We start from the raw sequence: 57,671 nt of genomic DNA, 5'->3' as shown, positions 1-57,671 counted from the left end.
GCGCGTATCGACGGCGAAGTCTGTGACTTATCGGATCCGCCGAAACTGGAATTGCAGAAAAAGCACACCATTGAAGTGGTCGTTGACCGCTTTAAAGTGCGTGATGATCTGGCGCAGCGTCTGGCGGAATCGTTTGAAACCGCGCTTGAGCTTTCCGGCGGTACCGCCGTGGTCGCCGATATGGATGATCCGAAAGCCGATGAGATGCTGTTCTCTGCCAACTTCGCCTGTCCGGTGTGTGGCTACAGCATGCGCGAGCTTGAGCCGCGTATGTTCTCGTTCAACAACCCGGCCGGTGCCTGTCCGACCTGTGACGGGCTGGGCGTGCAGCAGTTCTTCGACCCTGAACGTGTGGTGCAAAACCCTGAGCTTTCTCTGGCAGGTGGCGCGATCCGCGGCTGGGATCGCCGTAACTTCTATTACTTCCAGATGCTGCGCTCTCTTGGCGAGCATTATGATTTCGACGTGGAAGCGCCGTTTAATGACCTGAGCAGTGACGTGCAACACGCCATCCTGCACGGTTCCGGCAAAACCACCATTGAATTCAAATACATCAACGATCGCGGTGATACGTCTATCCGTCGCCATCCGTTTGAAGGCGTGCTGCACAATATGGAACGCCGTTATAAAGAAACGGAATCCAGCGCGGTACGTGAAGAACTGTCCAAATACATCAGCAACCGTCCGTGTACTTCATGTCGTGGCACCCGCCTGCGTGAAGAAGCGCGCAACGTGTTTGTCGAAGAAACCACGCTGCCGGAAATCTCTGATTTCAGCATCGGCCATGCGATGGATTTCTTCCGCAATATGAAACTCAGCGGCCAGCGCGCCAAAATTGCTGAGAAAGTGCTGAAAGAGATTGGCGATCGCCTGAAATTCCTGGTGAACGTCGGCCTGAATTACCTCTCACTGTCCCGTTCTGCGGAAACGCTGTCTGGCGGTGAAGCTCAGCGTATCCGTCTGGCGAGCCAGATTGGTGCCGGTCTGGTGGGCGTGATGTACGTGCTGGATGAGCCGTCTATCGGCCTGCATCAGCGCGACAACGAACGTCTGCTGGAAACCCTGATCCACCTGCGTGATCTGGGCAATACCGTGATTGTGGTTGAGCACGACGAAGACGCGATCCGCGCCGCTGACCATATTATTGATATCGGTCCGGGAGCTGGCGTTCATGGCGGCGAAGTGGTGGCTGAAGGCACCGCAGAAGACATCATGGCGACGGAAAATTCACTGACCGGCCAGTTCCTCAGCGGTAAACGTGAAATTTCTGTACCGGCGCAGCGTGTTCCTGCGGATGCGGCTAAAGTGCTGAAACTTTCCGGCGCGAAAGGCAACAACCTGAAAGACGTGACGCTGACGCTGCCGGTAGGCCTGTTTACCTGCATCACCGGTGTGTCCGGTTCAGGTAAATCGACGCTGATTAACGACACGCTATTCCCGCTGGCACAGCGCGAGCTGAACGGCGCGACGATTGCCGAAGCGGCTCCGTATCGCGAAATCGAAGGTCTGGGACATTTCGATAAAGTCATCGATATCGATCAGAGCCCGATTGGCCGTACGCCACGTTCTAACCCGGCGACTTACACCGGCATTTTCACCCCGGTTCGCGAACTGTTTGCCGGTGTACCGGAATCCCGTTCACGCGGTTATACGCCGGGACGTTTCAGTTTCAACGTCAAAGGCGGACGCTGCGAAGCCTGTCAGGGCGACGGCGTGATCAAAGTCGAAATGCACTTCCTGCCGGATATTTATGTGCCATGCGATCAGTGCAAAGGCAAACGCTATAACCGCGAAACGCTGGAAATTAAATACAAAGGCAAGAGCATCCACGAAGTACTGGAAATGACCATTGAAGAAGCACGTGGTTTCTTCGATGCCGTTCCTGCCCTTGCGCGTAAATTGCAGACGCTGATCGACGTCGGTCTGACTTATATCAGCCTCGGCCAGTCGGCGACCACGCTGTCCGGCGGTGAAGCGCAGCGCGTGAAACTGGCGCGTGAGCTGTCCAAACGCGGTACCGGTCAGACGCTGTATATTCTCGACGAACCGACTACCGGCCTGCACTTTGCCGATATTCAGCAACTGCTGGAAGTACTGCATCAGTTACGCGATCAGGGCAACACCATCGTGGTGATTGAACACAACCTGGACGTGATAAAAACCGCGGACTGGATTGTCGATCTCGGACCGGAAGGCGGTGCGGGGGGTGGTCAGATTCTGGTAGCCGGCACACCGGAAACCGTCGCGGAGTGCAAAGAATCGCACACCGCCCGCTTCCTGAAACCGTTGCTGGAACGCCACAGCCAGCAAGCGAAGAAAAGCGCTTAACGAAAGGTTAAAGCGCCGATCAGCTCCTCCCCTTCGCAGGGGGAGGAGCTAACTTTTCTACATTGCGGTTCAAACTTACTTAAAGATCTTCTGCACAAACTCCGCGTAAGCCGGACGCCAGACGTCCATTTCGTGACCGAGATTCGGGTATTCGTGGTAATCGAATTTAATCCTCTTCTCTTCCAGCTCAGATTTCAGTCCGGCAATGTCTTTGCCCGTCACCACATCTTTTTCACCCACCACTAAAGTAAAGTTTTTCAGCTGGGCGTTTATTTTATCCGGTTCTGCGAAGCGTTTTTCGACGTCGGCATTCGGGACAGTCGTGGTAGTGACACCGCTTAACGTCGCCAGCCAGCCGAACTGATCGAGATGCGTCATGCCGCTGATCAGCGTCTGATAACCGCCTTGTGAAAGCCCGGCCAGTGCGCGTCCGGCGGCGTCATCGCGTACACGGAAAGTTTTGGAAATCAGCGGGATGATGTCGCCGGTCAGCTCTTTATCCGCCGCCGCGGCATTGCGCGGATAAAACTCCTTGCGGCGATCTTTGGTGACGTAATCTTCCGGCACCACGCCTTTGGCGTCAGTTTCGGTATCAGGAATAACCACTAACATTGGCGCGATTTTTTTCTCCGCCAGCAAGTTATCCATGATTTGCGGAATACGCCCCTGATCCAGCGCCGAGCGGCCTGTATCACCAAAGCCGTGGTAGAAATAGAGCACCGGCAGCGGTTGTGACGCATCGGTATAACCCGGCGGTGTCCATACCGCGACCTGACGCTCGGAATTCAGCGCGGCGGAATGATAAGTCAGCGTGCGGACTTCGCCGTGCGGTACGTTTTTCACATCCAGAATACTGCCCGGCACCAGGATCAGGCTGGTATTCACCTGACGTTGCGGCTTGGGCATCGCGCTGCCCGGATCGGCAATGCGTAAGCCATCAACATTGAAGAAATATTCGTAAAGATTCGGTTTCTGCGCATCCGACGTCCAGCTCCAGACGCCTTTATCGTCCTTCTTCATCTGATGCGGAATGTAAGTTACCGGCGTCGCACCGGTCACCACGTCGACGTGTTCGGCAGTCGGCGCATACAGCCGGTAAGTGATCGTTAAATCAGGATTTACCGCCGTGATGTAGTTTTTGGCAGGCACCGACGCGTCAGCATCTTGCGGCAAACTCTGCGCAGAGACAGTCATGGAGATCGGCGCGCTGAGCGCCAGTATCAAAAGCGTGGCAAGATTCAGCCGGTTACGGGTCATCATCCTTTCCTTCTGGGTTGGCGTGAGCAAACGGACAACCTGTCCTGAAGTAACTCACTGTTTTTGCACAACTCTCAGAGTAGGTTATTTTTACCGCAAGCGAGCGTGATCCGCGTCACTGTTCTGAGGATGCACTGAGGGCATGAAGCTGGGGCAGCACGCTCAGACGCTGATAAGCGAAATCCCAGAATGTCCTGACCTTTCGCGGCATCTGCTGCACCTGTTGCGCCACCAGTTGAACCGGCAGTGGCAGCGGTTCGAAATCCGCCAGAAGTCTTACCATGCTGCCCGCCTGTAAATCGTCGCTCACCTGATAAGACAACAAGCGCGCAATCCCCTGCCCGCTGCGCACCGCCAGAAGCTGCGATTCGACGTCATTAGAAAGCAAACGCGGCGACAGCCGGACGCGCAGGTCGTCCTCATGCGGCCCGAAACGCCATTCACGGATTTGCGTGCGCAGCGTGCCCATCACCGTCTGATGCGAAGCCAGTTCAGACGGATGCTGCGGCTCGCCGTGTAACGCCAGATACGCCGGGCTAGAGACCAGTACGCGGGTGACTTCTGCCACCTTACGCGCGACTTTACCTGAGTCTTCCTGATGCCCGATACGCACCGCCAGATCTAACCCTTCGTCGATCAGATCCAGATTCCGGTCGTTTAGCATCATTTCGATTTGCATGTCAGGATGCTGCGCCAGAAATTCCATCACCAGCGGCGCAATGTGTTTACGGCCAAACTGCACCGGCGCGGTGATACGCAACAGACCACTGAGCTGAGTTTCTGCTGTGTCCTCTACCGCATCCTGATACTGACTGAGTAAAATTCGCGCCTTTTCTGCCAGCCGGGCGCCCGCTTCGGTCGGAGCCAGGCTGCGGGTGGTGCGCTCGACCAGCCTCGCGCCGAAGCGATGTTCCAGCGAAGCAATGGCGCGGGTGATTGCCGGTGGCGAACGATGAAGTTTACGGGCAGCTTCCGCCAGGCTGCCATACTGAAGTACAGCGACAAAAATCGCCATTTCATCCAAACGATCCATAGATTCTTCCACAAGGTGAAACACTCAATTTCAATCTTCGTGGATCACAATCATTTAGCGCAAGAGTAATCTTGACGTCAGACACATAAAGGAGACAACCCATGCCCGCCATCCAACTTTACAGCACACCGCTTTCCGGCCACTGCCACCGCGTGACCTTGCTGCTGAATATGCTAAATCTGCCGTTTGAAGCCACGGAAGCCGGTGCCGACGTGCGCCAGACAGAAGAATTTGCGCGGCTCAATCCGCTGCGCCAGATCCCCGTTCTTATCGACGGTGAACACGTGCTCACCGACAGCAACGCGATTCTGGTGTATCTGGTAAAGCGCTATGCGCCCGACAGCCACTGGTTGCCGGAAGATCCGCTGAAGGCCGCTGAGGTGCAGAAATGGTTATCCCGTGCCGCCGGGGAAGTGCGTTTCGGTCCGGCGTCTGCGCGTATGGTCAAACAGTTTTCTGCGCCGGAAGCCTATGAAAACGCCCTGAAGATTTCAGCAAGATTCTTGCCGCAGCTGGACAAGCATCTGGAAAATCGTGAGTTTCTGGCAACGGATCGCGCCACCATTGCCGATCTGGCCTGTTACAGCTACGTGGCGACCGCACCGGAAGGCGGCGTTTCCCTGACCGGTTATCCGTCTATTCAGCGCTGGCTTGCACGGATTGAAGGTCTGCCCGGTTTTACGCCGCTTCCTGCGTTACCTTTGCCTGAAATTGTGGGGTAAACACGATGAGAAACCCTTTCCATGCGGACGAAATCCTGGCTCAGGACATGGCAGGGTTTGACGTCGAAGCACACGGCATCCGTGAAGCGATGCCGGAACAGCATCGGTTGTTTTTTGCCGCGCTGCCCTATTTGTTTATCTCCACGCTGGATGAAAACGGCTGGCCGGTGGCGACACTGCTGACCGGACCCGCCGGGTTTATCCGCACGCCGGATGATACGCATTTGCGGGTGAATGCCCCAAGGCGGGCGGACGATCCGGCGCTGGCCGCCTTACAACCGGGAAAACAGATTGGCGGGCTGGGGATCGACTTTTCCAACCGGCGGCGTAACCGGGTGAACGGCAGGATCGGACGCATTGATAAAAACCGGATCGAGATCGTCGTCGATCAGAGTTTTGGCAATTGTCCGCAGTACATTCAGATCCGCAAATTGACGGATACGCCGGTCACCTTACCGCTGCCTCCGCGGGAAGATATGACGGAGCCGGATGCCGACGCGCGCGCACTGATTGCGCGTTCAGATACATTTTTCATCGCCAGTCACGCGCATGGCGGCGCGGATGTGTCGCATCGCGGCGGTCAGCCGGGATTTGCACATCTGGTGGGTAACCGGCTGTGGGTACCGGATTTTCGCGGCAACAGGTACATGAATACGCTGGGAAATTTACTGGCAGAACCGCGTGCAGCGCTGCTGTTTATGGATTTCGACAACGGCGATATTTTGCATCTGCAGGGACATACACAGGTCCACTGGCAGCCGGAAGCGTTTCCCGGCCCGGCAGGTGCGGAACGCTACTGGAGTCTGGATATCACCCGCGTGTGGCGCTTTCGCGCCGCATTGCCGTGGCGTGCAGCCTCACCGGATTTCTCACCCGCGACGCTGAAAACCGGCCACTGGTCAGGCGATCAGATGCCAATTTCCTGACGGCGATGTTCCTCTAAGCCGGAGACAACCATCTGATAAGAACTGTCGATCAGGGAATAAAATTGAGAATCCGGCAAGCTGCCGTCGAGAACCACAGTATTCCAGTGCGCTTTATTGAGATTCTTACCCGGAAGAATACAGGTATGTTCGGCACGTAACTTGCCTGCCATGCCCGTGCTGGTTTTCAGCGAAACCGCTTCATGTCCCTGGCAATCGCAGAACATGGCGAACATCACCCCGCCCACTTTTATCTGATTTGCACCGAGCTGATTTTGGGTACTTTGTTCTGCTCCGGGTTTTCCCATGCAATAGTCGAGCAATTCCGAACTGGTCATTTTGGTCTCTCTCCTTGTCTGATGATGACGATCCCGCGAACCGAAATCGTCTATTTAGTGTGCAGCAACATCGCGAAAAAGAAAGGTAGAAGATCGCAAATACAAAAAAGGCCGACATTTCTGTCAGCCCTAAACAACGCTTAATCCCCTAAATAATTCGGGCTGAAGCAAGGTGTAAGCTCACTCACCCCGAAGTATGACGGGGATTTACTGCACGGCCGCGAAGGCCTCGGCCACCTGTTTCACATTATGGTGATTCAGGCCAGCCATGCACACGCGACCGCTGAGGATCAGGTATACACCGAACTCTTCACGCAGACGAACCACCTGCGCTTCGCTGAAACCGGTGTAGCTGAACATCCCGCGCTGTTGCAGCAGGTAGTCAAAATTGCGGCCCGGCAAGGCGGTTTTCAGGCTGTCGACCAGCGTGTGGCGCATCTCCAGAATACGGGTACGCATTTTCTCGACTTCTGCTTTCCATTGCGCGTTCAGGGTGCTGTCACTCAGGACTTTCGCCACCACTTTCGCACCAAAATTCGGCGGACTGGAGTAGTTACGGCGCACGGTCGCTTTCAGCTGGCCCAGTACGCGGCCTGCGGCTTCACTGTCTTCACAGACCACAGACAATCCGCCGACGCGCTCGCCATACAGGGAGAAAATTTTCGAGAAGGAGTTGCTGACGAAGCAGTTCACGCCCGCTGCCGCCATCGCGCGGATGGCGTAAGCGTCGTCATCAATGCCTGCGCCAAAGCCCTGATAGGCGATATCGAGGAACGGGATCAGCTCGCGCTGTTTGGTGACTTCAATCACCTGATCCCACTGTGCTGGCGTCAGGTCAGAACCCGTCGGGTTATGACAGCACGGGTGCAGCAGCACGATGCTTTGCGCCGGTAAGGTTTTCAGGCGTTCGATCATCGCGGTGAAATTCACACCCAGTGTTTCTGCGTCAAAGTACGGATAAGTATGCACTTTGAAGCCAGCGCCGCCAAAGATAGCCACGTGGTTTTCCCAGGTCGGGTCACTCACATAAACTTCTGAATTCGGGAAATAAAACTTCAGGAAATCTGCACCCACTTTCAGCGCGCCGGACCCGCCGACGGTCTGAATCGTCGCGATACGCTGTTGTTTGAGCGCCGGATGATCGGCACCAAACAGCAGTTCCTGAATGCCTGCACGGTATGCCGGCAGACCTTCCATTGGCAGATACACTGACGCGGCCTGCGGCCCGGCGTTCAGCTGGTTTTCTGCATTTTCCACCGCAGCCAGTTGCGGAATAATACCCTGCTCGTCGTAATAAAGACCGATGCTCAGGTTTACCTTATCTTGTCTCGGATCGGTCTTGAAACTTTCCATCAGCGACAAAATCGGGTCACCGGCATAGGCATCGACATGTTGGAACACGGTATACATCTCCTTGGTTTGGTTAAGTAGCGCGGCGATCAGCCCCCGGTAGCCCGGTGCATCGCGACTGTTTCACAGACTATCAAAGTTCGTTAAAAAAGATGACAACTATGTTGTCATTTGTCGGGCATTTTTTGTGCGGTGATCCGCGCATCAATACGCCTGGCAATATGGTGCTCGCGGAATTTCTCAATAATAAAATCGACGAACACCCGGGTCTTGGCCGGGAGCAGCTTATGTGTCGGAAAATACAGGAAAACAGCCCCCGCCTCTGCATACCATTCAGGAAGTACCCTCACCAGTTTTCCACTTTCCAGCGCAGGGAGAAGATCCGGCATATTGGCCATCACCATTCCCAGCCCCATTTCAGCCGCACGGCAACAGGCTTCGGGTTCATTAAACGTCATCCGCACGGGTAAATTCACCGGTGCCTCCTGCCCCGAAGCATTACGCAGCATGTAGTTGCGTATCCGTCCGGTTTGCGGCGAACGGATGCGGATACCTGCGCTTCGCGCCAGATCTTCCGGCTCCAGAAACGGTGGGTGCTGGCTCAGATAACCCGGTGACGCCGCCAGCACGGCATGTATCGGTGCCAGTTCCCGCGCCACAATCCCCTGCGGTAAATCGAATCCACCGCCGATAGCGGCATCAAAACGCTCACCGATCAGATCTATTTTCCGGTTATCGAATTCCCAGTCAGGCTCGATATCCGGATAACGGGTCAGAAACTCGACCAGCAACGGCAGGATAAAATGCATGCCAAAAAAAGTGCCCATACTGACTTTCAGCGTGCCGGAAGGACGCTCCGTTGAGGTGGAAAGTCCCTGCATCGCCATTTTTACTGCCGTCAGCCCGCCACGCACTTCCTGAAGAAATCGCTCACCGGCTTCCGTCAGCATCAGCTTGCGTGTACTACGCTGAAACAGGCGCACGCCAAGTTGTGTTTCCAGCGTCGTCACATTTTTCCCTACCGCCGCCGAGGTCAGCCCGAGTTGTCGCGCAGCCGCTGAAAAGCTGCCGGTATCCGCGCTGATGACAAAGCAATCAAGATGAACAAGCATCCGTTTACTCCGATTTCAAACTGTTAGTTTGAAATGATTATAGCGTTTACCGGCTAGTTCACCGGACGGATCAGGTGAATACTCGGTTCACCAACCCGATTAACTTCATCATCCGGAGCAACAGAAAATGACCACACAACACTCACTGCAAGGTAAAGCCGCTTTTGTACAGGGCGGTTCACGCGGCATCGGCGCCGCCATCGTTAAACGTCTGGCCAGCGAAGGTGCCAGCGTGGCATTCACCTATGTCTCCTCTGAAGACAAAGCGCAGGCGCTGGTAAAAAGTATTGAAGCCGGTGGCGGTAAAGCGCTGGCAATTAAAGCCGACAGCGCCGATGAAAACAGCGTTCGCACCGCCATCGACAGCGCGGCGAAAACGTTCGGCAAAATCGATATTCTGGTGAATAACGCCGGTGTACTGGCTTTTGGCGAAATCGATGCCCTGACAATAGATGATTTCGACCGGTCCATTGCAATCAACGTGCGCAGCGTATTCGTCGCCAGTCAGCAGGCTGCACGCCACATGCCCGACGGCGGGCGCATCATCACCATCGGCAGCGTCAACGCCGACCGCATGCCCTTCCAGGGCGGCGCGGTGTATGCCATGAGTAAATCCGCTATCGTCGGCCTGACCAAAGGTCTGGCACGCGATTTAGGCCCGCGCGGCATTACTGTAAATAACGTGCAACCCGGCCCGGTGGATACGGATATGAACCCGGCAGACGGCGAAATGGCGGAGGGTATGCGTTCCTACATGGCGCTCAACCGCTATGGTAAAGACAGCGAAATCGCCAGCTTTGTTGCCTATCTTTCCGGCCCTGAAGCGGGTTACATCACCGGTGCGAACCTGACAATTGACGGCGGCTTCGGCGCGTAATTTATACCGATGCACAGACAAAAATGGCGCAGGGTTCATATCCCAGCGCCATTTTTTTATCTGTGTTTTCAGACGCTGTAGCGCCCCGGACGGTGATTCATCGCAATAATCAGATTGACGATGACAGCGCCCAGCACCGAGGCAATCAGCATTTCGTAACTCACCACGAACAGCGACGCCAGCACGATGCAACAATCCACGCCCATTTGCAGCTTACCGGCGCGGATACCGTATTTATCCTGCAGAAACAGCGCCAGAATGTTTACGCCGCCGAGGCTGGCTTTATGGCGGAACAACACAATGAAGCCGATGCCCATAATCACATTGGCAAACAACGTGGCGTAGAACGGCTGAAGATGATCGAAATGCACAAACAGCGGATGCAGATCGGAGAATACAGAAACCAGCGCGACCGCGGCGAAAGTTTTCAGCGTGAACGGCAAACCCATACGGCGGAAAGAGAGGTAATAGAAAGGTAAGTTAATGATAAAGAAGGCGGTACCAAACGAAATTTGCGTCACGTAATGCGCCAGAAATGCCATTCCGGCGGTGCCACCGGTCAATGCCCCGACCTGACGCAACATCACCACACCAAAAGAGACCATCAGCGTACCGATAACGATCGCCAGCGCATCTTCCACCAGCGTATGCCCGATGCGCGGCTGTTCAACCGGCTGTTTGATGTTGTCAACACTTGCCATAATTCCCCATACCCCAAAATAATAATACTAAAGACTGATTTTGAGATAATTAATGAGAATATGAATTAAGGCAATATTCACGCACAGAATTTGCATTAAAAATCGAAAATAAGATTTTATGACGCGTTAATTATTCTTTACATGCACAGAGCGCGCATAGTAATTCAAAATAATGCACCATTAAAGTGATTCTGCACCAACATAAATCACCATAACAGTGCGCACGAAATACAGGCTTATATTTCTCAGCCCGGCGTTAATAATCCGTTCTCTTTTAATCGGTTAAGTACTACCGACGTTTTCACATGGGCCACACTTTTATGCACTGACAGGATTTGGCTGATCAACGTGCTTAAACCCGCTAAATCTTTCACGGCCACCTTCAGCAAATAATCGGCATCACCGGTCGTTTTATAGGCATCGATGATAGCAGCCACTTCCCCCAGCATGCTGTGAAAAGCCTCAACCTGTGCAGGCAAATGGTTGATAAGTCTCACTTCAATTAAGCCTATCATCCCTAAGCCAAGCGCTTCCGGTGCCAGACGTGCGTGATAACCGAGGATTAACTGAGCCTGCTCCAGACCAATCCGGCGACGTGAACATTGCGAGGCTGACAGCCCGACCAGTTCGCTTAATTCCTGGTTGGTCAGTCTTCCGTTGGCTTGTAATAAGGTCAGAATTTTCAGGTCATAATCATCAACGCTATACATGGCACCTTTCCTGTCGTTTTAATTTTTATGTTTCGAATTCTTATTGCAAAGACTATACCGGTTAAATACTTATCGGCTGTTTTTTCTTATACTTGCGCATGATTTAAACTCAAGGAAAGAATAATGAAAAAAGTACTCTACTCTCTCGCCTTACTGTCTGCTTTGCCCGCTTTCGCAAAGGCGGATACCACGTCTTCCCATCTTGAGCGCGTATTACAAAAAGGCTCGCTGAATGTCTGCACTACCGGCGACTATAAACCGTATACGTTTTTGAAAGAAAATGGGGAATATGAAGGTATTGATATCGCGATGGCGCAATCACTGGCGGCAAGTCTGGATGTAAAAGTGAACTGGGTGCCGGTCACCTGGAAATCACTGCCGGACGAAATGAGCGCAGGTCATTGTGATATCGCGATGGGCGGGATTTCCGTCACGCTGAAGCGCCAGCAGAAAGCCTGGTTCGCTAACATGCTGGATCAGGACGGAAAAATCCCACTGGTGCGCTGCGAAAATGTGCGTCAGTACCAGACCGTTGAACAGCTGAACCGGCCATCCGTGCGCCTGATTGAACCGGCGGGCGGCACCAATGAAGCCTTTGTTCACAGTCATTTGCCAAAAGGCACGCTGGCGCTGAGCGATAACGTGACCATCTTCCAGAAGCTGGTGGATAAAAAAGCCGATGTGATGATTACGGATGCATCAGAAGCGCTGTATCAGCAGAAGCATTATCCGAAGCTGTGTGCAGTGAACCCGAAAAAGCCGCTGCAATATGGCGAGAAGGCCTACATGCTGCCGCGTGATGACGTGAGCTGGAAGATGTATGTCGACCAGTGGCTGCACCTGAGTAAAGCCACCGGCGAATATCAGAAGATTGTCAGCCAGTGGCTGGCAGTGAAGAAGTAAGAATTAGCCGTTGATATAAAGGCGGGCAACGCGCTCGCTGAGCTGAGTAATCAGTTCATACGCACTGATACCGGTTGCCTGCGCAATGCGCTCAGCCGGTAACTTCTCGCCCCAGAAAATTACTTCATCGCCGACCTTATCTGTCGCTTGCGGCCCCAAATCGACGGTGATCATGTCCATAGACACGCGCCCGGCAATCGGCACTTCGCGGCCATTGACCAGCACCGGCGTGCCGTTCGGCGCACTGCGCGGATAACCGTCGCCATACCCCATCGCTACGACGCCCAAACGAGTATCACGGTCACTGACCCATGTGCTGCCGTAACCGACCGGTTCACCGGCGAAATGGTCACGCACGGCGATCAGGCTTGAGGTCAGCGTCATTGCCGGTTGCAGCCCGAAATCGCTGGCTGTGCCGGTTTCCATTGGCGACACACCGTACAAAATAATGCCAGGACGGACCAGATTCATATGCGATTCCGGCCACAGCAAAATGCCGCCGGAGGCCGCGATCGATTTCTGCCCAGGCTTGCCGTCGGCAAACGCGTTAAAGCTGTTCAGCTGCTTTGGTGTGGCATCGCTTTCCGGTTCATCGGCGCGGCAGAAATGGCTCATCATATTGACCGGCTGTATGACATTTTTGCAAGCACACAGGCGCTGATAAAACGCCTCTGCCTGCGCAGGGTGAACGCCCAAACGGTGCATGCCGGTATCGATTTTCAGCCACACGTTCAGCGGACGCTCGAGGTGAGCGTTTTCCAGCGCTTCCAGCTGTTCAATACTATGAATGGCGGTATCGAGCTGATGTTCAGTCAGCAAGGGTAATTCGCTGGCAGAGAAAAAACCTTCGAGCAGAAGAACAGGTTTCACGATACCGGCTTTGCGCAGTGTCAGCGCCTCACTGAGCCGGGAAACACCGTAATAGTCGGCGTCCTGCAGACTGTGCACCGTCTCTAACAGACCATGCCCATAAGCGTTTGCTTTCACTACCGCAACCAGACGGCTTTGTGGCGCCAGATGACGCACCCGTTGCAGATTGTGTCGCAGAGCGCGGCGATCGATGACAGCCGTAGCCGCTTTCATTTTGAGTCCTTTGCATGAAATTGAGAGTTTCTGACAGCGGGACTGAGAACCAAACCCCACCTAACCTCCCCTTGTGAAAGGGGAGGGATAAATTCAAAACAGGGAAATTAATCTTCGTCGTATTGCGGGCCGCCGTAATTATCAAATCGCGACCACTGACCGTTAAAGGTCAGGCGGACAGTACCGATCGGACCGTTACGTTGTTTACCGAGGATGATTTGCGCGATGCCTTTTTCTTCACTGTTATCGTGATAAACCTCGTCACGATAGATGAACATGATTAAGTCGGCATCCTGCTCGATGGAGCCGGATTCACGTAAGTCGGAGTTGACCGGGCGCTTATCGGCACGCTGCTCCAGGCTTCGGTTCAGCTGCGACAGCGCCACTACCGGCACCTGCAATTCTTTCGCCAGTGCTTTCAGCGAGCGGGAGATTTCGGCAATTTCCAGCGTACGGTTATCAGACAGCGCCGGAACGCGCATCAGCTGGAGGTAGTCGATCATGATCAGGCTCAGGCCGCCGTGCTCGCGGAAGATACGTCGCGCACGCGAACGGACTTCGGTTGGCGTCAGACCGGATGAGTCATCGATATACATGTTACGTTTTTCCAGCAGAATGCCCATGGTGCTGGAAATTCGCGCCCAGTCTTCATCATCAAGCTGACCGGTACGGATTTTTGTCTGGTCGACGCGGGATAGCGACGCCAGCATACGCATCATGATCTGGTCACCGGGCATTTCCAGACTGAAGATTAAGACCGGTTTATCCTGCATCATCGCCGCGTTTTCGGCGAGGTTCATCGCAAATGTGGTTTTACCCATCGACGGACGTGCCGCCACAATGATGAGGTCTGATTTTTGCAGACCGGCGGTTTTCTTATCGAGATCCGCATAGCCGGTGGACACACCGGTCACGCCGTCGTGCGGACGCTGGAACAATTCTTCGATACGGGAAACGGTGCTTTCCAGAATGCGGTCGATACTTTTCGGGCCTTCGTCTTTACTGGCGCGGCTTTCGGCAATCTGGAATACGCGGGATTCGGCTAAATCCAAGAGGTCTTCGCTGCTGCGGCCCTGCGGATCATAACCCGCATCGGCAATTTCATTGGCAACGGAAATCATTTCACGAACGACGGCGCGTTCACGCACAATGTCGGCATAAGCACCGATGTTCGCCGCACTTGGGGTGTTTTTCGAGAGTTCGGCCAGATAGGCGAAACCGCCGACGGAATCCAGATCGCCTTTTTGTTCCAGAGATTCAGAAAGCGTAATCAGGTCGATCGGTTTGCTCATTTCCAGCAAACGCTGCATTTCGGTGAAAATCAGGCGATGCGGGCGGCTGAAGAAGTCATTGCTGACCACGCGCTCGGCGACGTTATCCCAGCGTTCGTTGTCCAGCATCAGCCCGCCCAGAACGGATTGTTCAGCTTCCAGCGAATGCGGCGGAAGTTTCAATCCTTCCATCTGGCGATCGCGGTTTTCGTTCTGTTGATTGGTCGGTTTTTTTGCTGCCATCTGTGGATTAGTTCCTGCTCTAAGCGCCTGTTTTATGAGCGTCGGGTTTCCAAAATTCGGAGCCAGACTCGCGCGACAGTATAAACCATTTCAAAAGGGTATTAACCCTTAGTGCCGAAAATCTGGATTGTCTCGGACATTTAGCCTAGGGTTGAAATCAGACTCCATCACGAGGGAAAAACATGGCAAAGCGCATTCAGTTTTCTGAGACAGGCACACCTGATGTACTGCAATACGTTGATTATCAGCCACAAGATCCGCAGGCAGGCGAAGTTCAGGTCGAGAATAAAGCCATCGGTATCAACTATATCGATACCTACGTGCGCAGCGGTTTGTATGCGCCCGCCAGTTTTCCGGCCGGTTTAGGGACCGAAGCGGCGGGGATTGTCAGTAAAGTCGGCAGCGGCGTGGCCGGTATTAAACCGGGCGACCGCGTGGTGTATGCACAATCGGCGCTCGGCGCTTACAGCGAATTCCATAACGTGCCGCAGGAAAAAATCGCCCTGTTGCCGGACGCCATCAGTTTTGAACAGGCGGCGGCCTCCTTCCTTAAGGGGCTGACGGTTTACTATTTACTGCGCCAGACCCACGAAGTGCAGGCAGGCGAAACCATTCTTTTCCATGCTGCCGCCGGTGGCGTGGGCCTGATCGCCTGCCAGTGGGCAAAAGCGCTGGGCGTGAAGCTGATCGGGACTGTCGGTTCTGATGAAAAAGCCGAACGCGCTAAACAGGCCGGTGCCTGGGCAACGATTAATTATCAGAAAGAAGATATCGCGACCCGCGTGGCGGAACTGACCAACGGCGAAAAAGTCGGGGTGGTTTACGATTCAGTGGGTAAAGATACCTTCGAAAAATCGCTGAACAGTCTGAAACGCCGCGGTTTACTGGTCAGTTTCGGCAACGCTTCCGGCCCGGTAAAAGGCGTGGATCTGGCGATCCTCAATCAGAAAGGTTCGCTGTTCGTCACGCGCCCTTCCCTGAATGGCTACGTAACTAACCGCGAAGAACTGGCGCAGGCGAGCAACGAGTTGTTCTCCCTGATTGCCAGTGGCGCGATAAAAGTGGATGTCAGCGAAGCGCAGAAATTCCCGCTCTCAGAAGCCAGACGCGCGCATCAAACGCTGGAAAGCCGCGTGACGCAGGGCTCGAGCCTGCTCATCCCATAAATGCAAAAAAGGCTTTCACTGATGTGAAAGCCTTTTTTACTGCCTGACTCAGACGACCTCTGATTTCAGACGGGTACTGCTGTAGGGTACTGCCGGGTAAATCCACAGGGCGATGTCACTTATGCGACTATTGTGTGCCTCAGCGGACTTGATGAATTCGTTTTGCGATACGTTAATCAGCAATGCATTCCATCCTAACAGTCACCCATGTTAAAAAATATGATTTATGCACTTTGACCGCACATTCTGACCCAGCCTGTGATCGCTAGCACATAAGCAAAAGTTATCGCTGCAACGGTTACATTTTTTTGTGCTCAAAAGACCAGCGTTAATCACCTGCATTTCATGCAGTTACGAAAACCAATTATTGGCAGCAGAAATTACGGCAAACGGCGGCGGCGATATTTTGGCTGGTCCGGCTTAATGAATGCCCGGTAAATCCACACCGCGACCACAGCCAAAATCAGCCATGGCAACATTTTTATAACAATTGCCAGGAACCCACCCAACATCATCACAGCAAATGCGACGATCAGCGCAGCGACCATGCCCAGCAGAGAAATACCGGTCAGCATCAGCATAAAGAAAAAACCAAGCACGAAGAGAATTTCCAGCATCGGGTGCTCCTTAATAAGCCATGTGCAAAAAGACGTGATGTCAGAACACGCGTTAACTATTACAAGATACGTGCCAGTATGACGGAGGGAATAATTGATTGAATGGTAAGGAAAAAATAATTCGCAGGCACAAATGGCCTGCAAAAATATAGTAAATTTGACTAACAGATAGTGAGTTTGCTCACTCTGTTATTAAGCCTGAGTGGCAGTTTCCTGCTGCTGAGCGACCATCTGCAAAGCCTGTTCAACAACATCGATGCCCGCGCCTGCTTTATGTGCGTTTTCACTCAGGTGACGACGGAACTGACGCGCGCCCGGCACGCCCTGGAACAGACCAAGAATATGACGCGTAATGTGGCCCAGATAGGTGCCTTTGCTCAGCTCCGCCTCGATATACGGATACAGCGCGCGGATAATATCAGGCCCGGTTTTCAGCGGCGCGTCGGAGCCAAACAGCTCGCGATCCACGTTCAGCAACAGACCCGGATTCTGGTAAGCTTCGCGACCGACCATGACGCCATCCATAAATTGGAGATGCGTTTTGGCCTCTTCGAGCGTTTTAATGCCGCCGTTGATCGCCATCGTCAGCTGCGGGAAATCACGCTTAAGCTGATACACACGCGGGTAATCCAGCGGCGGAATCTCACGGTTTTCTTTCGGGCTGAGGCCGGAAAGCCAGGCTTTGCGCGCATGGATAATGAAAGTATCACAGCCGCCGTTTTCTGAAACCTGACGGATAAAATCGCACAGGAATTCATAGCTGTCCTGCTCGTCAATACCGATGCGCGTTTTGACCGTGACCGGAATCGAGACCACATCGCGCATGGCTTTGATGCAGTCAGCCACCAGGGACGCCTGCCCCATCAGACAGGCACCAAACATGCCGTTCTGCACGCGATCCGACGGACAACCGACGTTGAGGTTAATTTCGTCATAACCCCGTTCTTCTGCCAGTTTCGCGCAATGCGCAAGGTCAGCCGGATTACTGCCGCCAAGCTGCAAGGACACCGGATGCTCAGCGTCGCCAAACCCGAGATAATCCCCTTTGCCGTGAATAATGGCACCGGTGGTCACCATTTCGGTATACAACAACGTCTGGCCGGTCATCAGCCGGTGAAAATGGCGACAGTGGCGATCGGTCCAGTCGAGCATCGGCGCAACGGAAAAACGCTGGGCGGAAAACGGAGTGGTTTGGGGCATTGCGTGTTGAGTTTCTGACATCGGCCTGACATTCGCTGAAGGGGTTCGTGGCGCTCCCTCCGGCGTAACGCCAGAGGGAAGGTAATCGCTGATTATACCACAGAACAAAGATTCGGCATCTTGCGGGGTTTAGTGGCTTTCAGACATCGCCGCTTTTTCGGCTCTCCGCTCGGCGTCAGTGCGGCTGAGACGTTGTTCCAGCACTTCGAGCGTCACCCCGCGGGTTTCCGGCACTTTGCACTGGATGAAAATCCAACCCGCCAGACAGATAACGGCGTAGATGAAGAAACTGCCCGCTGCGCCCAGAGCCGCGTTCATCAGCGGGAAAGTGTAGGTCAGCAGGAAACAGGCGACCCACAATGCCAGCGTGCCCACCGCCATCGCATTACCGCGCACCCGGTTAGGGAAGATTTCAGACAGCAACACCCAGGTCACCGGCGCCAGCGTCATAGCATAAATGGCGATAGCCACCAGTACCAGCAGCAACACCGGTAACCCCGTGACACCCAATGAGTAAGACAGCCCGATCAGAATATAAATGATCGTCAGCCCCGCAGAACCCAGCTGCATCAGGCGACGGCGGCCAATTCTATCCACCAGCGGCAGCGCCAGTAAGGTGAAAATCAGGTTGATGAGGCCGGTGGCGACTATCGATTTCAGGGTGTCGTTGATATCAAATCCCGCCGAGGCAAAAATCTCCTGGGCGTAGTTGAAGATCACGTTAATACCGCACCATTGCTGGAAAACCGCCAGCACAATCCCCATCAGAATGACCGGTCTGACGCGCGGTTCCCACAACGCAGAGAACGGCACTTTCTGGTTTTCCGAGCCCAGCGAGCGGCGAATATCTGCCAGCGTAACGCGGGCATATTCCACGGAACCAATACGTTGCAGGACTTTTTCCGCCTGCGGATAACGGTTAGCTTTCGCCAGCCAGCGCGGGGATTCCGGCACCACGAACATCATGATCAGGAAGATGGCGGCCGGAATAGCTTCGGCACCAAACATATAACGCCAGCCGGTCTGACCGTTCCAGCTCTGTAAAATATCCGCCTGCACAGCGGCAGAAGCGACCGGTTCGGCAATCATCAGATTGATAAGCTGTGCGGCCAGCACACCGAGCACAATTGTCAGCTGATTCACGGCCACAAAGCGCCCGCGCTTTTCTGCCGGACTGATTTCAGCGATATAAACCGGTGCCAGTGCGGATGCCAGGCCAATCCCGACACCGCCGACAATTCGCCAGAACACAAAGCTGTCAAAGCTGAACGCCAGCGCCGTACCCACACCCGATGCGGTGAAGAGTACCGCGGCGATAATCAGGGGGAGGCGACGCCCGTAACGGTCGGACAGTGAGCCAGAACCCGCCGCGCCCAGCACACATCCGAGCAACGCGGAGCTCATCGCCCAGCCGGACATCGCCGCATCGGTTATCCCGAAATACGCTTCGTAGAAGGGTTTGGCCCCGCCGATCACCACCCAGTCATAGCCGAACAATAAGCCGCCGCAGGCAGCCACCAGACAAATCATCCACACGTAGGGCATATTCAAAGCTTTTGAGTCAGACATAAGCATTCCTCATTCCGGGATGTTAATCGTCGCGCTGTGCAGCGACATTTGCTGTGTCAGAGATTCGCCGGGAGATAACACCCGCAGCGCGCCCCCATGCGACAAATGGTGATCATTTGCCGCATGGGTCATGGGTTCAAAGCAGAAGAAATCATGCTGATAGCCGGGGTCGTAACGGCTGTCGGATATAAACAGGAAAAACACCGGACAGTCCGGAGACGTGGTCAGCCGCAGCTTATGGCCGGATTCTGGCCAGATAATCTCTGCCTTACCCTCCCAGCCGGAAAAACCGTTATTCACCCAGCGGCAGGGAAGCGGCTGAGGTGTGCAGAAGTCCAGGCCAGCAGGCAGTGGGTTATGATGTTTGCCCGCCAGCCACTGCGCGTCTTCCTGCCAGTAACCGGACGCCTTTGCCTGAAGACGGGTGGTTTTACTGAGCGGGAAGAACGGGTGCCATCCCAGGCCGAAAGGCAGAGGTTCAGCACCCTGATTGGTGATGCACAAGCTGATATCCAGCCGGTTATCGTGCAAAGAAAAATGCTGCTCCGCGCGATAGCAGTAACTGTCGCTGTGATGCGTAAATGCCAGCGTCAGCGCGTCCTCACTTTGAAAAATGCATTGCCAGTTTCCCAGCCAGCCATCGCCATGCAGATAATGCGCGTCCCCGGTATTGGGCGGCAGAGTGTAATGGCGGCCTTCAAAATCAAAAGCATTACCTTTCAGTCGGTTACCAAAGGGGAGAAGAGGAAAACATGCCGACTGTGCGGCAGGCGTATCCTCACTCAGTACTGACGGGCGCAGCAGGGGGACATTGCCGTTCGCCCGCTTAGCCAGCAGTTGCAGAATGGTGCCGCCAAAAGGCGACACGGTCAGTGCAAGGTGATGATTTTCCAGAGAATACAGTGGCATCTTTCTCTTCCCCTTTATTCAGTAATCCGGCAACTGCGAGAAGAGATGGGCTTTAGCACAGGAAGGATCCAGCGCAAAGATTTGCTGCAACACATCGGTGAAAGCCTCATTTTCCAGACCACGCAGGGCCAGTGCTTTCACCAGCAAACAGTGAATGCGATGCTCTTTCTGACGATCGCCGGTCAGCACGACTAAATCCGGCAATGACACCGCGAAGAAATCAGCCTGCACAGGCTGGTCCGCTGCGCGCTCCGCCCATTCCAGCATTTGTCGGAAGACCTGACGGCTCTGCTCCACATCGTTAAGTTTGCGCAGCGCCATGCCCTGATAGAACAAATAATCTACCGGCTGATCGTTGTAATAGCGGCGCTCACCAATCCCTTTATCGCCCGCCGCCGCGCGCTCAAACCACGCCTGCGCCTGTTTATGCTGCTGAAGTTTTTGCGCACAAATGCCCAGCCAGAAGCAGATATCATTATCCGTTTGCCCGACCAGCCGCCCTTCACTGAGGTTTTGCGGATATTCCAGTGCGGACAACAGCTGCGCCTGTGCGGCAACCACATCCCCGGTGCCGAGAGATTCAAACGCCAGCAGCTGTTTGTTCAAAAGATACTGACCGGTGATGCGCCCCTCACCGCCTTCCCACGGATGGAATTTCCGGTCGGCCAGCAGCGCCTGCGCTGCCTGTCGCTGCCCGCACTGGTTGTATAAACTGAGAAGTTCAGCCGTCAGGTCGTCACGCTGTGTGGCGACGGACAGCACTTTTTCCAGCCGCGCCAGACGGATTTGCGGCGCTACGCCGGTCAGACGGTTAAGCAGGTCGGATTCAAATAACAGCCGGGCATCCTGGGGCTGCAACCGGCACGCTTCTTCCAGACAGCGGTGCGCTTTTTCGGCATCCTGCTGATGGTTCCACGCTTCAATCCCCAACCCGCGCCATGCATCCGCAAAGTCCGGTTCCAGTACCAGACAACGTTGCCAGCAGGCCACCGCCGTTTGTGAATTACCTTTGCTGTAATGGAAAGAAGCCAGTAAATGCAGGGCAAACGCGTCATCAGGGAAAGCCTCAAGCATGCGGACTTCCGCCAGCCACTGCGGGAAACGGACATGCTGCGGGAAAGCATTTCGAGCAGCCAGACACAATGCCTCGCGGCCATCCTTTTGCAGGGAAGCCTGCAAATACAGCGGCAGCGTTTCCTGGCTTTTCAGAACATTTAGCGCTTCCAGTGCCAGCGCATCCAGTCCGCAACCGGTCAGCTGACCAGCAATATTCATGGCGTTTTCGCCTCGCTGGCCGGTGACATGTCGCAGTTGCGCTGCCGATTTCTCATCAGGCAACAGGTGATAACGCAGGAAATGCAGAAGGTAATGCAGCGGGTAGCGTTGTAAATTGTCTTCGATATACGTCGGGGCGTCCTGCTCCGTCAGGCACAGCAACGTGGCTTTCAGACCGATCAGGCCATAATGATTCGCCTGTGCCGCCAGTCCCTGCTCACAGAAACTCAACGCCTGAGGATACTGCTCCCGCCGTGTGGCTATCCGCGCCAGCCCGAAGTAGCCACCGGATTTGGCGTTGCCGCTCCAGACGGCGCGATAATAACTGTCAAAAGCCGCGTCAAAATCGCCGGTCTGCTCAAGCACATTTGCACGAACAAGACTCGCCAGGCCGCATTGCGGATTCTTATTCAACCGGTGTGCCCGGCTCAGCGCCGTATCAGCAAAAGTCAGCGCCTGAGTAAAACTCGCCTGATTGTAGCTGAGCGTAGCCAGCGCCAGATTGCAGCGATAATCCAGCGCGTCCAGTTCCACACCACGCCGGTAATAATTCACCGCTCCCTGACTGGCGTGATTGTATTGCTCAAGGTGCTGGCCGATAAACCAGGCTTCATCCGCAGAAGTGATCTCCTGCGCGGGCAACGGTGCGCTGGCCGGCGACGGTAACGGCGTCTCACTGGCCTGATGTTCCAGATAGGACAACAACTCTTTCCCCTGCTCATCCAGTAAGCGCAGACGCAGACGCGGCGGTAATTCATCGTTCAGCTCACCCTGAAGCACGTCGCCCGGCTGCAAAGTCATGTCCTTTTCCAGCAACATTTGCGTGCCATCTTCAGAAGTGATCCTGATTTGCGCGGCCTGCAACGGGCTGACCGCATAAACGCCCCACACCAGTTTCTGCCCGTGACGTTCAAGTTTGATCACTGCCTGCTCTGAGGCATTCTGTACCGTGCCCAGGTCGCTGTATGGCAGGAAGTTTTGCACGAAACACTTCTCTTCATAAGCATCCAGCCAGGTGAAATCCGGCTGATTGTCGGTGAATACGCCGGTCATCAGCTCAATATAAGGCCCGTTGTTATCGGTGAGATTGCGATCCCACGCGCGACCAAAATCGCAGTTTCCCCACGTCCACTGCTTTTTGCCCGGCGACACATGATGGTCGGCGATATGCAGCAATCCGCCCTGCTGTTCATGGTCATAAGCACCCACGAAGTCGTAGTCAGATTTGTCGGCCATGTAGGACGTCGGGACGGGAATGTTTTTGTAGCGCGAAATATCCACACCCGCCGAATAATCCACTTTGTAGTAGGTGCTGGTCGCTATCGGGAAGGAAGAAACATCACGTTTACCGTGATCGAAAACGGCGGTGACATCCGGCGGGAATACGCTCTGATGACCGTCTCCGCCGGTGACTGCCGGATTGGCCCACCACAGGAAATGGCGCGGCGTCGGGTTGCCGTTGTAAATTTTGGCGCTGATTTCCAGCAACGCCTTATCGGGATAAAGGGTAAAACCGGTCATTACCTGCAAACCACGCATCGGTTCCACTTCGCCCATCCACACGGTCTGTGCGCCATTTTCATGTGCCTGCACGGTGAAATCCACCGGCATAAAAGTGGTCGGACGGTGATGCTGCGGCCAGTTAAATTCGATACCGCCGGAAATCCACGGCCCCAGTAAACCGACCAGCGCGGGTTTCACGACCTCGTTGTAATAGACAAAATCACGCTGTTTTATTTTGTCCCAGGCACGGTGGACACGCCCCCCCAGCTCCGGTAACAACATGATTTTAAGGAAATCATTTTCCAGAAACAGCGCCTGATAGGTTTTCATAACCTTTTCACCGGTCAGCGTATCTGTCACGCCGTACGGATACACCGCACCGGAAGAGCCCTGATACACCCGATGTGCCAGAAACATCGGGTGCGTATCCTGTTTTCCTGTCAGCCAGGTCGGGAGTTCGACCGCTTCCTGCCAGACTTTTACCGCTGTGCTCATGATTTCCCCTCAGTACGCCGGATCGAAATATCAATTTCGAGATTCTACGCAGCGTACTGACGCGGGAGATTTGCTACGGTCACGCAATTCAGTCAACGAGGTTTAGTAAATGTCGGTAATCGGATTGAATAACCTGCGGCTACGTCAGTTCAATAAACAGGTGCTGATGACGTTGCTGTATCGCGAGAAAAATGCCAGTAAGTCCACGCTGGCCAGACTTTCGCGTCTGTCGATCCCGGCCATCAGCAAGATCCTCGACGATCTGCAAAGTAATGACTTAATCATCCACAGTCCGGTCAATTTACACTCGCGGGGTCTTGGCGGCGGAAGTTACCAGATAGCCACTGACGGCAGCGCCGTGCTGTGCCTGAATATCACGCCTTACCGCATCGAAAGTATTCTGGTCAGCAGGCTGGTCCTGCCGCTGAGTGACTATCAGATGACGGAGATTTCAGTCAAAACGCCGCAAGCCCTGCTGGCACAAATCGAAGCCTGCTTTCATCAGTACAAAAAAAACTATCCCGGCCTGAAAATCCGGCTGGCACTGGCGATCCACGGGCAGGTCAATCCGACCACCGGCGTATCACAGCGTATGCCGCAGGCGCCCTGGACGGGTGAAATTGAGATTAAGTATCTGCTGGAAGAAAAGCTGCAAACTGACATCCTGATGGACAATGATTGCATCATGCTGGCGCTGGCGGAGAAATGGCAAAATACCAATTATCATCAGGATTTTTGTGTGATTAATGTCGATTACGGTATCGGCTCTTCCTTCGTGATTAACCAGCAAATTTATCGCGGTAATCTGTTTGGCAGCGGACAAATCGGCCATACCATCATTGATCCCCACGGCGACCGGTGCGCCTGCGGACGGTATGGTTGCCTCGAAACCCTGGCCTCATTGTCAGCATTAAAGAAAAAGGCCCGTCAGCTGGAGCCCGCGGATCCGACCAGACGAACGCCATCTACACAGGAGCTGATCGACCGCTATCATCAGGGCGAAAGCGCCATTTGCCAGCAGGTGATGGAAGGTGCCCGCGCACTGGGACTGAGTCTGTATAACTTCCTCAACATTTTGAATATCAATCACATTTATCTTTATGGCCGCAGTTGCGGTTTTGGCGATGCGTGGCTGAAAACTGTCTGCGGGCAAAGCGGCCTCAATCCCTTCGACCGTACCGATCATGTCAAAACCCAGGCGACGCATATCGCACCGGGAACGCTGAGCCGGGAACAGCAAATTATGGGCATAGGGTATTTGTATGTTGAAAAGGCGCTGGACGCGATGGCGGACTGAATGGCGCATAATTCGTCGTTTTAACGCAAGCATGGTAAAATCAACAATGGTCGCATGATGTGACCTATCAATCCCAATCTGCGCTCAGAGAACGTTGCTATGACCCTGAATAATCCGGAAAAATTACTTTCGCAAGCTGAAGAACTTTGCCAGCAGCGCAATGTTCGCCTTACCCCACAGCGGCTGGAAGTACTGCGCCTGATGGCGCAACAACCCGGTGCCATCAGCGCCTATGATTTACTGGATTTATTGCGTGTGAGTGAACCGCAGGCGAAACCTCCGACTGTTTATCGCGCGCTGGATTTTCTGCTGGAACAAGGGTTTATCCATCGTGTGGAATCGGCTAACAGCTACGTGCTTTGCCATCATTTTGAAGAACCGAGCCACACATCGGCGCTGTTTATCTGCGACCGCTGCGGACTGGTGACGGAAAAAACCACTGACGGTATTGAAGAACGTCTGGCGAAACTGGCAGCGGAATCAGGATTTGAACTTCGGCATTCTGTGGTAGAAGCCCACGGTTTATGCGGTGAGTGTAAAGTTGTAGAGACGTGCGAAAGCCACGATCACTGCGATCATGACCACAGTATTGTGGTGAAAAAACGCTAAGGGATTTAGTGTTTGGGCGGGGAATTTTTTGGAAGTTAGACATTCCGACATAAAGTTGGGTACATCCATGTACCCGTATCCTGAAGCGTTCCGGGTAGGAGCAGCTAATTCTCAGGATACGTCACTGAAACGCGAGGGGGAGTCGCGTATTACCAGTGATATTTGTTGCTGGTTTCCCATTCCTTGAGCTCTTTCTCGGCCTGATCTTTCTGATAGCCGTAACGCTCCTGAATTTTACCAACCAACTGATCACGCTTACCCTCAACTACTGTCAGGTCGTCATCGGTCAGTTTGCCCCATTTTTCTTTCACTTTCCCTTTGAACTGCTTCCAGTTACCGTCGGCTTGGTCCTTATTCATAAAATATCTCCTGTTACCTTGGGTTTATGGAGCTGCGTTTTGTTCTGGCAGCTCGTCCTTAACACTTCTAAGGTTAGTAGAGAATCTGGATTAATCCTCCCCCGACAGGGATTAAAACCACTATTAGGATTAATCCAAAGCAGGAAATAACGGCAACAGGGAATTTATCTCTTTGATAAAACACTGCGAACTCAGTGTCCCGGAGAGGAAAACCACGTATCACGCTGCCAGTAACGACGCCAAATCCAGCCCAGTGAAATTCCCCTCAACCCGAGGAAAACGGTCAGCGCCAGCCACAACGCGTGGTTTCCGAGCACCGGCAAGGTCAGAAGCGTCAGCCCGTAACCGAGCGCAGCGACCACCATACTGTTGCGCATTTCCCGCCCGCGCGTTGCGCCGATAAACATACCGTCGAGCAGATAACACCAGACAGCCACCAGCGGCAGTACAATCTGCCAGCCAAGATAATGGTCAGCCAGTTCTCGTAATTCGGGGAGTGACGTCAGCGCATTAATAATAGTCTCGCCTGCCAGGGCATAAATCAGCGCAAAAGCCAGTGCTACCAGTCCTGCCTGACGGCACGCGGCATGCCATACATTCAGCAGTTTTTCCCGGTTACGCGCGCCAAATGCTTCACCGGAATGGGCTTCGATGGCATAAGCAAAGCCGTCAAGTGCGAACGCGGTAAAGGTCAGCAGGTTCATCAACACAGCGTTGACGGCCACAATGTGGCTGCCCAGCCGCGCACCCAGCACGGTCAGCGAAGCAAAGCACAGCTGCAACAGCAATGAGCGCAGCATGATGTCGCGGTTAAGCCCGAGCAGACGGCGCAGATTACCGCGCCAGGCAGAGGTGATTTCTGTGCCGGTGATACCGCGTCGTTTCATCACACGCCAGACAAAATACAGCCCGATGAATAACGTGAAATACTCCGCACTGGCAGTTGCCATCGCCGCACCGCGCACGTTTAGTCCCAGCCCCATCACCAGCCAGATATCCAGAATAATGTTCAGCAGGTTTCCGACAATCAGCAAAATCACTGGCCCGCGAATATATTGGATACCCAGCAGCCAGCCGAGGATAACCAGATTCGCCAGCGAGGCAGGCGCACTGTACCAGCGGATTTCGATAAACAGCCGCGCCTGCTCAAGCACCGACTGACTGCCACCGACGACATGAAATGCCAGCTCCATCAGCGGATGGCGGAACAATAAGATGACAACCCCCGCCAGTACCGCCAGCAAAAAGGGCTGCACGAAAGCGCGCGCCAGCAGCTGATTATCTTTCGCGCCCAGCGCCTGTGCGGTCATGCCGGTAGTGCTCATGCGCAGAAACAACAGCATCATGAAGAGGAAAGTGGTGATCATCGAACCGACGGCCACGCCACCGAGATAATCCGCGCTGTCGAGATGACCGATCACTGCCGTATCCACCAGGCCAAGAAGTGGCACCGTGATATTGGAAAATATCATCGGCAATGCCAGCGTCCAGAGTGCTTTATCGGCGGGACTTAAAAAGGTGTTTTTGAATGCTTGTCGCAGGGAATGATGTTGCATAGAGAATCTCATGCCGGAGCTTCAGGATATGCCTGGAAATGACATCGCCCCGAAAGGGGCGACGAGATGAAACGTTAAAGCTTAGCGGTATGTCAGAGGCGGCTAACGAACTGCAAATCAACAAGTTGACCGAGTAATTCGAGTTGCGGGAGGGCGGCAAGTAAGAGAGTCCCGATGAGCTGACAAGAGTCAGTGATTCGGGTGAACGCACACAGCCAACGCATCTGCATCTCGAAGTACGAAGGTTAAATCCAGTCGCCGTTGCGGATGACGCCTACCGCCAGCCCTTCAATGCTGAAATTCTGTTCGCGCAAGTCCACCACGATCGGCTGGAATTCGCTATTCTCAGGCAATAACTGCACTACGCTGCCCTGCTTTTTCAGGCGCTTCACGGTGACTTCGTCATCGATGCGGGCCACGACAACCTGGCCATTACGCACGTCCTGAGTTTTATGCACGGCCAGCAAATCACCGTCGAGGATACCGATATCACGCATCGACATGCCGCTGACGCGCAGCAGGAAATCGGCACTCGGCTTGAACATCGCCGGATCAACCTGGTAATGGCCTTCGATATGTTGCTGAGCCAGCAGGGGTTCACCGGCGGCAACGCGGCCGATCAGCGGTAAACCTTCTTCTTCTTCCATCAGCAAACGGATACCACGAGATGCACCGGAAACGATCTCGATAACGCCTTTACGTGCCAGCGCTTTCAGGTGCTCTTCCGCCGCATTGGGGGAACGGAAACCCAGACGCGATGCAATCTCTGCGCGGGTCGGTGGCATACCGGTGGTGGAGATATGATCGCGAATAAGGTCGTAGACCTCTTGTTGTCTGGTCGTTAAAGCTTTCATTCCGCCCCCTGGTTGTTTATACAGTCGTGCTGTGAGTATATACAGCTAAACGGTCAATGAAAACCTAAGATTGAATAAAAACAGGGCATAACGGTGATTCCTGGAATACAGATTCCAGATCAGAACCATCGCGGCCAAAAGATACTGACCCAGACAAAAATCGCCAATATGATGGTCAGAAGCACGGCAGCAGAGCCGATATCTTTTGCGCGTCCTGAAAGCTCGTGGAATTCAGAACCAATACGGTCAATCGCACATTCCACCGCACTGTTAAGCAATTCGGTGACGCAAACCAGTACGACGGACCCAATCAGCAGAATGCGTTCGACTGTACTGACATCAAACCAGAAAGATAACAAAATTAGCGGGATAGCGACGCTGGCTTCCTGTCGAAAAGCCGCTTCGTTTTGCCATGCCGCTTTTAATCCTTTCCAGGAATATCCGGCCGCTTTATAAATTCGGGTAAATCCAGTGACTTGGTTCGCCATTTGGGGTACTGATCCTTGAAGGGTTATCCTTAGAAGTGTGCCGTATTTTAGCTTTTATATGACCACAGATCTCCACGGATCTTTCTGGTATCCTTGCGGCGAAATTGCTAACAAGAGGCTTCACGTTTTTATGTCAGGTTGGCGTAGACTTTATTACACATTATTGAATTTACCACTCTCATTGCTGGTAAAGAGCAAGGTCATACCTTCAGATCCGGTTAGCGAGTTGCATTTAGACCCGACGCGACCGATTTTGTACGTATTACCTTATAATTCCAAGGCAGATTTGCTGACGTTGCGTGCGCAATGTTTGGCCCAGAATCTGCCCGATCCCCTCATTCCGCTGGAAATTGACGGAACCCTGCTGCCAAGCCATGTATTCATCGCTGAAGGCCCGCGCGTATTCTCGTATTACACGCCGAAGCAGGAATCCGTAAAACTGTTCCACGACTATCTGGATTTGCACCGTAACAATCCGGATTTAGACATTCAGATGCTGCCGGTGTCCGTGATGTTTGGCCGTGCGCCGGGCCGTGAAGGTCAGGATGATACGCCGCATCTGCGCGTGCTGAATGGCATTCAGAAATTCTTCGCCGTGCTGTGGCTCGGACGTGACAGTTTTGTTCGTTTCTCCAACACCGTTTCCCTGCGTTATATGGCGACGGAGCACGGCACCGACAAAACCATTGCCCAGAAACTGGCCCGCGTGGCGCGTATGCATTTCTCCCGTCAGCGTCTGGCGGCAGTCGGCCCACGTCTTCCTGCCCGTCAGGATTTATTCAATAAATTGCTGGCTTCCAAAGCCATCGAAAAAGCGATTGAAGACGAAGCCCGCAGCAAGAAAATTTCCCACGAAAAAGCCCAGCAAAATGCTATCGCACTGATGGAAGAAATCGCGGCGAACTTCTCTTATGAAGCCGTACGTCTTTCAGACCGCGTGCTGAGCTGGACGTGGAACCGTTTATATAAAGGCATCAACGTTAATAATGCTGAGCGCGTTCGTCAGCTGGCGCTTGATGGTCAGGAAATTGTGTATGTGCCCTGCCACCGCAGCCACATGGACTACCTGCTGCTCTCTTACGTGCTCTATCACCAGGGGCTGGTGCCGCCGCATATCGCTGCCGGTATCAACCTGAACTTCTGGCCAGCTGGCCCGATTTTCCGACGTCTGGGCGCGTTCTTCATCCGCCGTACCTTTAAAGGCAACAAGCTGTATTCCACCGTTTTCCGCGAATATCTGGGCGAATTGTTCAGCCGCGGTTATTCGGTCGAATACTTTGTCGAAGGGGGTCGTTCACGAACCGGGCGTCTGCTGGAACCGAAAACCGGTACGCTGGCGATGACCATTCAGGCCATGCTGCGCGGCGGTTCACGTCCGATTACGTTAGTGCCGATTTACATTGGTTATGAGCACGTAATGGAAGTGGGGACTTACGCCAAAGAATTACGCGGCGCGACCAAAGAGAAAGAAAGCCTGACGCAAATGCTGAACGGGCTGCGCAAGCTGCGCAACCTCGGTCAGGGCTATGTGAACTTCGGTGAGCCGCTGCACCTGACCACTTACCTGAACCAGAATGTGCCGACCTGGCGTGAAGCGATTGACCCGATTGAAGCGCAACGTCCGAGCTGGCTGACGCCAACGGTGCAGGATTTGGCCGGGCAGATCATGGTGCGTATCAACAACTCAGCGGCGGCTAACGCCATGAACCTGTGTTGTACGGCGCTGCTGGCTTCGCGTCAGCGTTCACTGACCCGTGAACAACTCATTGAACAAATCGACTGCTATCTGCAATTGCTGCGCAATGTGCCGTATAACGCCGATTCGACGGTACCTGATCTGAGCGCAGCTCAGTTGCTCGATCACGCACTGAACATGAATAAGTTCCAGGTTGAGAAAGACAACATTGGCGACATCATCGTTCTGCCGCGCGAGCAGGCTGTTCTGATGACGTATTACCGCAACAACATCCATCACATGCTGGTGTTACCGTCGCTGATTTCCAGCATTGTCATGCATCACCGTCAGGTCACCCGCGCAGAATTACTGCGTCAGGTAGAGCTGATTTATCCGATGCTCAAAGCTGAACTGTTCATGCACTTTGATAAGTCAGAACTGCCTCAGGTGTTGGATGTCCTGACGCTGGAACTGGCACGTCAGCAAATCATTCATCTGGAAGATGATGAACTGACGCTGAACCCGGCGCGGATCCGCACGTTACAGCTGCTGGCGGCAGGTGTGCGTGAAACGCTGCAACGCTACGCGATTACCTTCTCGCTGCTCACTAATAATCCAAGCATCAACCGTGGTGCGCTGGAAAAAGAGAGCCGGATTATGGCGCAGCGTTTGTCCGTGTTGCACGGTATCAATGCGCCTGAATTCTTCGACAAAGCGGTGTTCTCAACGCTGGTCGGCACATTACGCGCTGAAGGTTATATCAGCGACAGTGGTGATGCGATTCAGGAACAAACGCGTGAGATTTACATCATGCTCAGCGATTTGATGACGCCGGATATCAAGCTCACCATTGAAAGTGCGGGCATGCCTTCTGAGCTGCCGCAAGCAACTGAGCCACCGGCTGAGCCAAAAATGGATGTGCGCGATACCGATCATTAACCGGCATTCGTTGCGCCAGCCATAAAGTTGCGCCAGCCATCAGGCGGCAAAAACAAAACGCCCGGACTTTTGACAGAGTCCGGGCGTTTTTTATGGGGGCTGAATCAGTTCAGAAACTCTTACAACGTGAAGGCTGACAGGCTCATCAGGATGCCAAGGAACAGCACCAGCCCGACATAGTTGTTCTGGCGGAAAGCCAGGAAACAGGCATCACGATCACGTTTCGCAATCAGCTTCTGCTGATGCACAAACAGTGCAGCGGCCAGCAGCAGCGACCAGTAGAACGGCGCGCCAAGTTGCGATAGATGACCGACAATGCCCATCAGCACTAACGTCGCCACTTGCAGCAGACCGATAATCAGCGTGTCAAAACGACCGAACAGAATCGCTGTCGATTTCACGCCGATCTTCAAATCGTCGTCACGATCGACCATTGCATATTGCGTGTCGTATGCCACCGTCCAGCAGATATTGGCGGCAAACATCAGCCAGCAGCTGAGCGGTACGCTTTCGCTTACCGCCGCGTAAGCCATCGGAATAGCCCAGCCAAACGCAGCGCCTAACACCACCTGTGGCAGATGGCTGACCCGTTTCATAAACGGATAAATCCATGCCAGCGCCAGCCCGGCCAGAGACAGCAAAATCGTCATGCGGTTGAGCAGCAGAACCAGCAGGAAGGATACCAGCACCAGCCCGACGAAAAGCATTTTCGCCTGCTTACCGGAAATGGCACCGCTCGGCAGCGGACGATTCGCGGTACGTTTTACATGGCCGTCAAATTTACGATCGGCGTAGTCGTTCACCACGCAACCGGCTGCACGCATAAAGAACACGCCAAGCACGAAAACCAGCAAAATTTTTGCCGAAGGCAGTCCGCCACCGGCGACCCACAACGCCCATAATGTGGGCCACAGCAGCAGCAGCGAGCCGATAGGCTTATCAATACGCATCAGGCGGCAGTAATCACGCCATGTTCCCTGAGTCATATTTCCTGACACTCTCTGTTCTCCTTGTTGATTCGTCTGACTCATTGCTGCCCCACCCTATTTTGCGGGCGATGCAACGGCGAGTCCGGCAGGAAAATTTCAGTCAGCAACAGCGGTTTATCTGAGAGCCGCAGACGGGAACGACGCGCCCATAAATCGCCCTGTTCACTCTGCAGTTGCCCTAAATGGATGTAATCGCGGGTCAGGTTATTACCGCTAAACAGATAGCGTCCGAGCGGTACGGTGCCCAGATCTACCAATGCCAGATCCGGCCCGGTCAGCGTTTCCTCAGGAATGATCGTGCGACCCAGCAACCAGGGTTCGGCATCCCCAAACAGTACGATTTCGCGGATCCAGTAACGGGCACTTTCCGGCAACTGCTGCGCTTCACTTTCACCCAGTTCATCGCGGCTGACAAAACATTCATTTTGCGGCTTCACGGTGACGGTAACACCCTGCTTTTCAAACCGGCGGGTCATGGATCCCATTTCCATCAGCCAGTCAGCCACATCCGCAGGCACCTGCGAGGGATCGTCAAACCAGTAGATCGGGGATTGTTCAGGGGAATGGGAATCAGACATCAACGGCTCCGTAATGAAGGTATTCATACCTCCAATGAATTATCTGCCCCGCATTCTAGCGCATGAATGCGGGTCAGTAATGGCCTGTTTTATTCGCGGCGAAGACGTTCGCTGTTGGCAAGGAACAGCGTCACGACCAGCACGAGGATGGCGCAGGCGTAAACCAGTGTGTCATAAGGACTTTTGTGGTCGACGATAATCAGACGGATAATCGCGGTAATGCCGATGTAAATAAAATAGCGCAGCGGGAAGTGATAACCCGAGGAAAAATATTTGATAATCAGCGCAATAAACTCGAAATAGAGGAAGTAAATCACAATCCCCTCTATCAGCAGATACGACGAAGACTGGTCGTTATTAACGAACAACACCATGGCCAAATGATAGGTTTCGCGCCCGATAAAAATCATCAGGATCGCGGCCAGTCCCAATAAGAAAACGTTCAAGATTCGCTGCATAATGACGGATATCATCATTGCGCGTTTTGATCCTGCCATGTGATCTACATCCCACTTTTGTTATGAATACCCGCAGAATACCACAGAGTCAGCACCGGCAAAGCGCCATTAAAAAGGGCCAGCCGGTGAAGGCTAACCCTTTTATTTTGGCGTAGTAAATACCTTAATGCCCTAAATCATTCGGGCTGGACCAACGTAACCAACGCTGAAACAGTCTGAAGAATGACGAGGGATTAGCGCCAGTTTTTGAAGCGGTTAATCAGACCGTTCGTGGAGCTGTCGTGGCCGGTAACATCTTTATCGCCATCCAGCTCTGGCAGGATACGGTTTGCCAGCTGTTTACCCAGTTCCACACCCCATTGGTCGAAAGTGTAGATGTTGAGGATTGCGCCCTGAGTAAAGATTTTGTGCTCGTACATCGCAATCAACGCACCCAGGCTGTAAGGCGTGATTTCACGCAGCAGGATGGAGTTAGTCGGACGGTTACCTTCAAACACTTTGAAGGGAGCGACGTGTTTCACGTCTTCCGGTTTTTTACCCTGATCGGCGAATTCTTTCTCGACGACATCCAGAGATTTACCGAACGCCAGCGCTTCTGTCTGTGCGAAGAAGTTAGACAGCAGTTTCGCGTGGTGATCGCTCAGCGGGTTATGGCTGATGGCCGGAGCGATGAAGTCACAAGGGATGATTTTGGTTCCCTGGTGAATCAGCTGATAAAACGCGTGCTGACCGTTGGTACCTGGTTCACCCCAGATGATCGGGCCAGTCTGGTAATCCACCGGGTTGCCGTTACGGTCAACGAACTTACCGTTAGATTCCATGTTGCCTTGCTGGAAGTAAGCAGCAAAACGGTGCATGTACTGGTCGTATGGCAGGATAGCTTCGGTTTCAGTACCGTAGAAATCGTTGTACCAGATACCGATCAGCGCCAGCAGAACCGGCAGGTTTTTCTCAGCCGGTGTATTGGCGAAGTGTTTATCCATCGCATGTGCGCCGCTCAGCAGCTGTTCGAAGTTATCGAAACCAACAGACAAGGCGATGGACAGACCAATTGCAGACCACAGTGAATAACGACCGCCGACCCAGTCCCAGAACTCGAACATGTTGTCGGTATCGATACCAAATTCGCTCACTGCTTTACCGTTGGTAGACAGCGCCGCGAAGTGTTTCGCCACGTGTTTGTCGTCGCCTGCGGTTTTCAGGAACCAGTCACGCGCGCTGTGGGCGTTGGTCATGGTTTCCTGGGTGGTGAAGGTTTTTGATGCAACCAGGAACAGGGTCGTTTCCGGAGACAAATCTTTCAGCGTTTCGGCAATGTGCGTGCCATCCACGTTGGAGACAAAATGCATATTCAGGTGGTTTTTGTACGGACGCAGCGCCTCGGTCACCATGAACGGGCCGAGGTCTGAACCGCCGATACCGATGTTCACCACATCAGTGATGGCTTTACCGGTATAACCTTTCCACTCGCCGCCGATAACGCGTTCGGTGAAGCCTTTGATTTTCGCCAGAACGGCATTCACTTCCGGCATCACATCTTTGCCGTCCACGACGATTGGCGTGTTGCTGCGGTTACGCAGGGCAACGTGCAGCACGGCACGGTCTTCTGTGCGGTTGATCTTCTCGCCAGAGAACATCGATTTGATTGCGCCCTGAAGGTCGGTCTCTTTTGCCAGCGCCTGCAGTTTGTCCAGCGTCTCGGTAGTGATACGGTTTTTGGAGAAATCGACCAGCATCTGGTCTTCAAACGTGGCAGAGAACTTGGAGAAACGATCACCATCTTCAGCAAACAGATGGCTAATCTGCACATCTTTCATCTTGTCGAAATGCTGCTGCAGGGCTTGCCAGGCAGCGGTCTGAGTTGGATTGATATTTTTCATAGCAATGCTCTTAGGCTGAGAATAAATATGAGGTAACTGTCCCGATTGTATCCTGAACTTCCCGAGATGAGATGCCTTTTCTTGCGATAGGCCAGATCTGCCAAATCACAATGACAGAGAACAATATTAGATGAGAATCGTTCAAAATGTGGCGCATGGGCTGCGAGACCGTTGACAGACGCGCCATAACCCGTTATTCCTAAGCACCTAACTCGCGCGCATGTCGCGTGAGCCAGAAGAGGCGCGTCGCCCAGGAAGTGTATCGGAGGAGCCGAATCCTACGAAGGTACATCAGGGGGAGCGACGCCGAGGTCTGAAGCCCGCGGCAGGCATATGATCGACTACAGGGGCTGAATCCCCTGGGTTGTCACCGGGCATCCGCGAGGATGTCGACAAGGTGGGGCGCTTCTGGGTGTATCGTAGCATCTCTACGTCTGCCCCCTTCCCGCTCTCCCCTTGTGCCAATTCTTATAGAATTATGGAATAGATGGCCGTCTGGTATGACGACCCTGACATGAGGTTTTACATGAATTACGCAGCATCCCGCAACGCCAACCCGCAGCCTCTGGGCAACGTTATCGTCGCCAAATTCGGCGGTACCAGCGTAGCGGATTTCGACGCCATGAATCGCAGTGCAGATATCGTTCTGTCGCGCCCTGAAGTGCGTCTGGTTGTTCTCTCCGCCTCTGCGGGCGTCACCAATTTATTAGTCGAGCTGGCCGAAGGCAAAGAAGCTGAGCGCCGGGCGTTTCTGCTTGATGAAATTCGCCGTATCCAGAATGCCATTATTGACCGTCTGGATGATCCGACGGTGATCCGCGAAGAGCTGGCCCGCATGCTGGAAAACATCGCCATGCTGTCCGAAGCTGCCAGCCTCGCGACATCAACGGCACTGACCGACGAACTGGTCAGCCACGGCGAACTGATGTCCACCCTGTTGTTTGTTGAAATTATCCGCCAGCGCAATGTGCCGGTGGAATGGTTTGACGTGCGTAAAATCATGCGCACTAACGATCGTTTCGGTCGTGCAGAACCGGACACGCAGGCACTGAGCGAGCTCACCGTTTCGCAGCTGCAACCGCGCCTGCAGGACGCGCTGGTTATCACGCAAGGCTTTATCGGTTCAGAAAGCAAAGGCCGCACCACCACGCTTGGCCGTGGCGGCAGCGATTACACGGCAGCCCTACTGGGCGAAGCACTGAGCGCTGTACGTGTGGATATCTGGACTGACGTACCGGGAATTTACACCACTGACCCGCGTCTGGTGCCGGCAGCAAAACGCATTGATCGTATCGCTTTTGAAGAAGCCGCTGAAATGGCGACATTTGGCGCGAAAGTTTTACATCCGGCCACGTTATTGCCTGCGGTACGCCGCGGTATTCCGGTGTTTGTCGGCTCGAGCAAAGATCCGTCGGGCGGCGGCACTTTAGTCTGTGATACCACTAATAATCCGCCGCTGTTTCGTGCGATAGCGCTGCGCCGCAGACAAACGCTGGTCACGCTGCACAGCCTGAGCATGTTGCATTCGCGCGGTTTCCTCGCCGAAGTGTTTGGCATTCTGGCGCGTCACAGCATTTCCGTGGATCTCATCACTACCTCAGAAGTCAGCGTGGCGCTGACGCTGGATACCACCGGTTCCACCTCTTCTGATGCCAGCCTGCTGACCACTTCGCTGCTGACCGAATTATCCTCACTGTGTCGCGTGGAAGTAGAAGAAAATCTGGCGCTGGTCGCCATCATCGGCAACAAATTGTCGCAGGCTTGCGGCGTCGGTAAAGAGGTTTTCGGCGTACTGGATCCGTTCAATATCCGCATGATTTGCTACGGCGCAAGCAGCTACAACCTGTGTTTCCTGGTGCCGGGCAACGATGCCGATCAGGTCGTTAAAACTCTACACCGCAACCTATTCGAATAATTACGGGCGCGGTATCTGTGAAGACCGGGCCATGTGCCCGGTCTTTTTTTGTCTGTACTTTTGCAAAACAACAAAGACAAGGATCATCCTCAATGTTAGCCAAAATAACCCGCCTGTTCCCGCTGTGGGCCGTGCTGTTATCCGTCGCGGCCTATTATTCGCCCGGCACGTTCACCCCGATCGGCCCGTATGTTTCCACGCTACTGATGCTGATAATGTTTGCGATGGGCGTCACCCTCGAATTCGGTGATTTCAAGCGCGTTCTGTCGCGTCCGGGCCCCGTAGCCGCCGCCACTTTCCTGCATTATCTGGTGATGCCGCTGGCCGCCTGGGTGCTGGCAAAACTCTTCCATATGCCTGCGGATTTATCGGCGGGTATGATTTTAGTGGGCAGCGTCGCCAGCGGCACTGCTTCTAACGTCATGATTTATCTTGCCAAAGGCGACGTTGCGCTTTCCGTGACGGTTTCTGCCGTCTCCACGCTGGTCGGCGTTTTCGCCACGCCGTTGCTGACGCGTTTGTATGTCGATACGCATATCAAAGTGGATGTGGAAGGCATGCTGCTGAGCATTTTGCAGATTGTGGTCATCCCGATTTTAGCCGGTCTGATTATTCATCATCTGTTCACGAAAACGGTGAAACGCATCGAACCGCTGCTGCCGCTGTTCTCGATGGTGTGCATCGTGGCAATTATCAGCGCCGTAGTGGCGGGCAGTCAGGGCTTTATTGGTTCCGTCGGCCTTATCGTGATTGTGGCGGTGATCTTGCACAACGGCATCGGCCTGCTGAGCGGTTACTGGGGTGGGAAGCTGTTTGGTTTTGACGAAACCACCTGCCGCACGCTGGCGATGGAAGTCGGTATGCAGAACTCCGGGTTAGCCGCGACGCTCGGGAAAATTTATTTCACCCCGCTGGCCGCGCTGCCGGGCGCATTGTTCTCGGTCTGGCACAATCTGTCAGGCTCGTTGCTGGCCGGTTACTGGTCCGGTAAACCGGTAAAAAAAGACTGATTTCAGACAGTTGAAAGAACAAAAAAACGGGTGCTTTCTTAGCACCCGTTTTTTTACTCATGAAAGCGGAAATTAAACCCGTTTCATATCGTCATTCGGTTCACGCATTTCATCTTCCTGCTCATCCTGATCCAGCACGTTATACGCCACTGCACAGAACAAAGAATTCAGGCGCTTCATGTCACCCAGCAACCCGAGATGCAGCGAACTGGTTTCGATGCTTTGCACGTTATGCTGATGCAAACGGTCCACGTGGGCGTGAGCATAACGCCGGTCAAGAATACGGAAACGATGCTTGGAACGGCGCAAACGCCGTGCGCTGGTCAGGTCGTTCGACAAAAATACGCCCAAACTCAGACGTAAATTATCCAGCAATTTCTCATGCAGGGCTTCCAACTCCACCAGACCTTCCGGTGAAAATGCACGGCGCGTGGCGTGAGATTTGGCGGTGATATCGCCTGTCATGCGCTCGATAATGTCACCGGCCTGTTCCAGATTCAGCGCCATCTCAATGATTTCAGCCCAGCGGCGCGAATCATCCTCACCCAGACCTTCTTTATTGATTTGCGCCAGATACAGTTTGATGGCGGTATACAGCACATCGACGTCGTCATCGAGACGTCGTACCTCGCGATCTTGTGCCAGTTTGCCATGCATGACTTCGCGATTGAGGATCAGCATATGTTCCACCACATCCCCCATACGCAGAGTTTCGCGGGCGGCATTAGAAAGCGCCAGCGTCGGGGTATCAATCGCGCTGACGTCCAGATGGCGCGGACGTAAACGCGGATCATCTTCTGGCACATCGGCAATCATCAGCTGACAAATTTTGGCCATCGGCGCGGTGAGTGGCACCATCGCCAGACAACGGATCAGGTTGTAGAACATGTGAAAATAAATCACCAGCTCTTCATCCGGAATGCCCAGACGCGCCAGCTGATTCGAAAGCGGTCCGATAAATGGCAGCACAATCACTAAACCAATCAGTTTGAACAGCGTACTGCCGAGCGCTACACGGCGACCGGCGGCGTTCATTTTGCTGGCGTTGATCATCGCCAGCAACCCGCTGCCGAGGTTGGCACCAATCACCAGACATAAGGAGACTTTGAGCGAGATAACGCCGGTCGCTGCGAGGGTGGCGGTCAGTAAAACCGCTGCCAGACTGGAATAACTGATGATGGCAAACACTGCGCCGGTCAGCGCATCGAGCAGCACGTCACCGGTCAGGGATGAGAACAGCACTTTCACGCCGGATGCCTGCATAATCGGCGTCGCGGCGCCCACAATCAGTTCCAGTGCCAGCAAAATCAGGCCAAGCCCAATACAGACACGCCCCATTTGTCCGGCGCGCGTTTGCTTACGGCTGAGGAAGAAGGCCACGCCGACGAAAATCAGCAGCGGGGAAAGCCAGGAGAGATCGAAAGTCAGGATACGCGCCATCACGGCGGTACCGACATCAGCGCCGAGAATAATCACCAGCGCCGGTGCCAGCGCAACCAGCCCTTGCGAGACAAAGGACGTGACCAGCAGCGCCGTCGCATTACTGCTTTGTACCAGTGCGGTCACGCCAATACCGGCGACGAACGCCAGCGGTTTTTTCTCAACACTGTTACTCAGAACACGGCGCAGATTGGCACCAAAAACACGCATGATGCCGGTACGCACGATGTGCGTACCCCATACGAGCAAAGAAATAGCAGACAACAGATGCAAAAGGGTTAACACGAAAAAACAGCTCCATTAACGCCAGGCATAGACCGGCCATCCTGCCTGCCGGGCGTGCTGGAGCAGGATGGCGTCCGGATTCACGGCCACCGGCTGACCCACTCGGGTCAGTAAGGGCAGATCATTATGGGAATCCGAATAGAAACTGGCTTGTTGCAGCAGGGAATCGTCCTGATTGATGAGTTCGAGTAGACGCGAAACTTTGCCCTCCCGATACGTCATCGTCCCCTGCGTGGCGCCGGTAAAGCGCCCGTCTTTAATTTCCACACCAATCGCCAGTGTTTCCTCGACTCCGAGGAAGCGGGCAATCGGCTGCACCAGATGCTCGCCGGATGCGGAAATAATCACCGTCCGGTCGCCCTGTGCGCGGTGAGAGGCCAGACACTCACGCGCCTGCGCATAAATGCGCGGTGCAATAATATTCTGAACATAACCGGTGACCATCGCCGCAACATCACTTTCGCTGCGTCCGGTAAGCGGCACCAAAGTACACCGCATGTACTCCTGCATATCCATCTTACCCACGGCATATTGTTGCATCAGCGCAGCATCTTGTTGCAGGAAAGCCTGCTCATCTGCCACCCAGCCATTCGCCACCATGTAGGCAGACCAAAGACTGGAACAGTCGCCGCTAATCAGGGTTTCATCGAGATCAAACAGCGCCAGTTTCATGCAACTTCCCGTAACGTAACAAGATCTAACTGTAGACCAATATCGCTGCCATCGGCGCGAAGTGAGGCCACAGAACGGTTTAAGACATCCACAGAAAGCTCAACACCGTGCGCTAAAACACGATAGCGCACCACGTTGCCAAGCAGGCTGTGGCTAAGAATTTTAGCCGGAATGCCTTCAGTCAACTCGCATATCGTTACCGACTCTGGCCGGATGGCGACGCGACCCGTGTAAGTCATACCAGTCAGCGCCATAGCCTGTTCAGAACTCAGCAAGTTGTAGCTGCCGATAAAACCTGCTGCAAAAGCATCCACCGGTTCAGTATACAGGGTTTCGGCATCGGCATTTTGGACGATTTGTCCTTTGTTCATCAGTACAATCCGGTCTGACATGGTCAGCGCCTCTTCCTGATCGTGAGTCACGAAAATTGCGGTCAGGTTCATTTCGCGCTGAATACGGCGAATTTGCTCGCGCAGATGTTTACGAATACGGGCATCGAGCGCGGAAAGCGGCTCATCGAGCAGGAGCAGTCGCGGCTGCGTCACCAGCGAGCGTGCCAGCGCCACACGCTGACACTGTCCACCCGAAAGCTGATGCGGATAACGTTTGGCGTAATCGTTCATTTCCACCAGCTCCAGTACTTCGCCGACGCGGCGATGCAGCTCGGAAGCCGGTATCTTCTGCATTTTCAAACCAAACGCGACATTGGCTTCCACTGTCATATTCGGGAACAACGCGTAGCTCTGAAAGACCATGCCAATCCCACGCTGCTGTGGCGGCAGGGGCACAATATCCTGCCCCTGGATCAGGATTTTGCCGCTGTCGACGGAAGTCAGCCCGGCAAGACAGCGCAACAGCGTGGATTTTCCGCAGCCGCTTGGCCCCAGCAACGTGACGAACTCGCCCTCTTCTGCCGAGAAATCAATGTTGTTGAAAATCTGCGTCGGACCGTAAGACTTGTTGAGTTGAGTGACCTGCAAATACGACATAATCAGCTCTTTCCTTTGTTCAGCATGTTCGCCACCCAGGTGAAAATCAGGACGACCATGAAATAGGAGATGACCAATGCGCTGGTGAAATGGCCGCTGCCATTGCGCATGTTATAGAGATAAACCTGCACCGTTTCATAACGGCTGCCGGCCAGCAGATTAGCGAACACGAACTCCCCGATGAGGAAGGAGAACGAAAGCAATACGGCAATCATTCCGCCCTTGCGCAAGTTCGGTAAAACCACCAGCAGCGCGGCTTTCCAGGTGCTGGCACCGAGAAGATGCGCCGCATCCATCAGATCACGCAGATTAATGGCCTGCATGTTGTTAGAGATGGCGCGATAGATAAACGGCAAGGCGATGGTGAAGTAACAGCCGATCAGGATCCACGGCGTACCGGTCAGAGCCAGCGGTTCAGCAGAATAGAGCTGCATCAGCCCCACCGAAGACACCACCGGCGGCACGGCGAACGGCAGTAAGATCAGGATATTCATGAGTGCGTCGAGCTTCGGAAAATAGTAAGCAATCACAAACATCAATGGCAAGATCAGCACCAGCGACAGGAAAAGCGTGCCGAAACACACCAGCAGCGAGTGCCAGAGTGCAATAAGGAAACGCGGATCGCTCCACAGTTCCACCAGCCATTTGAGCGTAAAACCGCTCGGCAAAATGGTGGCCCCCCATTCCAGCACCAGCGCATACACCAGCGTAGCCAGCAGCGGCAACATCAGGACAAGCAGTAATACCCAGATCACCACACGGTGGTAAATTGCTTCAGACCGCGACATCTTACGTTCCTTTTTCCGGCAATCAGCTGCGCTGACTGAGATAACTTTTACGCAATAGCCACTGATGGACAAGCGTGATAAAGGCCATCAACACCACCAGTAACATCGCCAGCGCGCTGCCCATGTTCGGATCGAGAGAAATATCCCCCGACACCAGCGCCGCAATACGCACCGGCACCACATTGAAATTGCCGGTGGTCAGCGCGTAGACCGTGGCGTACGCGCCCAGTGCGTTTGCGAGCAAAATTACAAAAGTACCCAGCAGGGCCGGGAACAGAACCGGCATGCCGATATAACGCCAGTAACTCCAGCGGCCAGCGCCGAGCAATGCTGCCGATTCTCGCCAGTCTTCGCGCAGTGCATCAAACGCGGGGTACATCAGCAATACGCCAAGCGGGATCTGGAAATAGGTGTAGAGAACAATCAGCCCGTTTTTCGAATACAAATCGAAGTGCTCCATCAGCCCATATTTGCGCAGCAGCAACGTCAGACAACCGTTCAGGCCAAGCAGGATGACAAAAGCAAATGCCAGCGGGACGCCCGCGAAGTTGCTGGTCATGTTGGTGAACGACATGACGAAATCATGAAGTTTTGTCGGTCCTAGCTGGCGAAGTGAGTAACTGCCCACTAACGCGATAACCAAACCGTATAAACTCGACCAGATGGAGATATCCAGCGAGAAACGCATGGCCTGTAAATAAAACGGAGAAGTCAGAATGTCGCTGTAATTGCCCATTCCCCAGGCTTCGTAGGTTTCGCTGTAAAAGCTGCTCACCGCAATCCAGGCCAGAGGCGCCAGCTGAAATGCGATGAAAAATACCAGAAACGGCAACATAAACAGCGCTGCAATCCACTTAGCTTTCATCGGTTATCCTTTAAAAGTGACGGGATTCAGGCCAGTAATGCCGCGCAATGTGGCTTGTCGTGGGCAATATTGAGTATCTGACAAACGGTTCCGCACAGCTCAGTTTGCAACGGTGCGGCATCTTTAAAACTGAACGCGCTGCCGAATACAAACAGCGGCACCTGACGCTCTTCCGGCAAAATACCGCCGTGGCTGCGGTCATCGTTCATGCCGTGGTCGGCGGTCACAATCACCTGATAACCGGCATCCAGCCAGTCGCCCAGATAGCGCGAAAGTATGCCGTCAGCCGTCCGCGCTTTATTGCGATATTGCGGCGTGGACAGGCCAAATTTATGACCCGCGTCATCGATATTCATCGGGTGGATCACCAGGAAATCAGGATTGTGGCGACGGCGAAGGCTTTCAGCGTCGTCGAACAAATGTGAGTCAGGGTAGGCGTCATCGTAATAAAAATGACCGTGCTGAATGGCCAGCGATTCATCGCTGGTATGACGGTCACGCGGCGGGTCAAACGGCGTGCGGTTATACAACTCGCTGACCCAGTGATACGCCGCTGCGGCCGTGGTCAGGCCTGCATCACGGGCATAGTGGAAAATACTGCGTTGTGTCGATAACCGGTCAACGTGGTTATGCACAATGCCACTCATCACCGGCGTGATACCGGTGAGAATGCATTCATAAAGCGGCCGGGACAGCGATGGCAGTTCGCATTCCAGTTGATACAAGCGGCCGCGTCCTGCGGCACACTGGGCCTGTAAATAACCCATTGCGTCTTTGGCGACCTGATAATTCAGACCGTCGAGTACTACCAGAATGCTCTTCATTACGCGTATGCCTTTCGTCTCAAACAGGTGTTGTAATTGAACCAATGCTTTCGCTGTCCGGTTTTTCTTATAAATTTTTAAAGGATTACTGCTGCATGTTGATCATGACGTTTTCCTGCCACATACGAGGCAAGGTTTTGGCGCTCTTATCCCATGCAGCCGGATCGGCAATCGGGTGAGCATTTTTGTATTCGCTGGATGGCAGCAGTTTGGCTTTTGCATCCTCTGGCAGAGTGATGTGATCAGCACGAATTGGGCGGGCGTAACCCTGCGCTAAGTTAATCTGACCGGCATCTGAGAAGATGTATTCACGCGCCAGTTTGGCGGCGTTCGGGTGCTTGGCGAATTTGTTGATGATGGTGGTATAGCCGGAAGTGATGGAACCATCAGAAGGGATCACTACGTCAAAGCGGGTTTTATCAATTTTGTCGCGATAGCTCAGTCCGTTGAAGTCCCAGACCACGCCGACCTGCACTTCACCTTTTTCCAGAGAAGCGATGACCGGGTTAGTCAGGCTCAGACGCCCTGCTTTCGCCAGTTTGCCGAAATATTCCAGGCCTGGTTTCAGATCCTTTTCATTCCCGCCCATCGCATAGGTTGCCGCCAGTACGCCGTTCGCTGCCTGCGCCGCGGTACTCACATCACCGATGGTCACTTTGTATTTGCTGTTCAGCAGGTCGGCCCAGCTGTGCGGCTCATCTTTGACCTGGGATTTATCAATGATGAACGCGATAGTGCCGGTGTAAGCGAGTGCCCACATACCGTCTTTATCTTTAGCCCAATCAGGCACCTGATCCCAGGTGGTGGGTTTATATGGCTGAGTGACGCCTTTCGACACCGCGACCGGGCCAAAAGCCGCCCCCACATCACCAATATCAGCGCTGGCATTGTCTTTTTCAGCGAGGAATTTCGCGATTTCCTGCGCGGAGCTCATATCTGTATCGCTGTGTTTCAGCGCGTATTTGGTATTCAGATCACTCCAGGTGGCCTTCCAGTTTGCCCAGTCATCAGGCATACCGACGCTGTTTACGGTCCCTTCGGCTTGCGCCGCTTTGAGGAGTGCAGCAGGAGGTTCAGCGGCAAATGCCGGTGAAGCGGAGAGGACAAGCGCGCTGGTTAACACAGAAGCGAACAACTGTTTCATAACGGATGCTCCGGATGGTAGTGTGTGTGAAGTGCTGGTCTAGTCCAGCAAGAACCAAGCCAATCTAACGCTCAATTGTGATAATTATATGTCAGCGTGAAAAAGCAGCAGTTTTAAGCTTATAGCTGTTAACAAGCGCACATTATTTACACGACAAAGGGTCAGATTGGTGCAAAAACGCACTGAAATGAGGCTTGCTGACCGATGAGTGAATCGCAGACCACCCTTGCTGTCATCTGCAAGGCACTGAGCGAAAGTATTGCGGCCGGGGTATTTTCTGCAAAGGGAAGGCTGCCTTCTGAGCGGGCGTTAAGTGAACAATTTTCCACCACCCGAATCACATTACGGGAAGCATTAAGCCAGCTCGAGGCGCAGGGGTTGATCTACCGGGAGGTACGCCGGGGCTGGTTTGTTTCCCCGCCGCGCATTGTCTACAACCCGCTGCAAAGAAGTCACTTTCACGCGATGGCGAAAGATCAGGGACGTCATGCGCAAACCGAAGTCATTGATGCGAAAAACTGCGTAGCCAGTGAAACGGTCAGCCAGAAGTTACTGTTGCCGCCAGAGAGTGAGGTGATTTGTATCCGCAGGTTGCGTTATATCGACAAGCGCCCGGTGCTGTATGTCGAGCATTACCTTAATCCGCTGTATTTTCAGGGCATTCTCGATGCGGATCTCACGACATCTCTGACAGATTTATATGCTTCCCGCTATGACATTCATTACGGGCGCGTGCGGTTTGATATGGTGCCGACGCTACTGCCAGAAGAAGCGTCGCGTGCGTTGAGAGTCACTTCCGGCAGTCCGGCGCTGTTTATCACGCGTATTAACCGTGACCAGCACGGCCGGGTCATCGACTGCGATCTGGAGTACTGGCGCTATGACGCGCTGCACATTGATGTGGAAGTGAATTGATTCAAGTGGAAAAACACACCGATGGGATACCCTAAATCATTCGAGATGAATTAAGGCGGCAACTGAATGAACCCCAGGAGCTTACTGAAGTAAGTGACTGGGGTTCGTGATGGCAGCCAACGCAGAGTCAACTTGAAGGATGACGGGTATTAGTCGGCGTCGTAACCTAAGTTAGGCGCCAGCCAGCGTTCAACTTCGCCAATTGGCATATTTTTACGCGCAGCGTAATCTTCGACCTGATCGCGCTGAATCTGCGCCACGGCGAAGTATTTGCTGTCAGGATGGCTGAAATACCAGCCGGATACCGCAGCGCCCGGCCACATCGCAAAAGATTCGGTCAGTTGCATACCGGTGTTAGTCTCAACATCAAGCAGCTTCCAGATCTGGCCTTTTTCCGTGTGCTCAGGACAGGCCGGATAACCCGGAGCCGGGCGAATTCCCTGATAATTCTCGCGGATGAGTTCTTCGTTGCTCAGATTCTCTGTGGGCGCAAAACCCCAGTAAACCTTACGCACTTTCTCATGCAGATATTCCGCGAAGGCCTCGGCAAGACGGTCTGCCAGCGCCTTGATCATGATTTTATTGTAGTCATCATGCTGCTTGTCATACGCCTCAGCCAGCGCGTCTTCTTCCAGCCCGCCGGTGACGGCGAACGCGCCCATGTAATCTTTTTTACCGCTCGATTTCGGCGCGACAAAGTCCGCCAGACAATAGTTGGCGAAATCTGTTTTTTCCGTTTGCTGACGCAGATGGTGGCTGACCACCAGCACGTCTTCACGACGTTCATCGCTGTAGATTTCGATGTCATCGCCTTTACGGTTCGCAGGGAACAATCCGACGACGCCACGCGGGTTCAGTAACTTCTCTGCGGAGAGTTTATCAAGCAGGTCATTGGCATCCTGGAACAGGCGCTTCGCTTCTTCGCCGACCACTTCATCTTCAAGAATGCGCGGATATTTACCTGCCAGCGACCAGGTCATGAAGAACGGCGTCCAGTCGATGTAATTACGCAGCGTTTCAATGCTGGCTTCCACTTTCTGAATGCCCAGCCGATGGGCAACGGGCGGCGTGTAATCGTCCCAGTCGATAGTGGTAGCGTTATCGCGGGCCACTTCGAGACTGACCGGCGGTGTGCGCGGCTTTTTACGTGCATGCTGGATGCGAACGGTGTCGTACTCTTTGCGCGTACGTTCGATAAACGCGTCACGCTGCTCTTTTGACAGCAACGCAGAAACCACGCCGACAGAGCGCGAGGCATTTTGTACGTAGCAGGTCACGCCACTGTAGTTTTGTTCGATTTTAACGGCGGTATGGGCTTTAGACGTGGTCGCGCCGCCAATCAGCAAGGGCATGGTAAAGCCACGTCGCTCCATCTCTTTCGCCACGTTGACCATTTCATCGAGCGACGGCGTAATCAGCCCCGAAAGCCCGATGATATCGACGTTTTCTTCAATGGCAGTTTTGAGAATTTTGTCGGTCGGCACCATTACACCGAGATCGATAATCTCGTAGTTATTACATTGCAGCACCACGCCGACGATGTTTTTGCCGATGTCATGCACGTCGCCTTTTACCGTTGCGAGCAGGATTTTACCATTGGTCTGGCCCTTTTCCTTGCTCGCTTCAATGTACGGCTCCAGATAGGCCACAGCCTGTTTCATTACACGCGCGGATTTCACCACCTGCGGCAGGAACATTTTACCGGCACCAAACAGGTCACCGACGACGTTCATACCATCCATCAGCGGGCCTTCTATCACTTCGATAGGACGTGCAGCCAGCTGACGGCACTCTTCAGTATCCAGTTCGATAAATTCGGTAATGCCTTTCACCAGCGAGTATTCGAGGCGTTTTTTGACTTCCCAGCTGCGCCATTCCGCCTGCTGTTTATTCGCTTCGCCATCGTCCTTGCTGCCACGGTATTTTTCGGCAAGTTCGAGCAGACGTTCGGTACCATCGTCGCGGCGGTTGAGGATCACGTCTTCAACGGCGTCGCGCAGTTCAGCCGGTAAGTCATCATAAATCGCCAGCTGACCGGCGTTGACGATACCCATATCCATACCATTGCGGATGGCGTGATACAGGAACACAGCGTGAATGGCTTCGCGCACCGGTTCGTTACCGCGGAACGAGAATGAAACGTTGGAAACACCACCGGAGATTAGCGCGTGCGGCAGTTGCGCTTTGATATCGGCGCAAGCTTCGATGAAATCGACAGCGTAGTTATTATGTTCTTCAATACCAGTGGCGACCGCGAAAATATTCGGGTCAAAAATAATGTCTTCCGGCGGGAAGCCGACTTTTTCCGTCAGCAATTTGTAGGCACGGCGGCAGATTTCAATTTTGCGAGCGCGGGTATCCGCCTGTCCGGTTTCATCGAATGCCATAACCACAACGGCTGCCCCGTAGCGGCGCACCAGGCGGGCGTGATGCAGGAAGGCTTCCTCACCCTCTTTCATCGAAATGGAGTTAACGATGCCTTTGCCCTGAATGCATTTCAGGCCTTTTTCGATGACATCCCATTTGGAGGAGTCGATCATGATTGGCACACGGGCGATATCTGGCTCACCGGCAATCAGACTGAGGAAACGTACCATCGCCGCTTCGGCGTCGAGCATCCCTTCATCCATGTTGATGTCGATGATCTGCGCGCCACTTTCAACCTGCTGGCGGGCAACGGCCAGCGCTTCAGAATACTTCTCTTCTTTGATCAGTCGCTTAAAGCGCGCAGAACCGGTGACGTTGGTCCGTTCGCCGACGTTCACAAACAGCGTCTGAGGATCAATGGTCAGCGGTTCCAGCCCCGCCAGACGGCAGGCAACAGGAAGGGTCGGTAATGCACGCGGCGGCACACCTTCGACGGCTTTCACCATCGCCGCAATATGCGCAGGCGTAGTACCACAGCAACCACCAACAATATTCAGGAAGCCCGAGCGCGCCCATTCGGCAATGTGCTCAGCCATTTCTTTGGCTTCCAGATCGTATTCACCGAAGGCGTTAGGCAGACCGGCGTTCGGGTGAGCCGTGACATAACATTCTGCAATGCGCGACAATTCAGCGACATACTGACGCAATTCATCCGGGCCCAGGGCGCAGTTCAGGCCGAAAGTGAGCGGTTTGACGTGGCGCAGCGAGTTATAAAAAGCTTCTGTGGTCTGGCCGGACAAGGTTCGGCCAGAAGCATCGGTAATCGTCCCAGAGACCATCACTGGCAATACGATACCCATCGCTTCAAACTCGCTTTCTACAGCGAATGTGGCGGCTTTGGCGTTAAGTGTGTCGAATACGGTTTCGATCATGATGAGATCTGCGCCGCCCTCAATCAGCGCGCGGGTCGATTCGCGGTAGGCTTCTACCAGCTGATCGAAAGACACATTACGGAACGCAGGATCGTTAACGTCAGGCGAAATCGACGCCGTGCGGTTGGTCGGGCCCAAAACCCCGGCGACATAGCGGGGTTTATCCGGCGTACGGTCGGTCCATTCATCGGCGCACTGACGGGCCAGCCGCGCGGCCTCATAGTTAATTTCAGCCGACAGCGATTCCATATGGTAATCAGCCATCGCAATCGTGGTGGAGTTGAAAGTGTTGGTTTCAAGGATATCGGCGCCAGCAGCAAGATAACCGTTATGGATCTCGACGATCACTTCTGGCTTTGAGAGCACCAGGAGATCGTTGTTGCCTTTCAGATCGCTTTCCCAGTCAGCAAAACGTTCGCCGCGGTAATCCTCCTCTTCCAGACGATAGCTTTGAATCATGGTGCCCATGCCGCCATCCAGAACCAAAATGCGCTCTGCCAGCTGCTTATGTAGCGCTTCAACTCGATTAGTCACTTTCACCTCATCACCCATCACGCACACCCGGCAAATTGTTCATTCATGCACCGGAAATTATGGTCAACATCCTAACATACCTTCCTCAGCCAAAAGCCCGCGCTGACGTGAGACTTTTTCAATTCGGGAAGACATCCCGCAAATGCAGTGCAACACATCGGATGAGCGCAAAGGCAGGTTGCGATCCATACTGTAAAAACGAAAACCAATTCCAAAAATGACTTTTCTTCGCCAGATTTTGGCGCATCTTACAAGGAACAGGCTCATGGCAACGTCCGTATCGGCTCCGGCCAAACGTGCTAAGAAAACCAAAGCCGCTGCCGCAACAGGCAGCGCCGCGACCGGGCAAGTTCAGTCTCTGACACGTGGCCTTAAGTTGCTGGAATATATTGCTGAAGCACAGGGCAGCGTTGCGCTGACCGATCTGGCTCAGCAGGCGGGTTTACCTAATTCCACTACCCATCGGCTGCTGACAACCATGCAGCAGCAGGGGTTTGTGCGTCAGGTCGGTGATCTGGGCCTGTGGACCATTGGTTCGCACGCTTTTGTTGTCGGCAGCAGTTTCCTTCAGAGCCGGAATTTACTGGCGATGGTGCACCCGATGTTGCGCCGTCTGATGGAAGAATCCGGCGAGACCGTGAATCTGGCGGTGCTGGATCACAGTGATTATCAGGCGATCATTATCGATCAGGTACAGTGTAATGCGCTGATGAGAATGTCAGCGCCGATTGGCGGAAAATTACCGATGCATGCGTCGGGTGCCGGTAAAGCATTTCTTTCGACATTACCGGAGGAACGACTGGTGAAGATGCTGCACAAGATTGGCCTGCACAGTTATACGCCGCTGACAAAGACGTCTCCGGCGAACCTGAAACAGGAGCTGGCGGATACGCGTAAACGTGGCTATGCCTTTGATGATGAAGAACATGCGCTCGGCCTGCGTTGCGTGGCGACCTGCATTTATGATGAGCATAACGACGCGTACGCAGCCATTTCCATTTCGGGTCCGATCTCGCGGATCACCGATGACCGGGTGACGGAGTTGGGTGCGCTGGTGATCCACGCGGCAAAAGAAATTACACAGGCATACGGCGGCGGGAAACACTGACAGAGGCGCTGAAATCCCGCCGGAGTGTGGCGGGATGATTACGCGCTTTAGCGGCGGCTAAAGCGCTGGGAACGGCGATAAGCAAAGACATCTTCGACATGTCCTTCGCTGATCCGCTGCTGCAAACTACGCCAGTAGCCAGCGCTGAACAGGTCGTCGTGTAGCGTTTCGAAGATCTGAGCGAGACGTTTGTCACTGCACAAGAAATGGCGAAATTCTTCCGGAAAAACATCACCCGGCGCAATGCTGTACCAGGGCTCACTGGCCAGTTCATCCTCCGGATAGCGCGGCGCAGGGATATCGCGGAAATTCACTTCGGTCATATAGCAGATTTCATCGTAGTCATAAAACACCACGCGGCCATGGCGGGTCACGCCAAAGTTCTTAAACAACATATCGCCGGGAAAGATATTCGCCGCGGCCAGTTGTTTGATGGCATTACCGTATTCTTCAATCACATCATGCAGCTGCGTATCATTGGCCTGCTCCAGATATAAGTTCAGAGGCGTCATACGTCGTTCTATATACAGATGGCGAAGCGCAATGCTGTCACCCAAGTCTTCGATTTTAGCAGGCACTTCGCGTCGCAATTCGGCCATCAGTTCCGGGCTGATATTTTTCTTCGGCAGAACAAAATGTTCGAATTCCTGAGTGTCCGCCATCCGCCCTACGCGGTCATGCTCTTTCACTAACTGATAGCAGGCCATGACCTGCGCTTCAGTAACTTCTTTCTGCGGGGCAAAATTATCTTTTATGACTTTGAAAACACGGTCACTATCCGCCAGGGTGAACACCAGCATGACCATACCTTTGACGCCTGGCGCAATAATAAAAGACGCGTCAGTTTGCGCCATAAAACGCAGGTGCTCGCGGTAACACTCTGTTTTTGCATGCTTCTGGCAGCCGATAGCGCTGTAAAGTTCAGCGGTGGTTTTCGCCGGTAAAATCTCGCGTAACCATTCCACCAGCGCGCCAGGCTGAGGGGCATAGACCATGAAATACGAACGGGCAAAACCGAAAACGATACTGGCGTCGCTGCCATCGGTCAGGCAGGCATCAACAAACAGCTGGCTCTGATGGCTCAGATGGACCGGCAATAACAAGGGAAATACCTGCGAACCCGAGCGGATTTTTCCGATGATCCACGCGGCCTTATTGCGATAAAAAATTTCGGTAGCGATCTCAATATCAGCACTCGCCAGCCAATCTGTTGGAAAACGCTGCTGCAACGCCGTAGCAATATAATCAACGTCGCGGTTCGCATCTTCCCACGGTAAACGCACTGGCAGATCATCAAGCACTTTTGATAATACTGCGATCAGATTGCCCTGAACCGGATATTGACGTGACAAGGGGCGGGAGCAAATTTGTGGTCGCCGGGCAGACTGTTCACTGAAAATAAACAGTTTGTCGGCCGTCAGATCACGATGTTTAAATATCCTGCAATAGACTGAATTAAAGAAACTTTCGGCAATTTCAGCCCGGGGATAATCCGGCAGTAATTCGGAGTAACATTCCTTTATGCGGATCAGGAATGCGGCATCATAAAAATGCTGCCCGGTGATACATTTAAGCTGAGCAACGACCAGTCCGACATGGTGATCATACAAATGAATACGTTGCTTCATTGCCGCCTGTACCGCCGGCCAGCTGGCATTTTCAAAGCGTTGCTGCGCCCCCGCTGTCACCTCGAGAAAGCGGCCATATTGAGCGTCGAATCCCTGCAAAATAGTCTGCGCAATCAACAGCTCTATACGCATAGAGGCACCTCCATAAGGGAAAAAGCCCGGATTTCGCCGGGCCAGCAGAAAATCAGTGCGATGTGGAGGAGAATTGCTGTTCTTCAGTAGAGCCGGTCAGCGCGGTCACCGAAGATCGTCCGCCCTGAATGATGTTGGTCACTTTGTCGAAATAACCGGTTCCCACTTCCTGCTGATGCGAAGCGAAAGTATAGCCACGGCTGACCGCTGCAAATTCCGGCTCCTGTACTTTCTCAACGTAGTGTTTCATCCCTTCGCCTTGTGCGTAAGCATGAGCCAGGTCGAACATGTTGAACCACATGCTGTGAATGCCAGCCAGTGTGATGAACTGGTATTGGTAGCCCATTCCGGCCAGCTGTTCCTGGAAACTGGCGATGGTTTTATCGTCGAGATTTTTCTTCCAGTTAAATGATGGCGAACAGTTGTAGGCCAGCAGTTTGCCGGGGAATTTTGCATGGATAGCCTCGGCAAAACGCTGCGCCAGTTTGAGGTCAGGCGTAGACGTCTCACACCACACCACGTCAGCATAAGGTGCGTAAGCCAGCCCGCGGCTGATAGCCTGTTCAATACCCGCATGCGTTCTGTAGAAACCCTCATGTGTTCTCTCGCCGGTAATAAACTGACTGTCATAAGGGTCGCAATCGGATGTCAGTAAATCTGCGGCATCAGCATCGGTACGCGCTACCAGAAGCGTCGGTACACCGAGAACATCAGCGGCAAGGCGCGCGGAAACCAGCTTCTGCACCGCTTCCTGTGTCGGCACCAGAACTTTGCCACCCATATGTCCGCACTTTTTCACGGCAGCAAGCTGATCTTCAAAATGAACCGCAGCAGCACCCGCTTCAATCATGGATTTCATCAACTCAAACGCATTAAGTACGCCACCAAAACCGGCTTCCGCGTCAGCCACAATCGGCAGGAAATAATCGGTATACCCCTGCTGACCAGGCTCAATGTTATTCGCCCATTGGATCTGATCCGCGCGGCGGAAGGTGTTGTTAATGCGCGCGACCACTTCAGGCACCGAATTCACCGGATATAACGATTGATCGGGATACATACTGGAAGCCGTATTGGCATCGGCAGCCACTTGCCACCCGGACAGATAAATAGCTTCAATCCCGGCTTTCGCCTGCTGTAAAGCCTGCCCGCCGGTCAGGGCACCAAGGCAATTCACATAGCCTTTTCGTGAAGCGCCGTGCAGTAAATTCCACAGGCGGGCTGCGCCATGCTGGGCCAGAGTGCATTCCGGGTTTACTGAGCCACGCAGGCTGATCACTTCTGCCGCGGTGTAAGGTCGGGTGATATTTTTCCAGCGCGGCTGGCTCCAGGTTTCTTCAAGCTGCTGAATTTGCTGAGTACGGGTCGTTTTCATGGCAAATGCTCCGGTCTTTTTATGTGTAGGATAAGAAAACTCAGGCCAGCAGCTGATAGCCCGGCAGTGTCAGGAAGTCGATCAGTTCATCCTGTGTGGTGATTTTTTCCATCAATGCGGCGGCTTGTGTGAAACGACCAGCGCTGAAACGCTGTTCTCCCAGTTCCTGCTGGATCACGAGAATTTCTTCGTTGAGCATGCGGCGGAACAGCGGTTTTGTGACCGGTTGACCGTCATTGAGCGCTTTGCCATGGTGGATCCACTGCCAGATCGACGTGCGGGAGATTTCTGCGGTAGCAGCATCTTCCATCAGCCCGTAAATCGGTACGCAACCATTACCGGAGATCCAGGCCTCAATGTATTGCACTGCCACACGAATATTGGCGCGCATGCCTTCTTCGGTGCGTTCACCGGGACATGGTTCGAGCAATTGTTTGCCGGTGATTTCAGCATCTTCTTCGCGTAACACGTTGAGCTGGTTTGAGCGGGTTCCCAGCGCCTTATCGAACACTTCGAGTACTGTATCCGCCAAACCCGGATGCGCAATCCAGGTACCATCATGTCCGTTATTCGCTTCCAGCTCTTTGTCGGTACGGACTTTGTTCAGCACCCATTCGTTGCGTTTAACGTCTTTGCTGGGGATAAATGCCGCCATGCCCCCCATCGCAAATGCGCCACGGCGGTGACAGGTTTTGATCAACAGACGCGAATACGCACTGAGGAACGGCTGAGTCATAGTGACGGACTGACGATCGGGCAAAACACGATCGGAGTGGTTCTTCAACGTTTTGATATAGCTAAAGATATAATCCCAGCGGCCGCAGTTCAGGCCAACGATGTGATCCCGCAGGTGATAAAGGATTTCATCCATCTGGAAAACAGCAGGCAAGGTTTCAATCAGCACTGTGGCTTTTATGGTGCCACGGGATAATCCGGCGTATTCCTCAGTAAAGCTGAAGACCTGGCTCCACCAGTCGGCTTCATGATAAGACTGCATTTTTGGCAGGTAGAAATAGGGCCCACTCCCTTTAGCCAGCAAGGCGCGGTGGTTATGGAAAAAGTACAAAGCAAAATCAAACAGTGAACCGGGTATGCCCTCGCCCTGCCAGGTCACATGCTTTTCAGGCAAATGCAGACCACGTACGCGGCAAATCAATACTGCCGGATCGGGTTTGAGCTGATAAATCTTTCCAGATTCATTGGTGTGGCTGATAGTCCCGTTCACCGCATCGCGTAAATTGATTTGCCCTTCGATGACTTTCTGCCAGTCCGGAGCCAGCGAATCCTCAAAATCCGCCATAAACACTTTTACATTGGCATTCAGCGCATTGATCACCATCTTGCGTTCGACAGGACCCGTGATTTCTACGCGACGGTCTAACAAATCAGCAGGGATCCCGCGTATTTTCCAGTCTGCATTTTTTATGGAATGAGTTTCCGAAATAAAATCAGGCAGCACGCCCTGATCTATTTTCTGCTGCACGGCAATCCGATCGGCCAGTAAACGGTTACGCAGCGGGGTAAAACGCACGACCAGTTCGGACAAAAAATCCACGGCCTCTTCGGTCAGAATTTGCGCTTCGTTCTCACCAAAACGACGCGTGAAGCCAAGCTGACTGCGGGTAAGTTGCTCTGACATCGCTTTTCTCCTGATTTATCTGCTTAATCTGCCAGACCGCTTCACTGAACAGATGCTGTTACGGTTGAAAAAACACCGGAGATGCCCTCATGATCCTGAGGCCATTTATCTCTGGTCATTTATTGCCCGACAGATTTAAGCGTAATCATGATTTTCATAAAATCAAAAACGATTTCCATTTTATTTTTAAAATTAAAAAGTATTATTTTTAATCAATAAGATAGAAAGAAATTATTTTTCCATAAAATGGTAATGAGTTTCGAACAGAAGAGGATGCGTTTAGAAGGCAAGGGTCCGACAAAAGGATCACGGGGATAAAAGGAGTGTAAACAGACGACCGGCAAGATCGTCTGCTCAAATATTAAAAAGAGAGTTACTCGAGGGTTGGATTCATCTGGCGCAGATCAAACGGCGTGATCTGATAAACGTAATAATTCAGCCAGTTAGTGAACAGCAGGTGTCCGTGACTCCGCCAGGTTGCCTTCGGTGAAAGCTCGGCGTTATCCTGCGGGAAATAGTTGTAAGGCATTTCCGGCGATAAACCCGCCGCCACATCGCGCAGATACTCACCTGCCAACGTTCCTGCATCGTATTCAGGATGCCCGGTGACAAAGGCCATGCGTTTATCTTTCGTGGCAAAGAGGTAGGCTCCTGCCTCCTCAGATTCAGCGAAAATATCCAGATCAGTATACTGGCGGAGCACATCAGCCGGAAAATCGGCATAACGGGAATGAGGTGCCAGAAAGCTTTCATCAAATCCACGCGTGAGTAATGCCAGCGGTTGTAGCGTCTGATGAGGGTAAACCCCTGAAAGCTTCGCGTCGCGGGTCATTTTTGGCAGCCCATAAAGCACATTCAATGCAGCCTGGACTGCCCAGCAAACAAACAGTGTCGATGTCACATGCTCTTTCGCCCAGTGAATGACACGTTCAATTTCGGGCCAGTATGCCACGTCGCAAAAATCGACTAATCCCAGAGGCGCACCGGTGACGATCAGGCCGTCATAGTTGTCATGCTGAATGTCTTCAAAGTCACAATAAAAGTTATTCAGGTGCTCAGCGGGGGTGTTTTTGGATTCGCGGCTATCAATGCGCAGCAGCTGCACATCAATCTGCAGAGGAGAGTTCGAAAGCAGCCGTAAAAACTGATTTTCTGTCTCAATTTTCTTCGGCATCAGGTTAAGAACCAGCACCTTAAGAGGACGGATCTCCTGCGTTTTCGCACGTGATGACGTCATGACAAAGACGTTCTCATGGCGCAAGAAATTCACGGCTGGTAGTTCATCTGGAACCCGGATCGGCATAACAACTTCCTCACTGCATCCATTTATACGTTTAGACTTCTAGACCCCCGAAGATAACGGGTTTTGATTAAGATGTCGAGCGTGCAAGTGGTAAGTGAAAATGTTTCAGCTTCAGTTATTAATTCAGAGGTTTTAGTTATAAAGGATGGGAAATGAGGGGAAAGTCGCGATAAAGAACTCGGGTTAAATCGGCCGATATACGAAATTCCGAACAGGTTTCGAACGTATTTTGAACAAAAACCACCAAATTATACATAGCAAAAAGCCCTGTACGTCAGTACAGGGCTTTCCACTTATTTGATGCCTGGCAGTTGATGATCCACTTCGTGGCTCACCCTTCGGGCCGTTGCTGCGCAACGTTCAAAAGGCTATGCCTTTTGTCCTGCTCTCTTCTCGTGTAGCCAACCACCTGATAGCAATAAAGACAAAAGCCCCGTACTTTCGTACGGGGCTTTTGTCTTTATTTGATGCCTGGCAGTTCCCTACTCTCGCATGGGGAGACCCCACACTACCATCGGCGCTACGGCGTTTCACTTCTG

47 protein-coding genes and 1 riboswitch (1 of these 48 running past the window's edge) are annotated in these 57,671 nt (G+C 53.4%); of the genes, 13 read left to right on the top strand and 34 right to left on the bottom strand.

Annotated features, from left to right (window positions below; genetic code table 11):
• On the top strand, positions 1-2,328 hold the 3' portion of the coding sequence (gene uvrA, locus D5398_RS14615) for an excinuclease ABC subunit UvrA (protein ID WP_120508295.1). 528 nt of this gene lie to the left of the window's left edge; 2,328 of the gene's 2,856 nt are visible here — the last part of the coding sequence; its start codon lies beyond the left edge, outside the window; the stop codon is at positions 2,326-2,328.
• A gap of 75 nt (positions 2,329-2,403) precedes the next feature.
• Here the strand turns inward: uvrA and D5398_RS14610 are convergent, their stop codons facing one another.
• Together D5398_RS14610 and D5398_RS14605 are read right to left on the bottom strand one after the other, a co-directional pair.
• Positions 2,404-3,585: an esterase gene (locus D5398_RS14610; RefSeq protein WP_120508294.1), complete on the bottom strand. Its 1,182-nt coding sequence runs from the start codon at positions 3,583-3,585 to the stop codon at positions 2,404-2,406.
• A 115-nt stretch (positions 3,586-3,700) separates the two neighbouring features.
• Positions 3,701-4,618, bottom strand: a complete 918-nt coding sequence (locus tag D5398_RS14605) for a LysR family transcriptional regulator (protein WP_120508293.1) — start codon at positions 4,616-4,618, stop codon at positions 3,701-3,703.
• A 101-nt stretch (positions 4,619-4,719) separates the two neighbouring features.
• Between D5398_RS14605 and D5398_RS14600 the strand changes: the two genes are divergently transcribed.
• Positions 4,720-5,340 (top strand): glutathione S-transferase, encoded by a 621-nt coding sequence (locus D5398_RS14600; protein ID WP_120508292.1) that lies wholly within the window; start codon positions 4,720-4,722, stop codon positions 5,338-5,340.
• 5 nt (positions 5,341-5,345) lie between these two features.
• The gene (locus D5398_RS14595; RefSeq protein WP_120508291.1) at positions 5,346-6,266 is read left to right on the top strand and encodes a pyridoxamine 5'-phosphate oxidase family protein; all 921 of its coding nucleotides are present in this window, start codon (positions 5,346-5,348) and stop codon (positions 6,264-6,266) included.
• On the opposite strand, the gene D5398_RS14590 is transcribed toward D5398_RS14595, so the two are convergent.
• The 3 genes from D5398_RS14590 to D5398_RS14580 form a co-directional block, all read right to left on the bottom strand.
• Positions 6,248-6,601 carry an MmcQ/YjbR family DNA-binding protein gene (locus D5398_RS14590; protein ID WP_120508290.1) on the bottom strand — a complete coding sequence of 118 codons (354 nt, stop codon included), beginning with the start codon at positions 6,599-6,601 and terminating at the stop codon, positions 6,248-6,250. The genes D5398_RS14595 and D5398_RS14590 overlap by 19 nt on opposite strands.
• A gap of 207 nt (positions 6,602-6,808) precedes the next feature.
• Positions 6,809-8,002 carry an amino acid aminotransferase gene (locus D5398_RS14585; RefSeq protein WP_120508410.1) on the bottom strand — a complete coding sequence of 398 codons (1,194 nt, stop codon included), beginning with the start codon at positions 8,000-8,002 and terminating at the stop codon, positions 6,809-6,811.
• Between the two features lie 116 nt (positions 8,003-8,118).
• Positions 8,119-9,063, bottom strand: coding sequence for a LysR family transcriptional regulator (locus D5398_RS14580; RefSeq protein ID WP_120508289.1), 945 nt, complete (start codon positions 9,061-9,063; stop codon positions 8,119-8,121).
• Positions 9,064-9,190: 127 nt separating this feature from the next.
• Here D5398_RS14580 and D5398_RS14575 point away from each other — a divergent pair, with 127 nt between their 5' ends.
• Entirely contained in the window at positions 9,191-9,940 is a 750-nt protein-coding gene (locus tag D5398_RS14575) for a 3-oxoacyl-ACP reductase family protein (RefSeq protein ID WP_120508288.1), read from the top strand.
• A 68-nt stretch (positions 9,941-10,008) separates the two neighbouring features.
• On the opposite strand, the gene D5398_RS14570 is transcribed toward D5398_RS14575, so the two are convergent.
• A complete protein-coding gene (locus tag D5398_RS14570) occupies positions 10,009-10,641 on the bottom strand; it encodes a YitT family protein (RefSeq protein ID WP_120508287.1) in 633 nt (210 codons plus the stop codon).
• A gap of 245 nt (positions 10,642-10,886) precedes the next feature.
• Entirely contained in the window at positions 10,887-11,351 is a 465-nt protein-coding gene (locus D5398_RS14565; RefSeq protein ID WP_120508286.1) for an Lrp/AsnC family transcriptional regulator, read from the bottom strand.
• Positions 11,352-11,474: 123 nt separating this feature from the next.
• Here D5398_RS14565 and D5398_RS14560 point away from each other — a divergent pair, with 123 nt between their 5' ends.
• Positions 11,475-12,254, top strand: coding sequence for a transporter substrate-binding domain-containing protein (locus D5398_RS14560; protein ID WP_120508285.1), 780 nt, complete (start codon positions 11,475-11,477; stop codon positions 12,252-12,254).
• A 3-nt stretch (positions 12,255-12,257) separates the two neighbouring features.
• Here the strand turns inward: D5398_RS14560 and alr are convergent, their stop codons facing one another.
• Together alr and dnaB are read right to left on the bottom strand one after the other, a co-directional pair.
• Positions 12,258-13,337, bottom strand: coding sequence for an alanine racemase (gene alr, locus D5398_RS14555; protein WP_120508284.1), 1,080 nt, complete (start codon positions 13,335-13,337; stop codon positions 12,258-12,260).
• A 107-nt stretch (positions 13,338-13,444) separates the two neighbouring features.
• Positions 13,445-14,851: a replicative DNA helicase gene (gene dnaB, locus D5398_RS14550; RefSeq protein ID WP_013577363.1), complete on the bottom strand. Its 1,407-nt coding sequence runs from the start codon at positions 14,849-14,851 to the stop codon at positions 13,445-13,447.
• A 182-nt stretch (positions 14,852-15,033) separates the two neighbouring features.
• On the opposite strand from dnaB, the gene D5398_RS14545 reads away from it, so the two are divergent.
• Complete coding sequence (locus tag D5398_RS14545) at positions 15,034-16,017, top strand: quinone oxidoreductase (RefSeq protein ID WP_120508283.1); 984 nt, start codon at positions 15,034-15,036, stop codon at positions 16,015-16,017.
• 380 nt (positions 16,018-16,397) lie between these two features.
• Here the strand turns inward: D5398_RS14545 and pspG are convergent, their stop codons facing one another.
• The 5 genes from pspG to D5398_RS14520 form a co-directional block, all read right to left on the bottom strand.
• Complete coding sequence (gene pspG / locus D5398_RS14540; RefSeq protein WP_120508282.1) at positions 16,398-16,634, bottom strand: envelope stress response protein PspG; 237 nt, start codon at positions 16,632-16,634, stop codon at positions 16,398-16,400.
• Between the two features lie 192 nt (positions 16,635-16,826).
• A complete protein-coding gene (gene dusA, locus D5398_RS14535) occupies positions 16,827-17,834 on the bottom strand; it encodes a tRNA dihydrouridine(20/20a) synthase DusA (RefSeq protein ID WP_120508281.1) in 1,008 nt (335 codons plus the stop codon).
• Positions 17,835-17,963: 129 nt separating this feature from the next.
• Positions 17,964-19,403: a sugar porter family MFS transporter gene (locus tag D5398_RS14530; RefSeq protein ID WP_120508280.1), complete on the bottom strand. Its 1,440-nt coding sequence runs from the start codon at positions 19,401-19,403 to the stop codon at positions 17,964-17,966.
• 9 nt (positions 19,404-19,412) lie between these two features.
• A complete protein-coding gene (locus D5398_RS14525) occupies positions 19,413-20,312 on the bottom strand; it encodes an aldose 1-epimerase (protein WP_120508279.1) in 900 nt (299 codons plus the stop codon).
• A gap of 18 nt (positions 20,313-20,330) precedes the next feature.
• Positions 20,331-23,585, bottom strand: coding sequence for a DUF5107 domain-containing protein (locus D5398_RS14520; RefSeq protein WP_120508278.1), 3,255 nt, complete (start codon positions 23,583-23,585; stop codon positions 20,331-20,333).
• 109 nt (positions 23,586-23,694) lie between these two features.
• Between D5398_RS14520 and D5398_RS14515 the strand changes: the two genes are divergently transcribed.
• A complete protein-coding gene (locus D5398_RS14515; RefSeq protein ID WP_120508277.1) occupies positions 23,695-24,882 on the top strand; it encodes an ROK family protein in 1,188 nt (395 codons plus the stop codon).
• A gap of 99 nt (positions 24,883-24,981) precedes the next feature.
• On the top strand, positions 24,982-25,491 hold the full coding sequence (gene zur, locus D5398_RS14510; protein WP_120508276.1) for a zinc uptake transcriptional repressor Zur: 510 nt from the start codon (positions 24,982-24,984) through the stop codon (positions 25,489-25,491).
• Between the two features lie 149 nt (positions 25,492-25,640).
• On the opposite strand, the gene D5398_RS14505 is transcribed toward zur, so the two are convergent.
• The 4 genes from D5398_RS14505 to D5398_RS14485 all read right to left on the bottom strand — a co-directional run bounded on the left by D5398_RS14505 (position 25,641) and on the right by D5398_RS14485 (position 28,748).
• Positions 25,641-25,850, bottom strand: coding sequence for a CsbD family protein (locus tag D5398_RS14505; RefSeq protein WP_112287077.1), 210 nt, complete (start codon positions 25,848-25,850; stop codon positions 25,641-25,643).
• Between the two features lie 191 nt (positions 25,851-26,041).
• The gene (gene dinF, locus D5398_RS14500) at positions 26,042-27,406 is read right to left on the bottom strand and encodes an MATE family efflux transporter DinF (protein ID WP_120508275.1); all 1,365 of its coding nucleotides are present in this window, start codon (positions 27,404-27,406) and stop codon (positions 26,042-26,044) included.
• Between the two features lie 245 nt (positions 27,407-27,651).
• Complete coding sequence (lexA, locus tag D5398_RS14490; RefSeq protein ID WP_047605531.1) at positions 27,652-28,260, bottom strand: transcriptional repressor LexA; 609 nt, start codon at positions 28,258-28,260, stop codon at positions 27,652-27,654.
• A gap of 119 nt (positions 28,261-28,379) precedes the next feature.
• Positions 28,380-28,748, bottom strand: coding sequence for a diacylglycerol kinase (locus D5398_RS14485; RefSeq protein ID WP_120131484.1), 369 nt, complete (start codon positions 28,746-28,748; stop codon positions 28,380-28,382).
• Between the two features lie 130 nt (positions 28,749-28,878).
• Here D5398_RS14485 and plsB point away from each other — a divergent pair, with 130 nt between their 5' ends.
• Positions 28,879-31,362 (top strand): glycerol-3-phosphate 1-O-acyltransferase PlsB, encoded by a 2,484-nt coding sequence (gene plsB, locus D5398_RS14480; RefSeq protein ID WP_120508273.1) that lies wholly within the window; start codon positions 28,879-28,881, stop codon positions 31,360-31,362.
• A gap of 119 nt (positions 31,363-31,481) precedes the next feature.
• On the opposite strand, the gene ubiA is transcribed toward plsB, so the two are convergent.
• From ubiA to pgi, 4 genes are all read right to left on the bottom strand, one after another.
• Positions 31,482-32,360 carry a 4-hydroxybenzoate octaprenyltransferase gene (gene ubiA / locus D5398_RS14475; protein ID WP_415838475.1) on the bottom strand — a complete coding sequence of 293 codons (879 nt, stop codon included), beginning with the start codon at positions 32,358-32,360 and terminating at the stop codon, positions 31,482-31,484.
• A 29-nt stretch (positions 32,361-32,389) separates the two neighbouring features.
• Positions 32,390-32,929, bottom strand: coding sequence for a chorismate lyase (gene ubiC / locus D5398_RS14470; RefSeq protein ID WP_120508271.1), 540 nt, complete (start codon positions 32,927-32,929; stop codon positions 32,390-32,392).
• 89 nt (positions 32,930-33,018) lie between these two features.
• A complete protein-coding gene (psiE, locus tag D5398_RS14465) occupies positions 33,019-33,426 on the bottom strand; it encodes a phosphate-starvation-inducible protein PsiE (RefSeq protein ID WP_120131480.1) in 408 nt (135 codons plus the stop codon).
• Positions 33,427-33,620: 194 nt separating this feature from the next.
• On the bottom strand, positions 33,621-35,267 hold the full coding sequence (gene pgi / locus D5398_RS14460; protein ID WP_120508270.1) for a glucose-6-phosphate isomerase: 1,647 nt from the start codon (positions 35,265-35,267) through the stop codon (positions 33,621-33,623).
• Positions 35,268-35,495: 228 nt separating this feature from the next.
• A riboswitch (Lysine riboswitch) is annotated at positions 35,496-35,683 on the top strand.
• A gap of 110 nt (positions 35,684-35,793) precedes the next feature.
• Here pgi and lysC point away from each other — a divergent pair.
• Together lysC and panS are read left to right on the top strand one after the other, a co-directional pair.
• On the top strand, positions 35,794-37,182 hold the full coding sequence (gene lysC, locus D5398_RS14455; protein WP_120508409.1) for a lysine-sensitive aspartokinase 3: 1,389 nt from the start codon (positions 35,794-35,796) through the stop codon (positions 37,180-37,182).
• A 92-nt stretch (positions 37,183-37,274) separates the two neighbouring features.
• Positions 37,275-38,192: a ketopantoate/pantoate/pantothenate transporter PanS gene (gene panS / locus D5398_RS14450; RefSeq protein WP_120508269.1), complete on the top strand. Its 918-nt coding sequence runs from the start codon at positions 37,275-37,277 to the stop codon at positions 38,190-38,192.
• Between the two features lie 72 nt (positions 38,193-38,264).
• On the opposite strand, the gene D5398_RS14445 is transcribed toward panS, so the two are convergent.
• The 7 genes from D5398_RS14445 to D5398_RS14415 form a co-directional block, all read right to left on the bottom strand.
• Entirely contained in the window at positions 38,265-39,917 is a 1,653-nt protein-coding gene (locus D5398_RS14445) for a Na/Pi cotransporter family protein (protein ID WP_120508268.1), read from the bottom strand.
• A 15-nt stretch (positions 39,918-39,932) separates the two neighbouring features.
• Positions 39,933-40,589 carry an HAD family hydrolase gene (locus D5398_RS14440; protein WP_120508267.1) on the bottom strand — a complete coding sequence of 219 codons (657 nt, stop codon included), beginning with the start codon at positions 40,587-40,589 and terminating at the stop codon, positions 39,933-39,935.
• A complete protein-coding gene (locus D5398_RS14435) occupies positions 40,586-41,578 on the bottom strand; it encodes an ABC transporter ATP-binding protein (protein WP_120508266.1) in 993 nt (330 codons plus the stop codon). The genes D5398_RS14440 and D5398_RS14435 overlap by 4 nt, the downstream gene beginning before the upstream one ends.
• 2 nt (positions 41,579-41,580) lie before the next feature.
• Positions 41,581-42,366 (bottom strand): ABC transporter permease, encoded by a 786-nt coding sequence (locus D5398_RS14430; RefSeq protein ID WP_120508265.1) that lies wholly within the window; start codon positions 42,364-42,366, stop codon positions 41,581-41,583.
• Positions 42,367-42,388: 22 nt separating this feature from the next.
• On the bottom strand, positions 42,389-43,231 hold the full coding sequence (locus tag D5398_RS14425) for an ABC transporter permease (RefSeq protein ID WP_120508264.1): 843 nt from the start codon (positions 43,229-43,231) through the stop codon (positions 42,389-42,391).
• A 26-nt stretch (positions 43,232-43,257) separates the two neighbouring features.
• Positions 43,258-44,055 carry an alkaline phosphatase family protein gene (locus D5398_RS14420; protein ID WP_120508263.1) on the bottom strand — a complete coding sequence of 266 codons (798 nt, stop codon included), beginning with the start codon at positions 44,053-44,055 and terminating at the stop codon, positions 43,258-43,260.
• 85 nt (positions 44,056-44,140) lie between these two features.
• Positions 44,141-45,199 (bottom strand): ABC transporter substrate-binding protein, encoded by a 1,059-nt coding sequence (locus D5398_RS14415; RefSeq protein WP_120508262.1) that lies wholly within the window; start codon positions 45,197-45,199, stop codon positions 44,141-44,143.
• 204 nt (positions 45,200-45,403) lie between these two features.
• Here D5398_RS14415 and D5398_RS14410 point away from each other — a divergent pair, with 204 nt between their 5' ends.
• Entirely contained in the window at positions 45,404-46,114 is a 711-nt protein-coding gene (locus D5398_RS14410; protein ID WP_120508261.1) for a UTRA domain-containing protein, read from the top strand.
• A 149-nt stretch (positions 46,115-46,263) separates the two neighbouring features.
• On the opposite strand, the gene metH is transcribed toward D5398_RS14410, so the two are convergent.
• Positions 46,264-49,965, bottom strand: a complete 3,702-nt coding sequence (metH, locus tag D5398_RS14405) for a methionine synthase (RefSeq protein ID WP_120508260.1) — start codon at positions 49,963-49,965, stop codon at positions 46,264-46,266.
• A gap of 247 nt (positions 49,966-50,212) precedes the next feature.
• Between metH and iclR the strand changes: the two genes are divergently transcribed.
• The gene (gene iclR, locus D5398_RS14400; RefSeq protein ID WP_120508259.1) at positions 50,213-51,055 is read left to right on the top strand and encodes a glyoxylate bypass operon transcriptional repressor IclR; all 843 of its coding nucleotides are present in this window, start codon (positions 50,213-50,215) and stop codon (positions 51,053-51,055) included.
• A gap of 47 nt (positions 51,056-51,102) precedes the next feature.
• Here iclR and aceK read toward each other — a convergent pair whose 3' ends face one another.
• The 4 genes from aceK to metA all read right to left on the bottom strand — a co-directional run bounded on the left by aceK (position 51,103) and on the right by metA (position 57,132).
• A complete protein-coding gene (gene aceK / locus D5398_RS14395; RefSeq protein WP_120508258.1) occupies positions 51,103-52,815 on the bottom strand; it encodes a bifunctional isocitrate dehydrogenase kinase/phosphatase in 1,713 nt (570 codons plus the stop codon).
• 52 nt (positions 52,816-52,867) lie between these two features.
• A complete protein-coding gene (gene aceA, locus D5398_RS14390) occupies positions 52,868-54,190 on the bottom strand; it encodes an isocitrate lyase (protein WP_120508257.1) in 1,323 nt (440 codons plus the stop codon).
• Positions 54,191-54,230: 40 nt separating this feature from the next.
• Positions 54,231-55,829, bottom strand: a complete 1,599-nt coding sequence (gene aceB, locus D5398_RS14385; protein WP_120508256.1) for a malate synthase A — start codon at positions 55,827-55,829, stop codon at positions 54,231-54,233.
• 373 nt (positions 55,830-56,202) lie between these two features.
• The gene (gene metA, locus D5398_RS14380) at positions 56,203-57,132 is read right to left on the bottom strand and encodes a homoserine O-acetyltransferase MetA (RefSeq protein WP_120508255.1); all 930 of its coding nucleotides are present in this window, start codon (positions 57,130-57,132) and stop codon (positions 56,203-56,205) included.
• Positions 57,133-57,671: the final 539 nt, after the last annotated feature.

It is taken from the genome of Rahnella bruchi, assembly GCF_003614975.1.
Taxonomy (GTDB): Bacteria; Pseudomonadota; Gammaproteobacteria; order Enterobacterales; family Enterobacteriaceae; genus Rahnella; species Rahnella bruchi.
This window is presented reverse-complemented; position numbering and strand designations above follow the sequence as displayed.

Coding starts and splice junctions, on each gene's coding strand:
- D5398_RS14610 (WP_120508294.1), bottom strand. CDS start 3,585: ATGACCCGTAACCGGCTGAATCTTGCCACGCTTTTGATACTGGCGCTC.
- D5398_RS14605 (WP_120508293.1), bottom strand. CDS start 4,618: ATGGATCGTTTGGATGAAATGGCGATTTTTGTCGCTGTACTTCAGTAT.
- D5398_RS14600 (WP_120508292.1), top strand. CDS start 4,720: ATGCCCGCCATCCAACTTTACAGCACACCGCTTTCCGGCCACTGCCAC.
- D5398_RS14595 (WP_120508291.1), top strand. CDS start 5,346: ATGAGAAACCCTTTCCATGCGGACGAAATCCTGGCTCAGGACATGGCA.
- D5398_RS14590 (WP_120508290.1), bottom strand. CDS start 6,601: ATGACCAGTTCGGAATTGCTCGACTATTGCATGGGAAAACCCGGAGCA.
- D5398_RS14580 (WP_120508289.1), bottom strand. CDS start 9,063: ATGCTTGTTCATCTTGATTGCTTTGTCATCAGCGCGGATACCGGCAGC.
- D5398_RS14575 (WP_120508288.1), top strand. CDS start 9,191: ATGACCACACAACACTCACTGCAAGGTAAAGCCGCTTTTGTACAGGGC.
- D5398_RS14570 (WP_120508287.1), bottom strand. CDS start 10,641: ATGGCAAGTGTTGACAACATCAAACAGCCGGTTGAACAGCCGCGCATC.
- D5398_RS14565 (WP_120508286.1), bottom strand. CDS start 11,351: ATGTATAGCGTTGATGATTATGACCTGAAAATTCTGACCTTATTACAA.
- D5398_RS14560 (WP_120508285.1), top strand. CDS start 11,475: ATGAAAAAAGTACTCTACTCTCTCGCCTTACTGTCTGCTTTGCCCGCT.
- alr (WP_120508284.1), bottom strand. CDS start 13,337: ATGAAAGCGGCTACGGCTGTCATCGATCGCCGCGCTCTGCGACACAAT.
- dnaB (WP_013577363.1), bottom strand. CDS start 14,851: ATGGCAGCAAAAAAACCGACCAATCAACAGAACGAAAACCGCGATCGC.
- D5398_RS14545 (WP_120508283.1), top strand. CDS start 15,034: ATGGCAAAGCGCATTCAGTTTTCTGAGACAGGCACACCTGATGTACTG.
- pspG (WP_120508282.1), bottom strand. CDS start 16,634: ATGCTGGAAATTCTCTTCGTGCTTGGTTTTTTCTTTATGCTGATGCTG.
- dusA (WP_120508281.1), bottom strand. CDS start 17,834: ATGCCCCAAACCACTCCGTTTTCCGCCCAGCGTTTTTCCGTTGCGCCG.
- D5398_RS14530 (WP_120508280.1), bottom strand. CDS start 19,403: ATGTCTGACTCAAAAGCTTTGAATATGCCCTACGTGTGGATGATTTGT.
- D5398_RS14525 (WP_120508279.1), bottom strand. CDS start 20,312: ATGCCACTGTATTCTCTGGAAAATCATCACCTTGCACTGACCGTGTCG.
- D5398_RS14520 (WP_120508278.1), bottom strand. CDS start 23,585: ATGAGCACAGCGGTAAAAGTCTGGCAGGAAGCGGTCGAACTCCCGACC.
- D5398_RS14515 (WP_120508277.1), top strand. CDS start 23,695: ATGTCGGTAATCGGATTGAATAACCTGCGGCTACGTCAGTTCAATAAA.
- zur (WP_120508276.1), top strand. CDS start 24,982: ATGACCCTGAATAATCCGGAAAAATTACTTTCGCAAGCTGAAGAACTT.
- D5398_RS14505 (WP_112287077.1), bottom strand. CDS start 25,850: ATGAATAAGGACCAAGCCGACGGTAACTGGAAGCAGTTCAAAGGGAAA.
- dinF (WP_120508275.1), bottom strand. CDS start 27,406: ATGCAACATCATTCCCTGCGACAAGCATTCAAAAACACCTTTTTAAGT.
- lexA (WP_047605531.1), bottom strand. CDS start 28,260: ATGAAAGCTTTAACGACCAGACAACAAGAGGTCTACGACCTTATTCGC.
- D5398_RS14485 (WP_120131484.1), bottom strand. CDS start 28,748: ATGGCGAACCAAGTCACTGGATTTACCCGAATTTATAAAGCGGCCGGA.
- plsB (WP_120508273.1), top strand. CDS start 28,879: ATGTCAGGTTGGCGTAGACTTTATTACACATTATTGAATTTACCACTC.
- ubiC (WP_120508271.1), bottom strand. CDS start 32,929: ATGTCTGATTCCCATTCCCCTGAACAATCCCCGATCTACTGGTTTGAC.
- psiE (WP_120131480.1), bottom strand. CDS start 33,426: ATGGCAGGATCAAAACGCGCAATGATGATATCCGTCATTATGCAGCGA.
- pgi (WP_120508270.1), bottom strand. CDS start 35,267: ATGAAAAATATCAATCCAACTCAGACCGCTGCCTGGCAAGCCCTGCAG.
- lysC (WP_120508409.1), top strand. CDS start 35,794: ATGAATTACGCAGCATCCCGCAACGCCAACCCGCAGCCTCTGGGCAAC.
- panS (WP_120508269.1), top strand. CDS start 37,275: ATGTTAGCCAAAATAACCCGCCTGTTCCCGCTGTGGGCCGTGCTGTTA.
- D5398_RS14440 (WP_120508267.1), bottom strand. CDS start 40,589: ATGAAACTGGCGCTGTTTGATCTCGATGAAACCCTGATTAGCGGCGAC.
- D5398_RS14435 (WP_120508266.1), bottom strand. CDS start 41,578: ATGTCGTATTTGCAGGTCACTCAACTCAACAAGTCTTACGGTCCGACG.
- D5398_RS14430 (WP_120508265.1), bottom strand. CDS start 42,366: ATGTCGCGGTCTGAAGCAATTTACCACCGTGTGGTGATCTGGGTATTA.
- D5398_RS14425 (WP_120508264.1), bottom strand. CDS start 43,231: ATGAAAGCTAAGTGGATTGCAGCGCTGTTTATGTTGCCGTTTCTGGTA.
- D5398_RS14420 (WP_120508263.1), bottom strand. CDS start 44,055: ATGAAGAGCATTCTGGTAGTACTCGACGGTCTGAATTATCAGGTCGCC.
- D5398_RS14415 (WP_120508262.1), bottom strand. CDS start 45,199: ATGAAACAGTTGTTCGCTTCTGTGTTAACCAGCGCGCTTGTCCTCTCC.
- D5398_RS14410 (WP_120508261.1), top strand. CDS start 45,404: ATGAGTGAATCGCAGACCACCCTTGCTGTCATCTGCAAGGCACTGAGC.
- metH (WP_120508260.1), bottom strand. CDS start 49,965: ATGGGTGATGAGGTGAAAGTGACTAATCGAGTTGAAGCGCTACATAAG.
- iclR (WP_120508259.1), top strand. CDS start 50,213: ATGGCAACGTCCGTATCGGCTCCGGCCAAACGTGCTAAGAAAACCAAA.
- aceK (WP_120508258.1), bottom strand. CDS start 52,815: ATGCGTATAGAGCTGTTGATTGCGCAGACTATTTTGCAGGGATTCGAC.
- aceA (WP_120508257.1), bottom strand. CDS start 54,190: ATGAAAACGACCCGTACTCAGCAAATTCAGCAGCTTGAAGAAACCTGG.
- aceB (WP_120508256.1), bottom strand. CDS start 55,829: ATGTCAGAGCAACTTACCCGCAGTCAGCTTGGCTTCACGCGTCGTTTT.
- metA (WP_120508255.1), bottom strand. CDS start 57,132: ATGCCGATCCGGGTTCCAGATGAACTACCAGCCGTGAATTTCTTGCGC.